This is a genomic window from Leucobacter sp. (assembly GCF_053528595.1).
The window spans coordinates 1-56,370 of record NZ_JAIVPF010000086.1 but is presented as its reverse complement, the minus strand read 5'-3'; the positions used below and the strand labels follow the sequence as shown (position 1 = coordinate 56,370).

Annotated in this window: 53 protein-coding genes (1 of these 53 only partly in view); 34 read left to right on the top strand and 19 right to left on the bottom strand. The window is 70.7% G+C overall.

The features are described 5' to 3' along the window. Both ACWKZU_RS17435 and ACWKZU_RS17430 read right to left on the bottom strand, forming a co-directional pair. A protein-coding gene (locus ACWKZU_RS17435) for a VOC family protein (RefSeq protein WP_449283604.1) crosses the window boundary here: on the bottom strand, positions 1-124 show its 5' portion. Its footprint begins 314 nt before the window's first position; only the first 124 of its 438 coding nucleotides appear in the window; the start codon lies at positions 122-124; the stop codon falls past the left edge of the window. 28 nt (positions 125-152) lie between these two features. Further along, on the bottom strand, positions 153-596 hold the full coding sequence (locus ACWKZU_RS17430) for a VOC family protein (RefSeq protein ID WP_449283603.1): 444 nt from the start codon (positions 594-596) through the stop codon (positions 153-155). Positions 597-778: 182 nt separating this feature from the next. On the opposite strand from ACWKZU_RS17430, the gene ACWKZU_RS17425 reads away from it, so the two are divergent. Then, the gene (locus ACWKZU_RS17425) at positions 779-1,693 is read left to right on the top strand and encodes a VOC family protein (RefSeq protein WP_449283602.1); all 915 of its coding nucleotides are present in this window, start codon (positions 779-781) and stop codon (positions 1,691-1,693) included. 130 nt (positions 1,694-1,823) lie between these two features. On the opposite strand, the gene ACWKZU_RS17420 is transcribed toward ACWKZU_RS17425, so the two are convergent. After that, the gene (locus ACWKZU_RS17420; protein ID WP_449283601.1) at positions 1,824-3,113 is read right to left on the bottom strand and encodes a threonine/serine exporter family protein; all 1,290 of its coding nucleotides are present in this window, start codon (positions 3,111-3,113) and stop codon (positions 1,824-1,826) included. A gap of 122 nt (positions 3,114-3,235) precedes the next feature. On the opposite strand from ACWKZU_RS17420, the gene ACWKZU_RS17415 reads away from it, so the two are divergent. The 17 genes from ACWKZU_RS17415 to ACWKZU_RS17335 all read left to right on the top strand — a co-directional run bounded on the left by ACWKZU_RS17415 (position 3,236) and on the right by ACWKZU_RS17335 (position 23,687). Next, a complete protein-coding gene (locus tag ACWKZU_RS17415) occupies positions 3,236-3,910 on the top strand; it encodes a GntR family transcriptional regulator (protein ID WP_449283600.1) in 675 nt (224 codons plus the stop codon). Continuing rightward, positions 3,907-5,445, top strand: a complete 1,539-nt coding sequence (locus ACWKZU_RS17410) for an MmgE/PrpD family protein (RefSeq protein WP_449283599.1) — start codon at positions 3,907-3,909, stop codon at positions 5,443-5,445. Before ACWKZU_RS17415 ends, ACWKZU_RS17410 begins: the two co-directional genes overlap by 4 nt. A 144-nt stretch (positions 5,446-5,589) precedes the next feature. After that, complete coding sequence (prpB, locus tag ACWKZU_RS17405) at positions 5,590-6,501, top strand: methylisocitrate lyase (protein WP_449283598.1); 912 nt, start codon at positions 5,590-5,592, stop codon at positions 6,499-6,501. A 114-nt stretch (positions 6,502-6,615) separates the two neighbouring features. Then, a complete protein-coding gene (locus ACWKZU_RS17400) occupies positions 6,616-7,803 on the top strand; it encodes a bifunctional 2-methylcitrate synthase/citrate synthase (RefSeq protein ID WP_449283597.1) in 1,188 nt (395 codons plus the stop codon). 174 nt (positions 7,804-7,977) lie between these two features. Beyond that, on the top strand, positions 7,978-8,754 hold the full coding sequence (locus ACWKZU_RS17395; RefSeq protein WP_449283596.1) for an enoyl-CoA hydratase: 777 nt from the start codon (positions 7,978-7,980) through the stop codon (positions 8,752-8,754). A 149-nt stretch (positions 8,755-8,903) separates the two neighbouring features. Further along, entirely contained in the window at positions 8,904-9,959 is a 1,056-nt protein-coding gene (argC, locus tag ACWKZU_RS17390; RefSeq protein ID WP_449283595.1) for an N-acetyl-gamma-glutamyl-phosphate reductase, read from the top strand. 115 nt (positions 9,960-10,074) lie between these two features. Then, positions 10,075-11,232 carry a bifunctional glutamate N-acetyltransferase/amino-acid acetyltransferase ArgJ gene (argJ, locus tag ACWKZU_RS17385; protein ID WP_449283594.1) on the top strand — a complete coding sequence of 386 codons (1,158 nt, stop codon included), beginning with the start codon at positions 10,075-10,077 and terminating at the stop codon, positions 11,230-11,232. Between the two features lie 42 nt (positions 11,233-11,274). Further along, entirely contained in the window at positions 11,275-12,177 is a 903-nt protein-coding gene (argB, locus tag ACWKZU_RS17380; RefSeq protein ID WP_449283593.1) for an acetylglutamate kinase, read from the top strand. Positions 12,178-12,460: 283 nt separating this feature from the next. After that, positions 12,461-13,789, top strand: a complete 1,329-nt coding sequence (locus ACWKZU_RS17375) for an ABC transporter substrate-binding protein (protein ID WP_449283592.1) — start codon at positions 12,461-12,463, stop codon at positions 13,787-13,789. An 11-nt stretch (positions 13,790-13,800) separates the two neighbouring features. Further along, entirely contained in the window at positions 13,801-15,156 is a 1,356-nt protein-coding gene (locus ACWKZU_RS17370; protein ID WP_449283591.1) for an ABC transporter permease subunit, read from the top strand. Beyond that, positions 15,153-16,037 (top strand): carbohydrate ABC transporter permease, encoded by an 885-nt coding sequence (locus ACWKZU_RS17365; protein ID WP_449283590.1) that lies wholly within the window; start codon positions 15,153-15,155, stop codon positions 16,035-16,037. The genes ACWKZU_RS17370 and ACWKZU_RS17365 overlap by 4 nt, the downstream gene beginning before the upstream one ends. A gap of 20 nt (positions 16,038-16,057) precedes the next feature. After that, entirely contained in the window at positions 16,058-16,771 is a 714-nt protein-coding gene (locus tag ACWKZU_RS17360; protein ID WP_449283589.1) for an HAD family hydrolase, read from the top strand. Further along, a complete protein-coding gene (locus ACWKZU_RS17355) occupies positions 16,768-19,365 on the top strand; it encodes a glycoside hydrolase family 65 protein (RefSeq protein WP_449283588.1) in 2,598 nt (865 codons plus the stop codon). Before ACWKZU_RS17360 ends, ACWKZU_RS17355 begins: the two co-directional genes overlap by 4 nt. Before the next feature lie 53 nt (positions 19,366-19,418). Next, positions 19,419-19,739, top strand: coding sequence for a ferredoxin (gene fdxA / locus ACWKZU_RS17350; protein WP_449283587.1), 321 nt, complete (start codon positions 19,419-19,421; stop codon positions 19,737-19,739). 4 nt (positions 19,740-19,743) lie between these two features. Further along, positions 19,744-20,850: a succinyldiaminopimelate transaminase gene (dapC, locus tag ACWKZU_RS17345; RefSeq protein ID WP_449283586.1), complete on the top strand. Its 1,107-nt coding sequence runs from the start codon at positions 19,744-19,746 to the stop codon at positions 20,848-20,850. A gap of 146 nt (positions 20,851-20,996) precedes the next feature. Beyond that, positions 20,997-22,295 carry a citrate synthase gene (locus ACWKZU_RS17340; RefSeq protein ID WP_449283585.1) on the top strand — a complete coding sequence of 433 codons (1,299 nt, stop codon included), beginning with the start codon at positions 20,997-20,999 and terminating at the stop codon, positions 22,293-22,295. Positions 22,296-22,808: 513 nt separating this feature from the next. Continuing rightward, a complete protein-coding gene (locus tag ACWKZU_RS17335) occupies positions 22,809-23,687 on the top strand; it encodes a hypothetical protein (protein ID WP_449283584.1) in 879 nt (292 codons plus the stop codon). A gap of 88 nt (positions 23,688-23,775) precedes the next feature. Here the strand turns inward: ACWKZU_RS17335 and dapD are convergent, their stop codons facing one another. Continuing rightward, positions 23,776-24,732 carry a 2,3,4,5-tetrahydropyridine-2,6-dicarboxylate N-succinyltransferase gene (gene dapD, locus ACWKZU_RS17330; RefSeq protein ID WP_449283583.1) on the bottom strand — a complete coding sequence of 319 codons (957 nt, stop codon included), beginning with the start codon at positions 24,730-24,732 and terminating at the stop codon, positions 23,776-23,778. 88 nt (positions 24,733-24,820) lie between these two features. Between dapD and dapE the strand changes: the two genes are divergently transcribed. Together dapE and ACWKZU_RS17320 are read left to right on the top strand one after the other, a co-directional pair. Further along, positions 24,821-25,930: a succinyl-diaminopimelate desuccinylase gene (gene dapE / locus ACWKZU_RS17325; RefSeq protein ID WP_449283582.1), complete on the top strand. Its 1,110-nt coding sequence runs from the start codon at positions 24,821-24,823 to the stop codon at positions 25,928-25,930. Positions 25,931-26,037: 107 nt separating this feature from the next. Continuing rightward, positions 26,038-26,208, top strand: coding sequence for a DUF3117 domain-containing protein (locus ACWKZU_RS17320; protein ID WP_075200896.1), 171 nt, complete (start codon positions 26,038-26,040; stop codon positions 26,206-26,208). A 180-nt stretch (positions 26,209-26,388) separates the two neighbouring features. On the opposite strand, the gene ACWKZU_RS17315 is transcribed toward ACWKZU_RS17320, so the two are convergent. Next, positions 26,389-27,021 (bottom strand): O-methyltransferase, encoded by a 633-nt coding sequence (locus ACWKZU_RS17315; protein ID WP_449283581.1) that lies wholly within the window; start codon positions 27,019-27,021, stop codon positions 26,389-26,391. 304 nt (positions 27,022-27,325) lie between these two features. On the opposite strand from ACWKZU_RS17315, the gene ACWKZU_RS17310 reads away from it, so the two are divergent. Together ACWKZU_RS17310 and ACWKZU_RS17305 are read left to right on the top strand one after the other, a co-directional pair. Continuing rightward, positions 27,326-27,808, top strand: a complete 483-nt coding sequence (locus tag ACWKZU_RS17310) for a twin-arginine translocase TatA/TatE family subunit (RefSeq protein ID WP_449283580.1) — start codon at positions 27,326-27,328, stop codon at positions 27,806-27,808. Positions 27,809-27,823: 15 nt separating this feature from the next. Next, a complete protein-coding gene (locus tag ACWKZU_RS17305; RefSeq protein WP_449283579.1) occupies positions 27,824-29,635 on the top strand; it encodes a putative bifunctional diguanylate cyclase/phosphodiesterase in 1,812 nt (603 codons plus the stop codon). A 16-nt stretch (positions 29,636-29,651) separates the two neighbouring features. Here the strand turns inward: ACWKZU_RS17305 and ACWKZU_RS17300 are convergent, their stop codons facing one another. The 3 genes from ACWKZU_RS17300 to ACWKZU_RS17290 are packed head-to-tail and all read right to left on the bottom strand — an operon-like array spanning position 29,652 to position 32,762. Beyond that, positions 29,652-30,818 (bottom strand): Mrp/NBP35 family ATP-binding protein, encoded by a 1,167-nt coding sequence (locus tag ACWKZU_RS17300; protein WP_449283578.1) that lies wholly within the window; start codon positions 30,816-30,818, stop codon positions 29,652-29,654. Beyond that, positions 30,802-31,482, bottom strand: coding sequence for a DUF1003 domain-containing protein (locus tag ACWKZU_RS17295; protein ID WP_449283577.1), 681 nt, complete (start codon positions 31,480-31,482; stop codon positions 30,802-30,804). The genes ACWKZU_RS17300 and ACWKZU_RS17295 overlap by 17 nt, the downstream gene beginning before the upstream one ends. Continuing rightward, positions 31,479-32,762, bottom strand: coding sequence for a magnesium transporter MgtE N-terminal domain-containing protein (locus ACWKZU_RS17290; protein ID WP_449283576.1), 1,284 nt, complete (start codon positions 32,760-32,762; stop codon positions 31,479-31,481). The genes ACWKZU_RS17295 and ACWKZU_RS17290 overlap by 4 nt, the downstream gene beginning before the upstream one ends. A gap of 118 nt (positions 32,763-32,880) precedes the next feature. Here ACWKZU_RS17290 and ACWKZU_RS17285 point away from each other — a divergent pair, with 118 nt between their 5' ends. Then, complete coding sequence (locus ACWKZU_RS17285) at positions 32,881-33,378, top strand: general stress protein (RefSeq protein ID WP_449283575.1); 498 nt, start codon at positions 32,881-32,883, stop codon at positions 33,376-33,378. A 140-nt stretch (positions 33,379-33,518) separates the two neighbouring features. On the opposite strand, the gene ACWKZU_RS17280 is transcribed toward ACWKZU_RS17285, so the two are convergent. After that, positions 33,519-33,896 (bottom strand): hypothetical protein, encoded by a 378-nt coding sequence (locus ACWKZU_RS17280; protein WP_449283574.1) that lies wholly within the window; start codon positions 33,894-33,896, stop codon positions 33,519-33,521. A 120-nt stretch (positions 33,897-34,016) separates the two neighbouring features. After that, complete coding sequence (locus ACWKZU_RS17275; protein ID WP_449283573.1) at positions 34,017-38,123, bottom strand: DUF3418 domain-containing protein; 4,107 nt, start codon at positions 38,121-38,123, stop codon at positions 34,017-34,019. 225 nt (positions 38,124-38,348) lie between these two features. Here ACWKZU_RS17275 and ACWKZU_RS17270 point away from each other — a divergent pair, with 225 nt between their 5' ends. The 8 genes from ACWKZU_RS17270 to argG all read left to right on the top strand — a co-directional run bounded on the left by ACWKZU_RS17270 (position 38,349) and on the right by argG (position 46,000). Next, positions 38,349-38,834 (top strand): hypothetical protein, encoded by a 486-nt coding sequence (locus ACWKZU_RS17270; protein WP_449283572.1) that lies wholly within the window; start codon positions 38,349-38,351, stop codon positions 38,832-38,834. Between the two features lie 5 nt (positions 38,835-38,839). Then, the gene (locus ACWKZU_RS17265; protein ID WP_449283571.1) at positions 38,840-39,616 is read left to right on the top strand and encodes an ATP-binding cassette domain-containing protein; all 777 of its coding nucleotides are present in this window, start codon (positions 38,840-38,842) and stop codon (positions 39,614-39,616) included. Further along, entirely contained in the window at positions 39,613-40,827 is a 1,215-nt protein-coding gene (locus ACWKZU_RS17260) for a hypothetical protein (protein ID WP_449283570.1), read from the top strand. The genes ACWKZU_RS17265 and ACWKZU_RS17260 overlap by 4 nt, the downstream gene beginning before the upstream one ends. Before the next feature lie 62 nt (positions 40,828-40,889). Beyond that, on the top strand, positions 40,890-41,429 hold the full coding sequence (locus tag ACWKZU_RS17255) for a hypothetical protein (protein ID WP_449283569.1): 540 nt from the start codon (positions 40,890-40,892) through the stop codon (positions 41,427-41,429). Further along, positions 41,426-42,568, top strand: coding sequence for a hypothetical protein (locus ACWKZU_RS17250; protein WP_449283568.1), 1,143 nt, complete (start codon positions 41,426-41,428; stop codon positions 42,566-42,568). Before ACWKZU_RS17255 ends, ACWKZU_RS17250 begins: the two co-directional genes overlap by 4 nt. Before the next feature lie 89 nt (positions 42,569-42,657). Continuing rightward, positions 42,658-43,515: an aldo/keto reductase gene (locus ACWKZU_RS17245; protein ID WP_449283567.1), complete on the top strand. Its 858-nt coding sequence runs from the start codon at positions 42,658-42,660 to the stop codon at positions 43,513-43,515. Positions 43,516-43,559: 44 nt separating this feature from the next. Then, the gene (locus ACWKZU_RS17240) at positions 43,560-44,546 is read left to right on the top strand and encodes a malate dehydrogenase (protein WP_449283566.1); all 987 of its coding nucleotides are present in this window, start codon (positions 43,560-43,562) and stop codon (positions 44,544-44,546) included. A 32-nt stretch (positions 44,547-44,578) separates the two neighbouring features. Beyond that, complete coding sequence (gene argG / locus ACWKZU_RS17235; RefSeq protein ID WP_449283565.1) at positions 44,579-46,000, top strand: argininosuccinate synthase; 1,422 nt, start codon at positions 44,579-44,581, stop codon at positions 45,998-46,000. Between the two features lie 259 nt (positions 46,001-46,259). Here the strand turns inward: argG and ACWKZU_RS17230 are convergent, their stop codons facing one another. Further along, entirely contained in the window at positions 46,260-46,508 is a 249-nt protein-coding gene (locus ACWKZU_RS17230) for a WhiB family transcriptional regulator (protein ID WP_017884807.1), read from the bottom strand. A 198-nt stretch (positions 46,509-46,706) separates the two neighbouring features. On the opposite strand from ACWKZU_RS17230, the gene ACWKZU_RS17225 reads away from it, so the two are divergent. After that, positions 46,707-47,129, top strand: a complete 423-nt coding sequence (locus tag ACWKZU_RS17225) for a hypothetical protein (protein ID WP_449283564.1) — start codon at positions 46,707-46,709, stop codon at positions 47,127-47,129. On the opposite strand, the gene ACWKZU_RS17220 is transcribed toward ACWKZU_RS17225, so the two are convergent. The 3 genes from ACWKZU_RS17220 to aroA form a co-directional block, all read right to left on the bottom strand. Continuing rightward, complete coding sequence (locus ACWKZU_RS17220; protein ID WP_449283563.1) at positions 47,126-47,605, bottom strand: peroxiredoxin; 480 nt, start codon at positions 47,603-47,605, stop codon at positions 47,126-47,128. The two genes, ACWKZU_RS17225 and ACWKZU_RS17220, sit on opposite strands and share 4 nt — an antisense overlap. An 88-nt stretch (positions 47,606-47,693) precedes the next feature. After that, the gene (rsgA, locus tag ACWKZU_RS17215) at positions 47,694-48,752 is read right to left on the bottom strand and encodes a ribosome small subunit-dependent GTPase A (RefSeq protein WP_449283562.1); all 1,059 of its coding nucleotides are present in this window, start codon (positions 48,750-48,752) and stop codon (positions 47,694-47,696) included. Then, positions 48,749-50,299, bottom strand: a complete 1,551-nt coding sequence (gene aroA / locus ACWKZU_RS17210) for a 3-phosphoshikimate 1-carboxyvinyltransferase (RefSeq protein WP_449283561.1) — start codon at positions 50,297-50,299, stop codon at positions 48,749-48,751. Before aroA ends, rsgA begins: the two co-directional genes overlap by 4 nt. Positions 50,300-50,496: 197 nt before the next feature. Here aroA and ACWKZU_RS17205 point away from each other — a divergent pair, with 197 nt between their 5' ends. Then, a complete protein-coding gene (locus ACWKZU_RS17205; protein WP_449283560.1) occupies positions 50,497-51,141 on the top strand; it encodes a sigma-70 family RNA polymerase sigma factor in 645 nt (214 codons plus the stop codon). Further along, positions 51,138-51,386: an anti-sigma factor family protein gene (locus tag ACWKZU_RS17200; protein WP_449283559.1), complete on the top strand. Its 249-nt coding sequence runs from the start codon at positions 51,138-51,140 to the stop codon at positions 51,384-51,386. Before ACWKZU_RS17205 ends, ACWKZU_RS17200 begins: the two co-directional genes overlap by 4 nt. Before the next feature lie 80 nt (positions 51,387-51,466). Here the strand turns inward: ACWKZU_RS17200 and ACWKZU_RS17195 are convergent, their stop codons facing one another. The 5 genes from ACWKZU_RS17195 to ACWKZU_RS17175 all read right to left on the bottom strand — a co-directional run bounded on the left by ACWKZU_RS17195 (position 51,467) and on the right by ACWKZU_RS17175 (position 56,369). Beyond that, positions 51,467-52,189: a tyrosine-protein phosphatase gene (locus ACWKZU_RS17195; protein ID WP_449283558.1), complete on the bottom strand. Its 723-nt coding sequence runs from the start codon at positions 52,187-52,189 to the stop codon at positions 51,467-51,469. A gap of 91 nt (positions 52,190-52,280) precedes the next feature. Beyond that, positions 52,281-53,828, bottom strand: a complete 1,548-nt coding sequence (locus ACWKZU_RS17190) for an ABC transporter substrate-binding protein (protein WP_449283557.1) — start codon at positions 53,826-53,828, stop codon at positions 52,281-52,283. A gap of 294 nt (positions 53,829-54,122) precedes the next feature. Next, positions 54,123-55,037, bottom strand: coding sequence for an alpha/beta fold hydrolase (locus tag ACWKZU_RS17185; protein ID WP_449283556.1), 915 nt, complete (start codon positions 55,035-55,037; stop codon positions 54,123-54,125). Next, positions 55,030-55,458 carry a Fe-S oxidoreductase gene (locus ACWKZU_RS17180; protein ID WP_449283555.1) on the bottom strand — a complete coding sequence of 143 codons (429 nt, stop codon included), beginning with the start codon at positions 55,456-55,458 and terminating at the stop codon, positions 55,030-55,032. Before ACWKZU_RS17180 ends, ACWKZU_RS17185 begins: the two co-directional genes overlap by 8 nt. A 38-nt stretch (positions 55,459-55,496) precedes the next feature. Continuing rightward, on the bottom strand, positions 55,497-56,369 hold the full coding sequence (locus ACWKZU_RS17175) for an arginase family protein (protein ID WP_449283554.1): 873 nt from the start codon (positions 56,367-56,369) through the stop codon (positions 55,497-55,499). Between the last annotated feature and the right edge of the window lies 1 nt (position 56,370).

The window sequence follows — 56,370 nt, the reverse complement described above, 5'->3', positions numbered from 1 at the left end:
TGTCGGCCCACTCCCCGCTCACCGTGTCGCGACCGAGGACCGTGAGGCCGAGATCGGTGAAGAAGGCGATCGCGGCCTCGAGATCGCGGACGGCGATGCCGACGTTCTCGAGCACGATGGGCATGGTGGTCGGCTCCTCGCTTCGCCGGGTCTCAGCGCCCGTCCGGATCGTCCGCCTGCGGCGCGAGGCTGAACATCCAGGGCACGCCGAATCGATCCCTCAGCATGCCGAAGGTGTCTCCCCACGGCGCGCGCTCGAACGGCTCGACGATGTCCGCGCCGGCCGAGAGACCCTCCCACGCCGCGCGGATCCTGGCCGCGTCGTCTCCCGAGACGCTGATCGAGTTGCCGCCCGTCGACGCGTCGGGGGCCTCGGCCATGGATGCCGGATAGTCGGCGGCCATGATGGTGAGGCCGTCCTCGGTCTCGAGCTGGCCGTGCATGATCTTCTCGGCCTCGTCGTCGCCGCCCATCACGCCGGGGATCGAGTCGTACCGCATCAGGTCGAGGGAGCCGCCGAGCACGGAGTGGTAGAACTCGAGCGCCTCGCGGGCGTTGCCGTGGAAGTTGAGGTAGGGATTGAGGCGGACGGACATGATCTGCTCCCAGCTGCTGCGTCGTCGGTGGCGCGGGCCGGCGGGGTGCGGCCCCGGGTCCCATTCTGCGCGCATCGGGCCGGGGCGACAAGGGGGAGTCGCGGACGCGGGGCGCCCCTTGCCGCTTCGCACGAGCGGGCGGATACTGGGGAGCAGCACCGTCCCGGGCAGAGGAGGCCGCCGTGCAGAAGATCGTGACCAACATCTGGTGCAATCGCGACGCGGAGGAGGCCGGTGCGTACTACGCCGCGGTGTTCCCGGGCGCCGTATCGACGGTCGAGTCCCGGTATCCGGAAACCGGGCTGCTCGACTTCCAGCGGGACTTCGCGGGCGCGCCGTTGACGGTGGCCGTCGAGATCCCCGGCGGCGAGCATTCCACGCGGCTGACGCTCATCAACGCCGGGGACGAGTTCCGGCCCAACCCGAGCATCTCGCTCATGCTGAACTTCGATCCGCTCGTGTTCGGCGGCAGCGAGGATGCTGCGCGGGATCGGCTCGACCTCGTATGGCGGGCCCTCTCCGACGGCGGCACCGTGCTCATGCCGATCGGCGAGTATCCGTTCAGCGCGCGCTACGGCTGGGTCGAGGATCGATACGGGGTGAGCTGGCAGCTCATGCTCACGGATCCGGACGGGGATCCCCGGCCCTTCGTGATCCCGTCGCTCATGTTCTCCGGCGCGGTGCAGAACCGGGCCTCGGAGGCGATCGATTTCTACGTCTCGGTGTTCGAGGATGCCGCGGCGGGCAGCCGGTATCCCTACGGCGAGCAGACCGGACCGGCGGCGCCCGACGCGCTCATGTTCGGCGAGTTCCGGATCGGCGATCAGTGGTTCGCGGTCATGGACTCCGCCGTGGAGCAGGACGCCCCCTTCACGTGCGGCGTGTCGCTCGAGGTGCAGTGCGCGGATCAGTCGGAGATCGATCGCCTGTGGGGCGCCCTGTCCGCCGTGCCCGAGGCCGAGCAGTGCGGCTGGCTCGCCGACCGCTTCGGTGTGAGCTGGCAGATCGTGCCGGCGAACATGGGCGAGCTCATGGAGCACCCGGGGGCCTTCGAGCGCATGATGCCGATGAAGAAGATCGTCATCGCCGATCTCTGAGGGACCTCGGGAGCCGTCGGGCGAGGCTCGCCGGTCCCCGGGGAGCACGGGCGATGATCCTGAGCGCAGCCCCGCAGCCCCGCAGCCCCGGAGCCGTGCGCGCCGTGCCCCGGCTGCGTGCGAACCCCGCTCACCGGGAAGCCGCGCCTCTCCGGGCGAGCACCCGCGCCCACGGGGTGTCGGTGACGACCGACCCGACCTTGATGCCGATGCAGAGCGCGACGAAGGTCGCGGGGGCCGCGAGGAGTGCTGCGCCGTCCGAGGAGGTGAGGGCCACGAGGCCGACGGTGCCCGGTACGAGCAGCAGGAACGCGGGTTGAAAGGTGATCGCTGCGGGCACGGAGAGGCCGGAGCGCTCGAGCGCGCGGGCGGCGACGAAGAGCACCGCGGCGGCGATCCCGGTGGACACGGCGCCCCCGACCACGGGGGTCAGCGCGGTCAGCGCCGCGTAAGCGCACACCATGACGGCCACGCCGAGCGCCGTGAGGCGGGACCCGGCCCCGAACGCCAGGCCGACGCCGACGGCGAGCACGGCCACGCCGACCCACGCGAACCACACCGGCGGCAGCGCCGCCCACGCCGGGTGGGTGCTGTCGAGGTTCCCGGCCTCGCCCACGAGCATGGCCGATCCCGGATCGATGCGCAGGCCCGTGACCGCGCCGCCGGCCGTGATCCCGAGCATCATGAACCCCAGGACGATGAGGCCGTACACGAGACGCGACGCGCCGGTGACGATGTCGCTCGCGGTGAGCTCGAGCAGCGCATTCGTGATGAGGGCGCCGGGCACGAGAATGGCGATGGGAGCGCAGACCGCGAAGAGCGGCACCGGACCGAGGTCGATCCAGTCCGAGACGGCGCCGACCAGCAGCGTCGACAGGAACGCCGCGAAGAACGGCAGGATCGCGGTCGCCGCCGGGATCCGGCCCATGACCCGGGCTGCGCCCCCGACGACGCAGCCGACGGCGGTCGCGAGCAGGATCGCCCACCAGGGGCATCGGAACACCGTCGCGAGCCCGAGCGCGATGAGCATGCCCCCGCCGATCCATCGCAGCGATCCGTGCGCGGCCGGGATGTCCCGGATCGCCTGCGCCGCGCGCGCGATGTCGTCGAGGGCGCGCTCGCCGGAGGCGAGGGCGTGGGTGAGGCGCACGGCCTGCGCAGCCTGGCGGATGGAGAGCTCGGAGCGGCCCGTGCTGCCCATCGCCGTCGGCCCCGAACCGCCTTCCCGGCTGACGAGCACCGTGTCGGGGAGCACCGCGAAGGTCAGCGGCTCATCGCGCATCGTGGCGCGCCTGACCGCCTCGAGTTCGTCGCGCACATCGGTGACGGAGAGCCCGGCGTCGAGCAGCAGCGTGCCCAGTGCGACGAACGTCGCATCCCGTGGCTGCTCGCGAGGCTCCGCGGCATCGTTCTCTGGCATGGAGGTATCGTATCGAGCGGCCCCGTCGATCACGTTTCGTATACATAAATCGGAATTCAATCGGGTTTGCTTGCGATATCCGCGTCTTATGTATACGTTAGTAGTGTCCGAAGGAGGTGCGAATGCGTGCGAGCGACCGGGCCTACGCCGAGTTGCTGGGTGAGATCCAGCGCGGTGATCTGCCCCCCGGCTCCGTCGTCGGCGAGGTGGAGCAGGCCGAGCGGCTCGGCGTCAGCCGCACTCCCATGCGCGAGGCGATCGGCCGTCTGGTGGCGGACGGGCTGGTACGCCAGCAGTCGCCGCGGGTGCTGGTGGTCTCGGGCTTCGACGCCGACGACATCCGCGAGCTCTTCGAGGCGCGGCGCGCGCTCGAGGAGACCGCGGCCCGGATCGCCGCCGAACGCGGCGACCGCGCGGTGTTCGCGGCGCTCGCCGCCGACTTCGACGCGGCGCACCCCGAGACCGGAGACGTGGCCGCCGACGACTACTACGCCCTCATCGCGCGCTTCGACGCGGCCGTCGACGCGGCCGTCGACAACGCCTATCTCACGAGCGCGCTGCGCACGGTCCGCACCCACCTCGTGCGCGCCCGTCGGCTCGCCCGCGACAACCGCTCCCGGCTGCGCGCCTCCGTCGCCGAGCACGCGCTCATCGCCGCCGCCATCGGCGACGGCGACGCCGAACTCGCCGCGCACGCCACCCACGTTCACCTCCACAACGCACTCGCCTCGATCCTGGGTTCCATCGCGGACCCGGATCGGGGCTCTTCAGCGCTCACCCCGGAAGGACCGCAATGACCGTCACCCATCACGTCCGCGTCTACAAGAGCGAAGAGGAGCTGCCCCGCGAGGATCAGCTCGCCTGGAAGATCGCCGAGGTCGCCGCCGACCCCGTCGAGGTCGAGCCCGAGGTCGTCGACATGATCATCAACCGGATCATCGACAACGCCTCGGTCGCCGCCGCCTCGCTCAACCGCGGCCCGATCGTCGCGGCCCGCGCTCAGGCCCTCGCGCACCCGGTCTCCACCGGGGGCGCCGGATCCTCGATCTTCGGTCTCGCCGCTGGGGGACCGGGGGCGCGGAAGTCCAGCCCGGAGTGGGCGGCCTGGGCCAACGGCGTCGCCGTGCGCGAACTCGACTACCACGACACCTTCCTGGCGGCCGAGTACTCGCACCCGGGCGACAACATCCCGCCGATCCTCGCCGTCGCGCAGCACGTCGGCAAGGACGGCCGCGCGCTCGTGCGCGGCATCGCGACGGGCTACGAGATCCAGATGGATCTCGTGCGCGCGATCTGCCTGCACAAGCACAAGATCGACCACGTCGCCCACATCGGCCCGTCGGCCGCGGCCGGCATCGGCACCCTGCTCGGCCTCGACGTCGAGACCATCTCCCAGGCGGTCGCGCAGGGACTCCACACCACCACGGCGACCCGCCAGAGCCGCAAGGGCGAGATCTCGACCTGGAAGGCCCACGCCCCGGCGTTCGCGGGCAAGATGGCCGTCGAGGCCGTGGACCGCGCGATGCGCGGCCAGACCTCGCCCTCGCCGATCTACGAGGGCGAGGCCGGCGTGATCGCGTGGATGCTCGACGGGCCCGACGCCTCCTACGACGTGCCGCTGCCCGCGAAGGGCGAGGCGAAGCGCGCGATCCTCGACAGCTACACCAAGGAGCACTCGGCCGAGTATCAGGCGCAGGCATGGATCGACCTCGCCCGCAAGCTGCACAACGAGCGTCCCGAGCTCGCGGATCCCGCGAACATCACGAGCATCGTGCTGCACACGAGCCACCACACCCACTACGTGATCGGCTCGGGCGCGAACGACCCGCAGAAGTACGACCCGCAGGCCTCGCGCGAGACGCTCGATCACTCGATCCCCTACATCTTCGCGGTAGCGCTGCAGGACGGCGGCTGGCACCACGTCGACTCCTACGCCCCGGAGCGCGCCGGTCGCGCGGACACGGTCGAGCTGTGGCAGAAGATCACCACGGCCGAGGACGCGGAGTGGACCCGTCGCTACCACTCCGAGGATCCCGACGAGAAGGCCTTCGGCGGCCGCGTCGAGATCGAGCTCGCCGATGGCACGAGGCTCGTCGACGAGATCGGCGTCGCCGACGCCCACCCGCTCGGCGCGCGGCCCTTCGCCCGGGAGAACTACATCGCGAAGTTCCGCCTCCTCGCCGAACCCGTGCTCGAGCCCGCCGAGATCGAGCGCTTCCTCGAGCTCGTGCAGCGCCTGCCCGAGCTCACGGCGGACGAGGTGCGCGAGCTGAACATCGTCGCGGCCCCCGGTGTGATCGACCTCGACGCCGCCCCGAAGGGGCTGTTCTAGCGCGCCGTGATCCCGCGCGTCCAACCGTGATCCCGCGCGACCCCGACCGTCACTCTGCGCGCAGCCGCAGAATCTACCCGTTCGAAACCGAGATCCTGCGCTCCGCCGGCGCGGCCGCAGGATGACGAAGAAAAGGCGAACCCCATGCTCTACAGCAAGACCACACCCACCGAGAAGCGTCGCCGCTTCCGCGAGCGCCTCGCGAGCGGAGAGCTGCTGCGCTTCCCCGGCGCCTTCAACCCGCTGAGCGCGCGCCTCATCGAGCGCAAGGGGTTCGACGGCGTCTACATCTCCGGCGCCGTGCTCTCCGCAGACCTGGGTCTGCCCGACATCGGCCTGACCACGCTCACCGAGGTGGCGGGACGCGCGCAGCAGATCGCCCGCATGACCGAGCTGCCCGCGATCGTCGACGCCGACACCGGATTCGGCGAGCCGATGAACGTGGCGCGCACGATCCAGACGCTCGAGGACGCCGGGCTCGCCGGCGCTCACATCGAGGACCAGATCAACCCGAAGCGCTGCGGCCACCTCGACGGCAAGGCCGTGGTCGACGAGGGCACGGCGATCAAGCGCATCCGCGCCGCCGTCGATGCTCGGCGGGATCCGGACTTCCTCATCATGGCGCGCACCGACATCCGCGCGACGGCGCCGGGGGCCGAGGGCCTCGAGCTCGCCGTCGACCGCGCGAAGGCCCTGGTCGATGCCGGTGCCGACGCGATCTTCCCCGAGGCCATGCGCACACTCGAGGAGTTCGAGGCGATGCGGAAGGGCGTCGACGTGCCGATCCTCGCCAACATGACGGAGTTCGGCAAGAGCGAGCTCTTCTCGTCGCAGCAGCTCGCCGATATCGGCGTGAACATCGTGATCTGGCCGGTGTCCATGCTCCGGATCGCCATGGGCGCGACGGGGCGGGCGCTCGACACGCTGAACGAGGAGGGGCACCTGACTTCCAAGCTCGGCGAGATGCAGCACCGCGCCGACCTCTACGACCTCATCGACTACGAGGACTACAACCACTTCGACACGAGCGTCTTCAATTTCACCGTCGAGCGCTAACGCTCGCACGGGCCGCGAAGCCGCCGAGTCCAGACCCGGCCCCCGGCTCGTCTTCGCCCGATTCGAGCCGGGGGTCGTACTATCGCAGCAACCGTCGTCAGCAAGGGAGCGAACATGACAGAGAACGAGATCAGGAAGGGCCTCGCGGGTGTCGTCGTCGACTACACCGCCGTCTCGAAGGTGAACCCCGAGACGAACAGCCTGCTCTACCGCGGCTACCCGGTGCAGGAACTCGCGGCGACGCAGCCCTTCGAGGCCGTCGCGCACCTGCTCTGGAACGGCGAACTGCCGAGCGGGGACGAGCTCGCGGAACTGCGGCGCCTCGAGCGTGCGCACCGCGCGCTGCCCGCGAACGTCAAGGCCGCCATCGACCTGCTGCCGCTCGAGGCGCATCCGATGGACGAGGCCCGCACCGCGGTGAGCGTGATCGGCGCCTCGGACACGACGGCCGGCGGATCGGTGCTCGACGCCTCGGGCAGCCCCGAGGAGAACCTCGCGCGCTCGATCCGCCTCTACGCCGCGCTCCCGGCGATCGTGGCGTACGGCCAGCGCCGCCGCCGGGGCCTCGAGGCGGTCGAGCCCCGCGACGACCTCGACTACGCGGCCAACTTCCTCTGGATGACCTTCGGCGAGGAGGCCGACGAGGTGGTCGTCGACGCGTTCAACCGCTCGATGATCCTCTACGCCGAGCACTCCTTCAACGCCTCGACCTTCACGGCGCGCGTGGTCACCTCGACGCTCTCCGATCTCTACTCGGCGGTGGTCGCCGCGATCGGCGCGCTCAAGGGCCCGCTGCACGGCGGGGCGAACGAGGCCGTGCTGCACATCATGAACGAGATCGGCTCGGCCGAGAACGTCGTGCCGTGGCTCGACCGCGCGCTCGCCGAGAAGCGCAAGATCATGGGCTTCGGGCACCGCGTGTACAAGAAGGGCGACTCGCGCGTGCCGACCATGAAGGCGGCGCTCGACACGCTCGTCGAGCACTACGACCGGCCCGACGTGGCCGCGCTGTACACCGCGCTCGAGAGCGAGTTCGTCTCGCGCAAGGGCATCTACCCCAATCTCGACTACCCGTCGGGGCCGGCCTACGACCTCATCGGCTTCGACACGCTCACCTTCACCCCGCTGTTCATCGCCTCGCGCGTGACGGGCTGGACCGCGCACATCATGGAGCAGGCGGCGTCGAACGCGCTGATCCGCCCGCTGTCGGCCTACAACGGGCCCGATGAGCGCCACATCGAGGGTTACGTCGCGAGCGCCGAGGAGCGCGCGGCGGCGGAGCGGGAGGCCGAGGCAGGCTAGCGGGACGCCGCGCGGCCGAGGTCACCCGTGCGGACGTTCTCCGATCCCGGGAACGGCCGCACGGGTGGCCTCGATGCGCCGTGCGGACGGCCCGCGGGCGCGGGGTGGGAGCGGCGGGCGGGCCGGCACGATAGCGTGGGATCCGGATCCGCACCCGCCGACCGAGGAGCAGCGATGACCGAGTACACCAGCATCATCACCGAGGTGAGGGGGCGCGTCGCCACCGTCACCCTGAACCGCCCGGAGGCCCTGAACGCGCTGAACTCGACGCTCGTGCGCGAGCTCATCGAGGCGGCGCTCGCCTTCGACGCCGACCCCGGTATCGGGGCGATCGTGCTCACCGGCTCGGAGAAGGCGTTCGCGGCGGGCGCGGACATCAAGGAGATGGCCGAGCGCTCCTACGCGGACATGTATCTCGGCGGGCCGTTCCCCGGCTGGGGCGGCTTCGAGCGCATGCGCACGCCGGTGATCGCCGCGGTCGCGGGCTTCGCGCTGGGCGGCGGCTGCGAGCTCGCGATGATGTGCGACATCATCATCGCCGCGGATACGGCGAAGTTCGGGCAGCCCGAGATCAATCTGGGGGTGCTGCCCGGGTTCGGGGGATCGCAGCGCCTGCCGCGCGCGATCGGCAAGTACAAGGCGGCCGAGATGATCCTCACGGGTCGCATGATGGGCGCCGAGGAGGCGGAGCGCAGCGGCCTCGTGTCGCGCGTGGTGCCGGCGGCCGAACTGCTCGCCGAGGCAGCGAGGACGGCAGAGACGATCGCGTCGAAGTCGCTGCCCGCGGTGTACGCGGCCAAGGACGCGCTGCAGGCCGCGCAGGAGATGCCGCTCGCGGAGGGTCTGCGCTTCGAGCGCCAGGCGTTCGCCGCCGCGTTCGCGACCGACGACCAGAAGGAGGGGATGCGCGCCTTCGCGGAGAAGCGCGCCCCCGGGTTCACCCACCGCTAGGCCGTGCCGGGGGATCCTCGATCTCGTGGATTCCGCGACTGCGCGCGGAACGACGAATGGCTTCGTCGTACCGTGGAGTGCGGAAGACGGCTCGGCGAGGTGCCAGAATAGGAGAGTTCTGTGTGCGCGGTCGAGAGCGAGGAGCGTCGATGACCTACAGTGTGGCGGTGGCGGGGGCCAGCGGGTACGCCGGCGGCGAGCTGCTGCGGCTGCTCGCCGCGCACCCCGAGTTCGAGATCCGCACCGTCACGGGGCACTCGAGCGCCGGCCGTCCGCTGGTCGAGTCGCAGCCGCATCTGCGCTCGCTCGCGCACCTGACGCTGCGGGAGACCGCGCCCGAGGTGCTCGACGGCCACGACCTCGTGTTCTTCGCGCTGCCCCACGGCGCCTCCGGGGCGCTCACGGCGCAGCTGACCGACGTGCGCCTCGCCGTCGACTGCGGGGCGGACCACCGTCTCGCGAGCGCCGACGACTGGGCGGCGTTCTACGGCGGCGAGCACCACGAGCCCTGGAGCTACGGGGTGCCCGAGCTGATCGTCGCCTCAGCCGAGGGCGGCAAGCAGCGCGCGAACCTCATCGGGGCGACGCGGATCGCGGCCCCCGGCTGCAACGCGTCGACCGTCGCCCTCTCGCTCGCCCCCGGCATCGCCGCGGGGGTCATCGAGGCGCGGGACCTGGTGAGTGTGCTCGCGGTGGGCCCGAGCGGTGCGGGCAAGGCGGCGAAGACCCACCTGCTCGGCGCCGAGCTCATGGGCACGGCGAATCCGTACGCCGTGGGTGGCACGCACCGGCACATCCCGGAGATCCGTCAGGCACTGCGGGGCGCCGGGGCCGTCGAGGAGCCGAGCATCAGCTTCACCCCGGTGCTGGTGCCCATGAGCCGCGGGATCCTCGCGACCTCGACGGCGCGCATCGCGCCGGGCACGACGGCCGCCGAGGTGCGCGCGGCCTGGGAGCGCGCCTATGCGGAGGAGCCGTTCGTGCAGCTGCTGCCGGAGGGACAGTTCCCGCGCACGGCCGACACGCTCGGCGCGAACACCTGCCTCATGGGGCTCGCCGTCGACGAGGCCGCGGGCCGCGTCGTCGTGTTGGCGGCCCTCGACAACCTCGCCAAGGGCACCGCGGGGGCCGCGATCCAGTCGGCCAACATCGCCCTCGGCCTCCCCGAGACCACCGGACTGTCGGTGAATGGAGTCGCACCGTGATCGGTGTGCACCGCGAAAGGCGGCTTTCGCGGCTGATCCGGGCGAATCGGACGATGTTCTCGCCTTTCGGCGAGAACAGCAGCAGGATCCCGTTGCGGGAATTGGAGGAGCAGCAGTGAGCGTTACCACACCCCGGGGATTCAGGGCCGCCGGCATCGCAGTCGGCCTCAAGAGCACCGGCAAGCCCGACCTCGCGCTCGTCGTCAACGACGGCCACGAGCCCGCGAGCGCGGTCGTCTTCACGAGCAACCGGGCCCAGGCCAACCCGATCCTCTGGAGCCGCAAGGTCGCGCAGAACGGCGCGGCCCGGGCCGTCGTGCTCAACTCGGGCGGAGCCAACTGCTTCACCGGCGATTTCGGGTACGAGACCACGCGCCTCACCGCCGAGGCCGTCGCCGCCGCCCTGGGGGAGGACGACGCCGAACGGATCCTCGTCTGCTCGACGGGACTCATCGGCACGGGGGACCAGGCCTTCCGCGACAAGATCGTGCACAACGTACCGGCGCTCGCCGCGGCGCTCGCGGCCGACGACACCACCGCGCCGGCGGCGATCCTCACCACCGACTCCGTCGAGAAGACCGCGGTGTTCGCGGGCGACGGCTGGAGCATCGGAGCCATGGCGAAGGGCGCGGGCATGCTGGCCCCGGGCCTCGCCACGATGCTCGTGGTGATCACGACCGACGCCCGGCTCGACGACGCGGCGCTGGATCGCGCGCTGCGGCGCGCCACCGCGGTGAGCTTCGACCGGCTCGACAGCGACGGATGCATGTCGACCAACGATCAGGTGACGCTGCTCGCGAGCGGCGCCTCGGGCGTCACGCCCTCCGAGGACGAGTTCGCGCAGGCCCTCGCCGGGGTGTGCGACTCGCTCGCGGCGCAGCTGCAGGCCGACGCCGAGGGCGCCAGCCACGACATCGACATCGAGGTGCGCGGCGCCGCGAGCGAGGCCGACGCCGTCGAGGTGGCCCGTTCGGTGGCGCGCAACAACCTCTTCAAGGCCGCGATCTTCGGCAACGACCCGAACTGGGGGCGCGTGCTCGCCGCGATCGGCACGACCTCGGCCGCATTCGACCCCTACCAGGTCGACGTCTCCTTCAACGGGGTACGGCTGTGCCACGCCGGCGGGCCGGACCGCCCGGTCGAGGAGTGCGACCTCACCCCTCGCCGCACGCGCGTGGAGATCGAGCTCTTCGCCGGGGAGCGGTCGGCCACGGTGCGCACCAACGACCTGACGCACGACTACGTGCACGAGAACAGCGCGTATTCGTCGTAGGCCCCGGTCGGCGACGCGCAGCACGATGAGAGACGGGAACAGATGACCACGACCACGAGGACCCTCGACCACGAGCACGCCGCCCGGAAGGCGCAGGTGCTCATCGAGTCGCTGCCGTGGCTCAAGAAGTTCCGCGACGCGATCATGGTGATCAAGTTCGGCGGCAATGCGATGGTCGACGACGCGCTGCTCACGGCCTTCGCCGAGGACGTCGTGTACCTGCGGCACACCGGCATCCGGCCGGTGGTGGTGCACGGCGGCGGCCCGCAGATCAACGCGATGCTCGCCCGCCTCGGCATCGAGAGCGAGTTCAAGGGCGGCTATCGCGTGACCACGCCCGAGACGATGGACGTCGTGCGCATGGTGCTCACCGGCAAGGTGAACCCCGAGCTGGTCGACGAGATCAACGCCCACGGGCCGCTCGCCGCCGGCACCACGGGCGAGGACGCCGGGCTCTTCGTCGGTCGTCGGCGCCCGCCCGTCGAGGTCGACGGCGAGCTGGTGGATCTCGGCCTCGTCGGCGACGTGATCGACGTGCGGGTGGAGCCCGTGCTCGCGATGCTCGATGCGGGACTGATCCCCGTCGTCTCCTCGATCGCACCCGACGTGGACCGGCCGGGCGATTCCCTCAACGTCAACGCCGACGCCGCGGCCTCGGCGCTCGCGGCCGCGCTGGGGGCCGAGAAGCTCGTCATCCTCACCGACGTCGCGGGCCTCTACGCGGACTGGCCCGATCGCGATTCGCTCGTGTCGTCGATCACCGCCGCGGAACTCGACGAGCTGCTGCCCAGCCTCGAATCGGGCATGATCCCGAAGATGCGGGCGTGCCTCGACGCCGTGCGCGCCGGCGTGTCGAAGGCGGCGATCATCGACGGCCGCGAGCCGCACTCCGTGCTGCTCGAGATCTTCACCGAGCGCGGGATCGGCACCGAGGTCACGCCCTGAGCGCTGCCGATCGGGGAGGGGGGCCGGCACCGTTCGCCGGCCCGTCGGAGACTTCCCGCACAATGCCTCTCCGGCCGCCGTCGAAACTGAGATAACGATCCGGGATCGCTTCAACCCCCTTGATGAGGAGGGGGCGGATTTGTATAGCCTGGAAATCGGGAGCAACGTCGCTTCGCACATCCGCTGATGCGGCATCGCTCCGCCCGCTGCAGGGGCCGGTACGCCCGGAGCCGCACGGGGCCTGTCAATGACGGAATGCTGGATGGAGTGCTTCATGTGTGCGATGGGAATCTCGAGGAGCTCGGGTCGCGGACGGCGACGTCTGGCCACGGCGGCGGCCGGTGCCGCGGCGGTGGCGCTGGCGCTGACGGGATGCGCGTCCGGTGACGGAGGCGGTGGAGGCGGCGACGGCGCCGCCGGAGACGAGTTCTCCGGCGAGACGCTGAACGTCGCGGCCGCCTGGTCGGGCGCCGAGCAGGAGAACTTCGAAGCGGTGCTGGACGAGTTCGAGCAGCGCACCGGTGCGACCGTGAACTACACGAGCTTCGGCGACAACGGCCCGACGTATCTGCAGGGACAGCTCGAGGGCGGCACGCCGCCGAACGTGGCGATCCTCGGCCAGCCGGCGCTCATGCAGTCGCTGGCCTCGGAGGGCGACATCCTCCCGGTCGGCGACGCCGTGAAGTCCGCTGTCGAGGAGAACTACTCCGAGTCGTGGATCGACCTCGGCAGCGTCGACGGCGAGCTCTACGGCGTCTGGTTCAAGGCCGCGAACAAGTCGACGGTCTGGTACAACGCCGACATCTACGACGAAGCCGGCGCGGTGGCTCCCGAGGGCTGGGACGACTTCCTGACCCAGCTGGGCCTGGTGAGCGACGCGGGCTACTCCGGGATCTCGATCGGCGCCGACGTCGGCTGGCCGCTGACGGACTGGTTCGAGAACGTGTACCTGCGCACCGCGGGACCCGAGAAGTACGACCAGCTGACCAACCACGAGATCCCCTGGACCGACGACTCCGTGAAGGAGGCGCTCGAGGTGCTCGCCACGCTGTGGGGCAGCGATCTCGTGCAGCCGGGCGGCGATCAGCGCGACTTCCCGACCAGCGTGACCGAGGTCTTCGGCTCCGACCCGCAGGCCGGCACCGTCTTCGAGGGCGACTTCGTCGCGGGCAACATCGCGGCAGACGGCAACTCGGTGGTCGGCGAGAACGCGCTGTTCTACGACTTCCCGGCCATCGAGGGATCGGCGCCCGCAGTGGTGGGCGGCGGCGACGTCGCGGTGCAGTTCACCGACGACGACGCGACGAATGCGCTCATGGAGTTCCTCGCCTCGCCGGACTCCGCCGAGATCTGGGTGCCCGCCGGCGGGCTCACCTCGCCGAACGGCGGAGTCGACACCTCGCTCTACCCGGATGACATCTCGCGGCAGATCGCCGAGGCGCTCACGGGCGCGGAGGCGTTCCGCTTCGACATGTCCGATCTGACGCCGAGCGCCTTCGGCGGCACCCCCGGTCAGGGGTTCTGGCAGGAGATGATCTCCTTCTACCAGGATCCGAGCGACGTCGACGGCACGGCGCAGCGCCTCGAAGACGCCGCAGCGGCGGCCTACTGACGGGAGCGACCATGAGCCGCACGCTCACGGTCCCCGTGCAGATCCGTGGTCGCGGACGCAGTGTCCGCGGCCACGGCCGTCTGCGGCGGTGGCTGCTCATCGCGGGCTTCCTCGGGCCGGCCCTCGTCGTGCTCGGCGCCCTCGTCGTCTACCCGATCGTCTACACGGTGGTGCGCTCGTTCTTCGACCGGCGGGGCGCCGAGTTCGTGGGGTGGCAGAACTACGTCACGATGTTCACCAACGAGACGACCTTCACCGCGATCCGCAACAACCTCATGTGGGTCGTCGTCGCTCCGGTGACCGTGACCGTCATCGGGCTGATCTTCGCGGTCCTCATCGACAAGCTCGGCTGGAAGACGGTGTTCCGGCTGATCGTGTTCATGCCCATGGCCATCTCGATGCTCGCGGCGGGCGTGATCTTCCGCGGCATGTTCCAGGAGAGCCCGCAGCTGGGCGTCGTGAACGCCGCCATCGTGAGCGTGCAGAGCATCTTCGGGGATCAGTCGAGCTATCCGGGGGCGAAACCGCGCGCCGACGTCGGGATCGAGGCGGAGAGCGGCATCATCGCGTCGAGCGACGCGATACCGGCCGGCCAGACGCAGAACTTCCCGCTCACCGGCATCCGGCAGAGCGCGCTCGCGGAGGACGCCGTCGACGCGCGCGCCCCCGACGCCCCCGCGGACACCGAGATCTCGGGGACCGTCTTCCTCGACGTCGTGCGCGGCGGCGGAGGTGTGAACGGCGAGATCGAGGCGGGCAAGAAGGGGCTCGAGGGCGTGCGCGTCGACGCGGTCGACGCCGACGGTGCGATCCGGGGCTACGCGACCACGGGAGCCGGAGGCACCTTCGTGATCGAGGGGCTCGAGGCCGGCGCGAGCTATCGCGTCGCGCTCCCGGCCGCGAACTTCGACGCCGGCGCCCAGGGGGTCTCCTGGCTCAGCGCCTCGTTCATCAACATCGTCGTGATCCTCGCCTACGTCTGGATCTGGGCCGGCTTCGCGATGGTGATGATCGCATCGGGGCTGTCGGCGATGGATCGCTCGCTGCAGGAGGCCGCGCGCACCGACGGCGCGAACGAGTGGCAGATCTTCACCCGCATCACGGCCCCGCTGCTCGCGCCCGTGCTCATCGTGGTGTTCGTCACGCTCGTCATCAACGTGCTGAAGATATTCGACCTGGTGTACGTGATCCCGCCCGGCGCATCGAAACCGGCGGCCAACGTGATCGCCGTCGAGATGTGGACGGTCTCCTTCGGCGGGGGCAACAACCAGGGGCTCGGATCCGCGCTCGCGATCCTGCTGCTCATCCTGGTGCTGCCGTCGATGATCGTGAACGTCCGTCGATTCAAGGAGGAGCGCAGCCGATGAGTGACGTGATCCCCCCGGCGCAGCGGCGCAAGCCGCGCATCGCCCAGCGCATCGGCCGCTTCGCGACGAGCGGCATCGTCAACGTGATCCTGCTGATCATCGCGGTGTTCTGGCTCGTGCCGACGGTGGGCCTGCTGCTCATCTCGTTCCGCAGCGCCGGCGACAACGCGGCGAGCGGGTGGTGGACCGTGTTCACCAAGCCCGCGGAGCTGACGATCCAGAACTACTCCAACCTGCTGTCGAACCCGACGATCACGGGGTCGTTCTGGAACACCATCGTGATCGCCGTTCCGACGACGATCCTGGTCGTCGCGATCGGCGCCCTCGCCGCCTACGCGTTCGCGTGGCTGCACTTCCCCGGCAGGGACTGGCTGTTCATCGCGGTCATCGTGCTGCTCGCGGTGCCGCTGCAGGTGGCGCTGATCCCGCTCGCCCGGCTCTTCGGCGCGCTCGGCATCTTCGGGAGCGTGGTCGGGGTGATCCTCTTCCACACCGCATTCGGGCTGCCGTTCGCGATCTACCTGCTGCGCAACTTCTTCATCCAGATCCCCGAGGAGATGCTGGAGGCGGCGCGCATCGACGGCGCGAGGGACTGGCGCATCTTCTTCCAGATCATGCTGCCCCTCGCGCTGCCCGCGATCGCGTCGCTGGCGATCTTCCAGTTCCTGTGGACCTGGAACGACATGCTCGTGGCGCTGATCTTCACGAACAGCGACTCCCAGCCGCTCACCGTCGCGATCCAGTCGCAGCTGCGTCAATTCGGTGCGAACATCGATGTGCTCTCGGCGGGGGCGTTCCTGTCGATGCTGGTACCGCTGATAGTGTTTTTCGCGTTCCAGCGATACTTCGTGCAGGCACTGCTGGCGGGATCGCAAAAGTAGTTGTGGGAAGGGCCGATCGCGTGATCGACAGTTACGACGCCTACCTGTTCGATCTCGACGGGGTGCTGACGCCCACCGTCGAGCTGCACCGGCGGGCCTGGGCCGAGACCTTCGACGCGTTCTTCGCGGCGCGAGGCCTCGGCCCGTACCGCGAGGCGGAGTACTTCGCCTCGCTCGACGGGCGCAGCCGCTTCGAAGGGGTGCGCACGCTGCTCGACGCCCGCGGCATCGCGCTCCCGGAGGGCGAGCCGGGCGACGCCGGCCTCGACACCGTCATCGGGATCGGCAACCGCAAGAACAGCGCCTTCACCGAGGTGCTCGAACGGGACGGCATCGCCCCCTACCCGGGATCGCTCCTGCTGCTCGACCGGCTGGCGCGGCTCGCACGGCCGCTCGCGGTCGTGTCGAGCTCGCGCAACGCCGAGGCGGTGCTGCGCGCCGCCGGGCTGCGGGATCGCTTCGCAGCGGTGGTCGACGGCGCGGTCGCGGAGCGCGAGGGACTGCCCGGCAAACCGGAGCCCGACACGTTCCTGCGCGCGGCCGCGCTGCTGGGCACCGCGCCCGAGCGCGCCGTCGTGTTCGAGGACGCGGGATCCGGCGTCGCCGCGGGCCGCGCGGGCGGTTTCGCGCTGGTCGTGGGCGTGGATCGCGGCGCGGGCCATGACGAGCTCGTGGCCGCCGGTGCCGACCTGGTCGTGACCGATCTCGCCGAACTCCTGGAGGTGGACGCGTGAACCCCGAGCTCTTCGACGTGCCGGTGCGGGAGCTGCACCGCGACTTCGGCGAGGATCCCTGGCGCCTCGTGGTGCACGGCCTCGATCCCGAACTCGCCGGGCAGGACGAGACGCTGTTCTCGCTCGGCAACGGCTACCTGGGCCTGCGCGGCAATCACGAGGAGGGGCTGCCGCTCAGCAGCCATGGGACCTTCGTCAACGGCCTGCACGAGACCTGGCGCATCCAGCACGCCGAGAGCGCCTACGGCTTCGCCGAGCACGGGCAGACCCTCGTCAACGCTCCGGACGCGAAGACGATCCGCATCTACGTCGACGACGAGCGGCTCAACCTGGCGTCCTCCGAGATCGTCGACATGCAGCGCATCCTCGATCTGCGCACCGGCACCCTCACGCGGTCGCTGCTGTGGATCACGCCGACCGGGAAACGGGTGCGCGTGGAGACGCGCCGCATGGTGTCGTTCGAGGCGCGGCACATGGCCACCCTCGAGATGCGGGTCACCGTACTCGACGCCGACGCCGATCTCACGGTGTCGAGCCTCATCATCAATCGGCAGGACCTCGGACGGATCCACACCGAGCAGCCCGCCGAGGCCGCCGGCGTCGCCGATCCGCGCAAGTCGGAGCAGCTGACGGAGCGGATCCTGGATGCCGGCCCGGCCCTGCACGACGGCGGCCGCAGCGTGCTCAGCTATCGGGTGCGCAACTCGGGCATGGGGCTCGGGGTGGGCGTCGACCACGTCTTCGACGGGGGCGGGGACGGGGACGGGGACGGATCCTGGGGCGAGAACGGAGCCGGCGACGACGCGGCGAGCGGCTGGCGCACCCGCGTGGAGACCTCGACCGACCGCGTGCGTCACATGTTCCAGGGCGTCGCGCAGCAGGGCAGGACCGTGCGGCTCGTGAAGACGATCACCTACCACTCCTCGGCGACGGCTGGGCTCACCGAGATGATCGACCGCTGCGTGCACACACTGGAGAGCGTCGCCGCCGAGCCGCCCGAGGCCCGGTGGGAAGCGCAGCGCCGTTTCCTCGACGCCTTCTGGGAGCGCAGCGACGTGCGGGTCGAGGCCGAACCCGGCGTGCAGCAGGCCATCCGGTGGAACCTGTTCCAGCTGGCGCAGGCCGCCGCGCGGGCCGACGGCCGCGGGATCGCCGCCAAGGGGCTCACGGGATCGGGGTACAGCGGTCACTACTTCTGGGACTCCGAGGTCTACGCGCTGCCCTTCCTCACGTACACGACGCCGTTCTGGGCGCGCAACGCGCTGCGAGCACGGGAGCGGATGCTGCCCCAGGCGCGACTGCGGGCCGCGATGCTGAACGAGGAGGGCGCGCTGTTCCCGTGGCGCACCATCAACGGCGAGGAGGCGAGCGCCTACTACGCCGCGGGCACGGCGCAGTACCACATCAACGCCGACATCACCTACGCGCTCGCGCGCTACGTCTCGGCGACGGGCGACATCGAGTACCTGCTCTCCGGGGCCTGCGACATCCCGGTGGAGACGGCGCGGCTCTGGACCAGCCTCGGCTTCTGGCGCACCGACATCGACGGTGAGCACCGGTTCCACATCCACGGCGTGACCGGTCCGGACGAGTACACGACGGTGGTCAACGACAACCTCTTCACGAACGTGATGGCGCGGTTCAACCTGCGGTTCGCGGTCGAGATGGTGCGGCGGATCGCGGACGAGGCCCCCGAGCACTACGCGCGCCTGCTGAGCCGGCTGCAGCTGGAACCGGACGAGGTCGACGCGTGGGAGCAGGCGGCCGAGGGCATGTGCGTGCCGTACTCGGAGGAACTGCACGTGCACCCGCAGGACGCGCACTTCCTCGAGCGCGAGATGTGGGATCTCGCCGCGACCCCTCCCGAGCAGAAGCCGCTCCTGCTCCACTTCCACCCGCTCGTCATCTACCGCTTCCAGGTGCTCAAGCAGGCGGACGTGGTGCTCGCCCTGCTCCTGGCGAGCGACGAGTTCACGCGCGAGGAGAAGCGCCGCGACTTCGAGTACTACGACGCGCTGACCACGGGCGACTCGACGCTCTCCGCGGTGGTGCAGTCGATCATCGCCGCGGAGGTCGGGTACCGCGAGCTCGCCTACCGCTACTTCGACCACGCGCTGCGCGTCGACCTCGACGACCTGCACCACAACTCCGCCGACGGGGTGCACGTCGCCTCGTGCGGCGGCGTCTGGATGATGCTGGTGCAGGGCTTCGCGGGGATGCGCGACGCCGGGCGGCGTCTGAGCTTCGATCCGCGCCTGCCCGGGCACTGGGGATCGCTGGGCTTCTCGCTGGCGTGGCGCGAGCGCCGCATCGGGGTGACCCTGGAGCAGTCGCGGATCCGCTTCGAGATGCTCGAGGGGGACCGGCCGGTGACGGTCCAGGTGCGCGGCGAGCAGGTGGAGATCCGGCCCGGAGCGAGTGTCGAGGTGGCGCTCGCGGACCAGGGCGCGGACCTCGGTCCGTTCCGCGGGCTCTCCGCGGGGATCCTGCCACGCGAGGGTGATACCGGGGTGCTGCCCGTGCTGCTGCCCGAGGTGCCGACGGTCACGACCTCCATCCCGACCCTCCCGGCGGAGGCACCCGCCCGAGAGTAGGATGGAGCCGTCTCGGATTCCATCCGACCTCACCCGAGTGAAAGGCGGGCATCGTGACCTATGTGATCGCTCTTCCATGCGTGGACGTGAAGGATCGCGCCTGCGTGGACGAGTGTCCGGTCGACTGCATCTACGAGGGCGAGCGCTCGCTCTACATCCACCCCGACGAGTGCGTCGACTGCGGCGCCTGCGAACCGGTGTGCCCCGTCGAGGCCATCTACTACGAGGACGACCTGCCGAACGAGTGGGCCGACTACTACAAGGCCAACGTGGAGTTCTTCGACGAGATCGGCTCGCCCGGCGGGGCGGCCAAGGTGGGCGTCTACGACTTCGACCACCCGATCATCGCGGCGCTTCCGCCGCAGGGCGAATAAGCGCATGCGGAGGGAACTTCCCGACTATCCCTGGGACGCCATGGCTCCCTACGCCGAGGAGGCCGCGCGCCATCCCGGAGGGGCGCTGAACCTGTCGGTCGGGTCGCCCGTCGACCCCTCGCCGGCGAGCGTGCGGGAGGCCCTCGCCGCCGCCACCGACGCGCACGGGTACCCGGCGACCGCCGGCTCGCCGCCGCTGCGGGAGGCGATCGCCGAGTGGTTCTCGCGCCGCCGGGGCGTGACGGTCGCTCCGAGCGCCGTACTGCCCACCATCGGCTCGAAGGAGCTCGTGGCCCTGATGCCGTTCCTGCTGGGGCTCGGCCCCGGCGAGGCCGTGGTCTTCCCGAGGATCGCCTATCCGAGCTATCAGATCGGGGCGGCGCTCGTGGGCGCCGAGGCGGTGGCGAGCGACGACCCCGCCGAGTGGCCGGAGCACACGCGGCTCGTGTGGCTGAACTCCCCTTCGAACCCCGACGGGCGCGTGATGGATGTCGGAGCCCTGCAGGTCGCGGTCTCCCGCGCCCGCGAGCTCGGCGCGGTGATCATCGGCGACGAGTGCTACGCCGAGTTCGGCTGGGAGGCGCCGTGGGACGCGGAGCCGATCCCGTCGATCCTGGACCCCCGCGTGGTGGGCGACGACCACCGGGGCGTGCTGAGCGCCTACTCCCTGAGCAAGCAGTCGAATCTCGCGGGCTATCGGGCGGCGTTCATCGCGGGCGACGCCGAGCTCATCGCACGCCTGCTGACGGTCCGCAAGCACGCCGGCCTCATGCAGCCGGCACCGGTGCAGGCCGCCATGGTCGCGGCGCTCGGCGACGAGACGCACGTCGACGAGCAGCGCGAGCGATACCGGGCGAGGCGCGGGGTGCTGCGCCCGGCCCTCGAGGCCGCGGGGTACCGCGTCGACGGCAGCGAGGCGGGCCTCTACCTGTGGGCGACGCGGGGGAGCGACGCCTGGGAGAGCGTGGCGGAGTTCGCGCGGCTCGGGATCGTGGTGGGCCCGGGGCACTTCTACGGCGACCACTCGCCGCAGCACGTGCGGCTGGCGCTCACCGCGAGCGACGAGGCGATCGCGGCGGCCGCCGATCGTCTGCGGCGCTCGGCCTCCTGAATCGCATTTCGCTCGACGTCAAGATACTCTAGGGGGCGTGCCCCGCAGAACCGCGGTGCGAGTCGGCCCTCCCGGAGCCGATAAGGTGGAAGAGTGGCCGCGTCATATCCGACGCCCGGCCAGCAACAGACCCACGAGGAGACGACGTGACCGAATCGACTCAGAGCCAGGGCCCGGCCGCGGCGCAGCTGACATTTCCCGGCGGATCCGCCGAGCTGCCGATCGTGGAGGCCGTCGACGGTCACTCGGCCATCGACGTGAGCGCGCTCACCCGGCAGAGCGGCTACACGGCTCTCGACTACGGCTTCGTCAACACCGCCTCGACGAAGTCGTCGATCACCTACATCGACGGCGAGCAGGGCATCCTGCGCTACCGCGGATACCCCATCGAGGAGCTCGCGCAGCACTCGACCTTCCTCGAGGTCGCCTATCTGCTCATCTACGGCGAGCTGCCGACCGCCGACGAGCTCGCGGCCTTCGACGACGAGATCCGCCGCCACACGCTGCTCCACGAGGACATGCGCTACTACTTCGAGGGCGTTCCCCACACCGCGCACCCCATGGCGGTGCTGTCGGGCGGCCTGCAGACCATGTCGACCTACTACGAGAGCTCACTCGACACCACCGTGCCGGAGTTCGTCGAGGTCAACACGATCCGCCTGCTGGCGAAGCTCCCCGTGCTCGCGGCGTACGCGCACAAGAAGTCGATCGGCCAGGCGTTCCTGTACCCGGACAACGACCTCAACTTCGTCGAGAACTTCCTGCGACTCAACTTCGGCAACAAGGCCGAGAAGTACGTGATGAACCCCGTGCTCGTCGACGCGCTCGACAAGCTCCTCATCCTCCACGCCGACCACGAGCAGAACGCCTCGACGTCGACCGTGCGCCTCGTCGGCTCCACCGGCGCCAACATGTTCTCCTCGATCTCGGCCGGCATCAACGCCCTCTCGGGGCCCCTGCACGGGGGCGCGAACGAGGCCGTGCTCGACATGCTCGCGCAGATCCGCGACTCGGGCCAGAGCGTCGAGACCTTCGTCGAGAAGGTGAAGCGCAAGGAGGACGGGGTGAAGCTCATGGGCTTCGGGCACCGCGTCTACAAGAACTACGACCCGCGCGCCCGCATCGTCAAGGAGAGCGCGGCGCGGGTGCTCGAGGAGCTGGGCGTCAACGACCCGCTGCTCGGCCTCGCGCAGGAGCTCGAGCAGATCGCCCTCGAGGACGACTACTTCAAGGAGCGCAAGCTCTACCCGAACGTCGACTTCTACACCGGCGTCATCTACAAGGCCATGGGCTTCCCCACGCGCATGTTCACCGTGCTGTTCGCGATCGGCCGGCTGCCCGGCTGGATCGCCCAGTGGCGCGAGGCGCGCCTCGATCCCCAGACGAAGATCGGCCGGCCGCAGCAGCTCTACATCGGCTCGGGGGAGCGACACCTGGGCCGCTAGAGGTCCGCGGCGCGGGTGACCCCGCCGTCCTGACGCTTCGCCGTCCAGCCAGCGGTCCTGCCGCCCCGCCGTCCTGCCGCTTCGCCGTCCAGCCAGCGGTCCTGCCGCCCTGCGGTCCCGCCCCTTCGCCAACAACCTCCGAGCGTCCTCCGCCCCGAATTCCTCTTCGCGCGCCAGTTGTTGTCACCAAACCTCGGGTGAGGCGACAACAACTGGCGCGCGAAGTCGTGTTCCGGTCGCGATCGGTCGTGAGCGGTGCGTGCTCGCGAGCGGAGAGCGCTAGGACCGGGGGTTCTGCCTGTGGAAAGCGTCTGCGAGCGAGACCGGGACGGGCAGGCTGTACGCATGCCGACTCCCGCCTCGCCGCTCCCGCCCCGCCTCCCCGAGCTGTTCTCGGTGGCTTCCGCTGTGGAAGCGGGAGTGACACCGACCCGGCTGCGGGCCGCGGACCTGAGCGCGCCGAGGAGAGGAGTTCGGGCGCGGGGCGACCTCGCGGCGGTCCCGGATCCGGCCGTGCGTGCCGGGGATCGCGCGGATCCGGATCCGGATCCGGACCGGTACGAACTCGAGCGCGGCGAGGAGCTGCGTCGGATCCGCGAGTTCGCGCAGGTGATGACCCCGCGCCAGTTCTTCAGCCATCGCAGCGCCGCGCTCCTCTGGGGCGCCCCGGTTCCGTATCAGCCCGGTGCTCCGGTGCACGCGAGCGTACTGCGCCCGGTGCGGTCGCCGCGCGCCGTCGGAGTCGTGGGGCACGGGCTCACCGGAGCGTCCTGCGCGGTCACCGGGCGCGACGGCATGCGCCTGACGACGCCCGCCTGCACCTGGGTCCAATCGGCGGACCTGCCGATTCCCGATCTCGTCGCGCTCGGAGACTTCTTCGTGCGTCGCTACCGGACGGGTCACGGACGTCCCGACGCGGGGCGCCCGCCGCTCGCGACGATCGGTGATCTCCACGAGGCGACGACCGCCGGTCGCCGACGCGGACGCGGACGACTCACGCAGGCGCTGGCACTGGTGCGGGAGGACTCGTGGTCGCCGCGGGAATCGATGACTCGGCTGGTGCTGGTCGAGGCGGGGCTGCCGGAGCCGGAGCTGAATGGCGACGTCTGCGACGCTCGCGGAGTCTTCCTCGCCTGCATCGACCTGCTGTATCGGAGCTACCGGGTGGGCATCGAGTACCAGGGCGAGGGGCACCGTGAGCGGTACGCGAGCGATGTCGAGCGTCTCGACGCCCTCCGGGCGGACGGCTGGGAGATGGTCGAGGTGACGAAGACGCTCTCCCGTCGTCCCGGCGAGGTCGCCGCCCGGGTGGAGCGCGCGCTGCGTCGGCGCGGTTGGCCGGGCACCCCGCTCACCCCTGGCACCGCGGACGGAGACTTCGCGCGCCAGTAGTTGTCGCCCGAACCGCGGTGAGGCGACAACTACTGACGCGCGAGAAGATGGGGGCCGGACGTCGAGGGGCGGCCCGTCCCGACAGGGATCAGGCGTGCAGCGCGGCGTTGAGCTCGATGCCCGAGCCCTCGCGCGGCAGCGCCTCCACGGCGCCGGTCGTGGAGTTGCGGCGGAAGAGCAGCTTCGGCAGACCCGAGAGCTCGAGCGCCTTCACCTCGATCGGCTCGCCCGCCGAGTCGGAGGTGCCCTTCGGCAGCACGACCTTGGTGCCGGCGGTCACGTAGAGGCCGGCCTCCACGACGCTGTCGTCGCCGAGGGAGATGCCGATCCCGGAGTTCGCGCCGAGCAGCGCGCGCTCGCCGATCGTGATGCGCTGCGTGCCGCCGCCCGAGAGCGTGCCCATGATCGAGGCCCCGCCGCCGATGTCCGACCCGTCGCCGACCAGCACGCCCTGCGAGACGCGCCCCTCGACCATCGATGCGCCCAGTGTTCCGGCGTTGAAGTTGACGAAGCCCTCGTGCATGACGGTGGTGCCCGGCGCGAGGTGCGCTCCGAGCCGCACGCGCGAGGCGTCGGCGATGCGCACGCCCTGGGGCACCACGTAGTCGGTGAGCCGCGGGAACTTGTCCAGGCCGACCGCGGTGATCCCGGCGCGCTTGAGCCGCGGCAGCCGGGCCGCGTAGTCCTCGGGGAGCATGGGCCCGGCGGTGGTCCAGGCCACGTTGGGCAGCTGGCCGAAGACGCCGTCGAGATTGATCGAATTGGGGAGCACGAGGCAGTGCGACAGCAGGTGCAGCCGGAGGTACGCGTCCTCGGTGGAGGCCGGGGGCGCGTCGAGGTCGATCTCGATGTTCACGGGCCGCAGTTCGACGCCGCGGTGCTCGTCCGCACCGGCGAGGCCCTCCAGCTCGGCGGGAGCGATCCAGGGATCGCGATCCTCGGGGCGTCGGCCCAGCTGCGGGGCGGGGAACCAGGCGTCGAGAACGGTGCCGTTCGACGCGATCGTGGAGATGCCGGCGGACCAGGCGAAGCGCGTTGCAGTCATGGCCTCTATCGTATCGCGGCGGGCGGGCCCGGGGCGTCGCGCCCCGGCGGGCGGCGGGCGGACCGGAGGGTGCTCTAGGCTGGATCGGGTGAGCATCCCAGCGCCTCTTCTCCTGGACATCGCAGCCGGCCCGGTCGAGCTGACCCGGCAGCTGTGCGACATCCCCTCCGTCTCGGGCGACGAGCGTGCGGTCGCCGACGCGGTCGAGGCCGCGCTGCGGGCGCACGCCCCGCACCTGCGGGTGGTGCGCGACGGCGACACGATCGTCGCCCGCACCGAGCTGGGGCGCGCCGAGCGGGTGGCGATCGCCGGTCATCTCGACACGGTGCCGATCAACCGCAACCTGCCGGTGCGCGATGAGATCGACGCGGAGACCGGCGAGGCCATGATCCGGGGCCGCGGCACCGTCGACATGAAGGCGGGCGTCGCGGTGCAGCTGGCGCTCGCGGTCGAGCTGACCGACCCGGCGGTCGACCTCACCTGGGTCTGGTACGACCACGAGGAGGTCGCGTCGAACCTGAGCGGGCTGGGGCGCGCGATGCGCAACCACCCGGAGCTCTTCGCCGCCGATTTCGCGATCCTCGGGGAGCCGTCGAACGGCACCATCGAGGGCGGGTGCAACGGCACGCTGCGGGCCCGCGTGACGATGCGGGGCCGTCGCGCGCACTCGGCGCGCGGCTGGATGGGCGTGAACGCGATCCATCGCGCCGGCGAGCTGCTGCAGCGGCTCGCCGCGTACGAGGCGGAGCGGGTCGTGGTCGACGGGCTCGAGTACCGCGAGGGGCTGAACGCCGTGCACGTCGAGGGGGGCGTGGCGGGCAACGTGATCCCGGATCACTGCTCCATCGAGGTCAACTACCGCTTCGCTCCGAGCCGTTCGGGCGAGGAGGCCGCTGCGTTCGTCCGCGACTTCTTCGCCGACGCCGACGAGGTGGAGATCGTGGATCTCGCGCCCGGCGCCCGGCCCGGCCTCGACGATCCGCTCGCGCGGCGCTTCGTCGCCGCGGTCGGGGTCGAACCCACCGCGAAGTTCGGCTGGACCGATGTCTCCCGGTTCTCCGCGCTCGGCATCCCCGCCGTCAACTTCGGGCCGGGCGACGCCCTGCTGGCGCACGCCGACGACGAGCGCGTGCCCGTCTCGCAGATCGAGTTCACGGCCGCGGCTCTGCGCGCCTGGCTGACGGACCGCGGGGCCTGAGCGGGCCGGGCACCTGAATTCTGCGTAACGCGGGGGCGGCGAGTTCGCTCTCACCCGCGCTCGCCCGATAAAATAGGCGTGAAACACCAATTCTGCGAGGAGGCGTCATGGCTGCAATGAAACCGAGGACTGGGGACGGACCCATGGAGGCGGTGCGCGAGAGCCGACTGATCGTCGTGCGGGTGCCGCTCGAGGGCGGTGGACGCCTCGTGGTGTCGGTCAACGACCAGGAAGCGGCTGAACTGCGCGACGTGCTCGCCGCAGTGCTCGACGGCTGATCGAGCCGCCCGGTGCCGGCGTCCGTATCGCGATACGAGCGCCGGGCCCTGCAGCCGTCGAGTGCCGCAGGCGCTGATCACCGAGGTGCCCGAGCTTGCGCGCCGGAGGGCGGCAGCGCGAAGCCCCCGGCAGGATCCAGGATCCCGTCGGGGGCTTCGCCGTGTCTCGTCGGCGCCGGTTCAGCCGTCGAGCCGCACGAGGGTGAGCACGCCGTCGCCCGCGGGCGAGAGCACCGGGGCGATGGCGGGCGACTCCGCGACGAGGGCGAGCAGATCCCGGCAGGCGAGGGTGGCCTCGTCGCGTGCGGCGGGATCCGGCACCCGGCCGTGCGCGAACGCACCGGGCACGACGATGCAGCCGCCCGGGCGGACGATGTTGAGCGCGTGCTCGAAGAGCTCGAGCAGCTGGCCGGGCTCCGCGTCGAGCAGCACGAGGTCGTAGGCGCCCAGGTTGAGCCGGGGCATCACATGCCGCGCGTCGCCCTCGATGAGCCGCAGGCGCGAGGCGGGGATCCCGGCATCCGCGAAGACCGACTTCGCCTCGCGCAGGTGCTCCGGCTCGATCTCGATGGAGGTGAGCGTGGCCTCCTGGGCGTAGCGCAGCAGGGACAGGCCGCTGACGCCGACGCCGGTGCCGACCTCGCACACGGTCTTCGCTCGGGCCAGCACGGTCAGCGCCGAGAGCTGCGCCCCGATCGAGCGGCTGACGGGCTCGATGCCGAGCTCCAGCGACAGGCGCCGTGCGCGCACGAGGGCGTCGGTCTCACCGGGATACTGCTCGGCGTACTGCCAGTTGCGTTCGAGCTTGCTCACGTTCTCCTCCGAGGGGTCGCAACCCCGGGCGGGTTGCTCGGGTGGGGCGGTTCCGGGCCGGGGCCCGGGTGCGGGGTTCCGGATCCGGGCCCCGCGCTCTTCCTCTAGCGTAGATGCCGCGCGCTACTCCGGGCGGTCACCACGCGCTATCGGGCGAAGCGGGAGCGGCGCGGACCCGATCCGATCGCGCCGGAGGCAGCGGCGTCGTCGGCGACGATCACGCGTGCCGCGCGGATCGTCCCGCGCGAGATCGCCATCGCGGCGGTCCGCCGTTGCGGCCGCGAACGAGTAGCATGGGGGAGTGATGGGCCTCACGATAGACAAGATCCTGGTGATCATGGTGATCGCCATGTTCGTGCTGGGCCCGGACCGGCTGCCGATCTACGCCAAGAAGCTCGGCGAGCTCGTGCGCAGCATCAAGCGCATGACCGAGGGGGCCAAGGATCGTCTGCGCGACGAGATGGGCCCCGAGTTCGACGAGGTCGACTGGAAGCAGCTCGACCCGCGCCAGTACGATCCCCGGCGCATCATCCGCGACGCCCTGGTCGAGGATGAGCGCGAGGCGCGCCTGGCCGCACGCCGCGAACGCGCCTCCGAGGCCGCGGCACGACGCGCGTCGGCCGCCGAGGGCGCCGGTGCCGGTGCCGGCGTCGTCGCCGCAGCCGCAGGTACCGCAGCCGCCGCCACGAGCACCGCGGCCGGTGCGAACGAACCGTCCCTCGCCGGCACCGCCGAGGGTGCTGTCCCGGAGACCCTGCGCACGCGCTTCGACGACGAAGCGACGTAGCGGGAGGACTGCCGCATGCATACGCCGGAGCCGGATTCCCCGCCCGCGGGGGAGCCGGAGCGGGTCGACTCCGTCGCCGCCCTCGACCGCGGGATCGACCAGATCCTGGACGCGCTGAGCACCTACTCGATCATCGCGATCACCGACCGCGACGGGATCATCCAGCACGTCAACGACCGCTTCTGCGAGATCTCGAAGTACAGCCGCGAGGAGCTCGTCGGGCGCACGCACCGCGTCGTCCACTCCGGACGGCACTCGCGCGAGTTCTTCCGGGAGATGTGGCGGGTCATCGGCGGGGGCCAGGTCTGGACGGGCGAGATCTGCAATCGTGCCAAGGACGGCGTCGAGTACTGGGTGGACACCACCATCATCCCGCTGTGCGACGAGCACGGCCGGCCGGAGCGCTATCTGGCGATCCGCACCGAGGCGACGCAGCGGCATCTCGCCGAGGACGAGGCCCGGCAGCTGGCGCACTTCGACGGGTCGACGGGGCTCGCCAACCGCGGCTCGATGCTGCGTGTCGTGGAGCGGACGCTCGCGACGCAACCGCTCGGGGAGTTCTGCGCCTACGTCTCCTTCAGCGTCGACGAGCTGTCGGCGGTCAACGACGCCTTCGGGTACGAGGCGGGCGACCTGCTGCTGCGCGACGCGGCCGCGGGCCTGCGCGGAATCGAGCGGGAGGGGCTCCTGGCCGCCCGGATGGGATCCAACACCTTCGGCGTGCTGCTGACGGGACTGGGGGACGAGCAGCGCCTGGCGGAGTCCCGCTGCCTGGACGCCGTCGACCAGGTGCTCTCCACGATCAACGGCGCCTCCGACCTGCCCTCGGGGATGGTGCTCGACGTCTCGGCCAGCCTCGGGTTCGTGCTCTGGGCGCGACCGGGCACGCGGGCTGCGTCGGGCGAGCCCGACACCCCGCTCGGAGACTGCCCGCTCGACGACTACATCGAGTCGGACGACTCTGCGGAGATCATCAAGTGCGCCGATGTGGCGCGCAAGCGGGCCCGGCGCGCGGGCGGACAGGTCCGGGTGCGCCGATTCCGTCAGCGCATGCTCGACGAGGCACAGGAGCGGGTGCGCCTCTTCTCCGAGCTGCGCCGCGGCATCGAGAAGGGGGAGCTCCGGCTCTTCGCGCAGCCCATCGTCGATCGGGATCGCCGGGTGATCGGGGAGGAGGGCTTGATCCGCTGGGTCAGCCCTGAGCGCGGACTCGTCATGCCCGACGCCTTCATCCCGCTCGCCGAGCAGACCGGCCTCATCATCGAGATCGGCGATTGGGTGCTGGAGGAGGCCTGCCGGGTGCTGACCTCCTGGAACGGCGATCCCGACCGCCGCGGCCTGACCTTCTCGATCAATCTGAGCGAGCGCCAGCTGCGCGCGGACGACTTCGCGGAGCGCGTGCATCGGATCCTCGCGCGCCACGAGATCTCGCCCGGGCTGCTGAAGTTCGAGCTGACCGAGAGCGTGCTGCACACGGATCTGGACCGCACGATCCGCATGCTGGGGCTGCTGCGCGCCGAGGGTGTGCTCGCCTCGCTCGACGACTTCGGCACCGGCTACTCGTCGCTGAGCTACCTCCGCCGCCTGCCGGTGCAGCAGCTCAAGATCGACCGTTCGTTCGTGTCCTCAGTGGTCGACGACGCGCACACGGCCGCGATCACGCAGACGATCGTGCAGTTGGGGCGCACCTTCGGCCTGCAGGTCGTCGCCGAGGGCGTGGAGACCGACGCGCAGTTCGAGGCGCTCTGCGAGCTGGGCGTCGACGCGTTCCAGGGCTACCTCTTCGCGAGGCCGAGGCCGGTCTCCGAGACCCTGACCGCGCTCTAGGCGGAATTCCGCGGACTCAGCGCGGCGCGATCCCCAGCGGCCTGCCCGCGAGACCGCGGCCGAGATCCGCGACGCGGCGCGCCACGCGCAGCACCTCGGCGGCGGCCGGATCCGCCGGATCGCCGAGGACTGCCGGCTCGCCGCGGTCCCCGGCCTCCCTGAAGGGCGGGCTCAGCGGCACGCTGCCCAGCAGAGGGATCTCCTCCGGCTCCTCCCCGTCCGCGGGCGCCGCGCTCAGCCGATCGGCGACCAGCCGGCCCCCGCCGCTGCCGAACACGTCCAGCACCGTGCCGTCGGACTGCACGAGCCCGGCCATGTTCTCGACGACTCCGATGACCCGCTGCCCCGTCTGCCTGGCCACGAGCGCACTGCGCACCGCGACATCGGCGGCGGCCTCCTGGGGGGTGGTCACCACGAGCACCTCTGCCTGGGGCAGCAGCTGACCCACGCTGATCGCGATGTCGCCCGTGCCGGGCGGCAGGTCGAGCAGCAGCACGTCGAGATCGCCGAACCAGACGTCGCGCAGGAACTGCTCGATCGTGCGATGCAGCATGGGGCCGCGCCAGGAGACGGCGGTGCTGCGCGGATCGGCCTCCCCGAGGAACATGCCGATCGAGATCACCTTCACGCCGAACGCCACCGGCGGCAGGATCATATCGTCGACCCGAGTGGGCTGCTCCGTGCGGCCGTCGCGGCTGAGACCGAGGATGCCCGGGATGGAGAAACCGAACACGTCGGCGTCGACGAGACCGACCGAGAGGCCCTCCGCGGCCATCGCCACCGCCAGGCCCGCGGTGATCGAGGACTTGCCGACCCCGCCCTTGCCGCTCGTCACCGCGATGACGCGGGTCAGCGAGTCGGGCCCGAACTGCTGCGGGCGGGATCCGCGGTTCCCGCGCACCCGCTCGATGAACGCACGGCGCTCATCGGGAGTCATCACGCCGACGTGCACCACGGCCTCCGATACGCCGATGGCGCCGCGGGCCGCGGCGAGCACGTCGGCCTCGATGCGCCGGGCGGCCGGGCAGCCGGCGATGGTGAGCAGGATCGACACCTCGGCGCGACCCGCCACGTCCACGTCGACCCCCTGCACCATGCCCAGCTCGGTGATGGGGCGGAGGATCTCGGGGTCGCGAACGCGCTCGAGCGCCGCCCAGACGGCCCGCTCAGCGCCGGTCGTCATCCGGCTTCTCTCCGGGGGATCGCGGCGCGGCCTCGGGCTGCGCGTCGGCCGCGGATCGCGGCTCCGTCTCGGGCCGCGGCTCAGCAGCGGGGCTCGCAGCGGCCTCCCGCCGTTCCTCGGCCTCCCGCAGTTCGTCGGCCTCGCGCTGCTCCTCGGCGAGATCCGCGAGCAGCGCCCGCAGCTCCGCGCGGACGAAGTCGCGGTCGGGCAGATCCTTGATGGCGAGCCTCAGCGCGACGACCTCGCGGGCGAGGAACTCGGTGTCGGCGAGGTTGCGCTCGGCGCGCTGGCGGTCCTGCTCGATCTGCACGCGATCGCGGTCGTCCTGACGATTCTGCGCGAGCAGGATCAGGGGCGCGGCGTAGGAGGCCTGGAGCGACAGGATCAGCGTGAGCGCGGTGAACCCGAGCGCGGCGCTGTCGAAGCGCCACGGCTCGGGAGAAGCGGTGTTCCAGATGAGCCAGACCACGCAGAACGCGGTGAGCACGAGCAGGAACCAGGGGGTGCCCATGCCGCGGGCGATGCCCTCGCTCCAGCGGCCGAACCGCTCGTTGCCCGCCAAGCGGCGGTCTCCGGCGGCTTCGGGCGCACGCGCGGCCCGCCCGCTCGCGGTGCGGGGCGCATCGAGGCCCGGATCGCGCCTGAAGCGCTTGAAGAGGCTCATCGGGCCGTTCCCCGTCCGGCCGTGCTCGCGGGTTCGTCATCGGCGTGGCGCCAGTCGTCGGGCAGGAGGTGATCGAGCACGTCGTCGACGGTGACCACACCCACGAGGTGGTTCTGCTCGTCGACGACGGGCATGGCGACCAGGTCGTAGCTCGCGAGCCGGCGCGACACCTCGGCGGCGCTCGCCCCCACCGTCACCGGTTCGATCTCGGTGTCGATCAGCGCGACGAGGCGCTCGTGCGGGGGGAAGCGCAGCATGCGCTGGAAGTGCGCCATGCCGATGTACTCGCCCGTGGGCGTTTCGTAGGGCGGGTGGGTCACGTAGACCGCCGAGGCCATGGCGGGCGGGATCTCGGCGCGGCGGATCATCGCGAGCCCCTCGGCGACGCTCGACTCGCCCGAGAGCACGATCGGGGCCGGGCTCATGAGCCCGCCCGCGGTGTCGGCGTCGTACTCGAGCAGGCGGCGCACGTCCTCGGCCTCCTCGGGCTCCATGAGGTCGAGGAGCTCCTCGCCCTTCGCCGCCGGCAGCGCCGAGATGAGGTCGGCCGCGTCGTCCGGCTCCATGCGATCGAGCACGTCGGCGGTGCGGTCGGAGGGCAGCTGGGCGAGCAGCGCGAGCTGATCCTGCTCGCTCATCTCCTCGAGTGCGTCGGCCACGCGCTCGTCGGGCAATTCGCCGATCACCTCGAGCATGCGATGCTGGGGCAGCTCGAGCAGCGCCTCGGCCAGGTCGGCGGGCTTCAGATCCACCATCGTCTGGATGAGCAGCTCCGCGGACTGGGAGCCGGCGCCCGCGCTCGGCCAGCGCAACTCCGACCAGCGCACGATGCGCGAGTCGCCGCGGCTGAACGGCGCGGCGGGCTTGGGCAGGCGCACGAACACCTCGGAGACGAGCCACTCGCCGGAGCGGCTGCGTTCGATCGCGGCGTCCTCGATGCGCGCGGTGGCGACCGGGCCGCCCGGCTGCTCGGGGGCGAGCTGCACATCGCGGCCGATGAGCTCAGCGATCATGCGGGTCTCGCCACCGCGCTGCTCGAAGCGGCGCACGTTGATGAGGCCTGTCGTGATGACCTGGCCCGATCCGATCGAGGTGACGCGCCCGATCGGCACGAACACCCGGCGTTTGCCCGGGATCTCGACGATCAGTCCGACCACGCGCGGCGCAGCCGCCGATCTGAAGACGACCAGCACATCGCGCACCTTGCCGATCCGGTCGCCGACCGGATCGAACACACCGCGCCCGGCGAGGCGCCCGACGAAGACCCTCGAAACACTCACACCACTACGCTACTCCTCCCAGGTGCGCCGCGGCGACGGCGCAGACGCTTCGGGGCGGTTCGCCACCCGCGGAATCCCCGTGCCGCCGCGGCGGGCGCCGAAGTGGGAGAATCGGGGTATGAGTACTCCAGGCCCCCTCCGTTCTTCGCGCGTGCCGCTGATGCCCGAGATCCCGAAGGGGGAGATCGTCTCCACCTACGACCGCTACGAGCACGCCAAGCACGCGGTCGACGTGCTCGCGCGCGCGAGCTTCCCGGTGCAGCAGATCAGCATCGTGGGCAACGACGTGCGCAGTGTGGAGCGCGTCACCGGACGCCTCACCTACGGCCGCGTCGCACTGATGGGCGCGCTCTCCGGCGCCTATCTCGGCCTGTTCCTCGGCATCCTGCTGTTCATCTTCCAGCCCGACAACACGGCGATCTTCGGCGTGTTCATCGCCGCTGTGGTGATCGGCGCCGGCTTCGGCATGCTCTTCGGCGTGCTCTCGTACGCCATGAACCGCAACCGCCGCGACTTCTCGTCGGTCATGCAGATGGTGGCCACCCGATACGACCTCGTGACCGAGGCGGAGCTCGTGCACCAGGCGCGCCAGATCCTGGTGAATTCGACGAAGTAGGGATCCGGACGGCCGGGGCGGGGCCCGAACGGCCGGCGGAGGGATCCGGAGGGCCGGGGCAGGGATCCACGGCTCCGAAGAGACGGAACCGCTCGGGGTCGCTGCGCTCCGCCCCCGGAGTCCGGGCCGTTCCGCGACCGTCAGCCGTTGCAGACGGGGTCCGCGCCCACCTGGATGACCTGCATGTCGGCGGCGAGCGTCACCGCGTGCCCGGCGTTCCCATCCCGGAGCGTCTCGACGAGCTCGTCCATGCGGTCCAGGAGCGCGTCTCGCGCATCCGCGAGCCCGGGCGGCATCTCCGCCTCGCGCACACCCGGAACGAGTTTCTCGACCTCCTCGGCCGCCGCCGCGAAGTCCGCCCCGTCCGCGGCGTCGTCGTGGGCGACCGACGCGACCTCGATCACGACCCGATCGACCGCGTCGTCGATCGCCGAGCAGGCGCTGTCGAGGGACGGGGCACCGCACCCGGACAGGGTGATCACACCCAGGAGGGCCAGTCCGGCCGCTGCGATTCGCATGCCCCGACTCTACCGAAGCGGACCGTCGGCGTCCGGCACCGGTCCCACCCCACCCCATCCCGGGTGAGGGAGAGGAACGCGGACGAGCCCGGGGCGGTGCTCGCCGCTCGAAGCCGCGCGCTATTCCGCCCGCAGCGCCTTCTGGATGCGCTGCAGCGACACCGGCTCGGCCGTGCGCAGCTGCTGCGCGAAGAGGCTCACGCGCAGCTCCTCGATCAGCCAGCGGGCGCGCACGAGGTGATCCGGAGTGTCCGGCGGCGGCGGGATCGAGCCGCCGGCCTCCTCGAAGAGGGCGAGCGCCCGGTCCACCTCGTTCTGCCAGGCCCGGTCGCGCCCGGGGTTCTCGGTGAGAGCCCGCATGCGCAGCTGCACGGCCTCGAGATACACCGGCAGCCGCGACAGCTGCGCGAGCCCGGTGCGGGAGACGAAGCCGTCGAAGACGAGGCCGTCCACCTGCGCGGCGGCCCCGGCCACCTGCGCGAGCACCTGGATCGACTTCGCGCCGTCGATCGCCTTGCGGGCGAGGCGCGCGGCGTCGAGCACCCGCGCGGTCAGCGCGATCGCCGCGTAGATCTCGTCGATGAGGGATCGCGCGTACTCGTCGGCGATGGACGCGAAGACCGCGGCGCTCCAGACCAGCCCGTCGGGGGCATGGCGGCGGATCGCCCGGTCGGCGACCGCGAGCGACACGTCCGCGATGGCGGCGTCGAGGGTGCGGTACGGGCCCGCGCCGAGCAGCAGCTTCTCCTGGTTGGAGAGGTGCTCGCGCACGTAGCTCGCCGGCGAGGGCGAGCTCAGCGTCAGCAGGCGTCGGATCCCGCGCCGCGACAGGCGCGCCTGCTCGGCCGCGTCGGCGACGAGCACCAGGTCGACGCTCGTGCGCCGGTCGACGATCGCAGGGTACGCGCGCACCACGCCGGCGCCGGCGCCCCCGCGGCCCTTCGCATAGGCGGTGTCGACGTGCCGGGGCAGCTCGCCGAAATCCCAGCCGGTGGCGCCCGTGCGCTCCAGCTCGCTCTTCGGCAGCGCCGCCGCGGCCACCTTCGCCACTCCCTGGGCGGCGCGGTCCTTGTGGGCCGTCTGCAGCTGCGTCAGATCCTTGCCGGCCCCCACGGTGCGTCCGCGCCCGTCGACCACGCGGAACGTCGGCGTGAGGTGCGCGGGCAGCCGCGACGGGTCGAAGTCCTCGGGTGAGACCGGCACGCTCGTGCGGCGGCGGATCTCGTCGGCGAGGAGGCGGGTGAGAGGCGGGGAGGTCGCGGTGTCGAGCTGCGGCCCCGCGGCCTCGAGCAGCGTGCGCGCCCAGTCGGCGGCGGGCACGACGTGCTTGCGGATCGCCTTCGGCAGCGTCTTGATGAGCGCCGTGACGAGCTCCTGCCGCAGCCCGGGCACGAGCTTCTCGAAGTCCGAGCCCTCGAGCCGGGGGAGCAGCGGCAGCGGCACGTTGACGGTGACTCCGTCGTCCTCGGCCGTGGGATCGAAGCGGTACTTCAGCCGCAGCGTCTGGTCGCCGTGCGTCCACTGCCTCGGGAACTCGCTCTCGTCGACTCCCTCGGTCTCGTCCTCGAGCAGGTCCTCACGGCGCATCGTGAGCAGCTTCGGCTGCTTCCGCTGCTCCTGCTTCCACCAGCCCTCGAAGTCGCGCACGCTGGTCACCTGCTGCGGGATCCTGGCGTCGTAGAACTCGAACACGGCCTCGTCGTCGCCGACGATGTCGCGGCGGCGGGTGCGCTCCTCGAGCTGCTCCAGCTCGCGGCGCAGCTGCCGGTTCGCCCGGTCGAAGGCCTGGGGCGAATCCCACTCGCCGTCCACGAGTGCGTGACGGATGAACAGCTCGCGCGCGTGCGCGGCGTCGAAGCGGGAGAGCTGCACGCGGCGGCGATCCACGATCGGCACCCCGTACAGGGTGACCCGCTCGTACGCGACGGCCGCGCCCTGCTTCTTCTCCCAGCGGGGTTCGCTGAGCTGGCGCTTCGCGAGCGGGCCGGCGAGTTCCTCGGCCCACGCCGGATCGACCACGGCGTTCGAGCGGGCGAACAGCCGGGAGGTCTCGACGAGCTCCACGCTCATCACCACCTCGGGCGGCTTCTTCGCGAGCACCGAGCCCGGGTACAGCACGAAGCGGGTGCCGCGCGATCCCACGTACTCCTGGGCGGGTCTGCGCCCGCCCGCGCCCGCGGCGCCGCGGCCGCGGGCGGGAGCGCTGCGGTCCTGGCGGTCGTCGCGCACACCGAGCTGCGAGAGCAGGCCTGCGAGGATCGAGCGGTGGATCGCGTCGCCCGATCCTGCACCCGTGCCGTTCGCTGGATCCCGCGACTCCGCTTCGCTGCGCGCAGGATGACGGGTGCGCGCTTCGCTCCGCGCAGGATGACCGATGGGGGCGTTGCGCCGTGTTCCCTGGTCGTCCTGCGCGAGTTCGCGAGTCGCAGGATCCACCCGCCGCACCCCCGCGATGCGCGACAGCTGCCGGTAGAGGTCCATCCACTCGCGCACGCGCAGGAAGTTGAGGTACTCCGCCTTGCACAGCCGCCGGAACGCGCTCGAGGAGAGCGCGTCCTGCTGCTCCTGCAGGTGGCTCCAGAGGTTCAGCAGGGTCATGAGGTCGCCCTGCGGGTCGGCGAAGCGCGCGTGCAGTTCGTCGGCCCTGCCGCGCTCGGCCTGCGGGCGCTCGCGCACGTCCTGGATCGTGAGGCCCGCGACGATCGCGAGCACCTCGGCCACGACGTCGTGCCGACGGGCCTCGACGACCATGCGGGCGAAGCGGGGTTCGATCGGCAGGCGGGAGAGCTCGCGGCCGATCCTCGTGATGCGGTGGGAGGGTCCGGATCCCGGGTGCTTCCTCCCGCCGCTCGAGCGAGTCTTCGAGCCGGAGCCCGGATCGGGCGCCTGCCCATCGACTCGCTTCTCCCGCCCGACCGGCGAGGCCTCGACCGCGCCCAGCTCCGCGAGCAGCCCGAGGCCATCGGCGATCCCGCGCTGGTCCGGGGGCGTGAGGAAGGGGAACCGTGCGATGTCGCCGAGGCCCAGCGCGAGCATCTGCAGGATCACGGAGGCGAGGCCGGTGCGCCGGATCTCGGGCTCGGTGAACTCCGGGCGGCCCGCGAAGTCCTCCTCGGAGTAGAGCCGGATCGCGATGCCGGGGCTCGTTCGGCCGGAGCGGCCGGAGCGCTGATTGGCGCTCGCCTGCGAGACGGACTCGATCGGGAGGCGCTGCACCTTGCTGCGCGCCGAGTAGCGCGAGATGCGCGCGGTGCCGGCGTCGACCACGTATCGGATTCCGGGCACGGTGAGCGAGGTCTCGGCCACGTTGGTGGCGAGCACGATGCGGCGAGCGCCGGCCGTCTTCGAGCGCTCGAAGACGCGGTGCTGCTCGGCGGCGCTGAGGCGGCCGTAGAGCGGCAGGATCTCGACGGGCCTGGCCCGATCCCGGCCGACGCGGCCCCGCAGCGCGTCGGCCGCGTCGCGGATCTCGGCCTCGCCGCTCAGGAAGACGAGCACGTCGCCTGGCGCCTCGCGCCCGAGCTCCTCCACCGCGTCGCCGATCGCGTCGAAGAGGTCGCGCTCGATGGTCTGCACTCTCGGCGGGCCGTTCTTGGGATCGGGCCGCTCGATCTTCTCGACGAGCGGCCGGTAGCGGATCTCGACCGGATAGGTGCGCCCCGACACCTCGACGATCGGTGCCGGTTCGCCCGCGGCGTCGGCGAAGTGCGCGGCGAACGACTCGGGGTCGATCGTCGCCGAGGTGATGATCACCTTGAGGTCGGGCCGCCGGGGCAGGAGGGTCTTCAGGTACCCGAGCAGGAAGTCGATGTTGAGACTGCGCTCGTGCGCCTCGTCGATGATGATCGTGTCGTAGGCCGAGAGGTCGCGGTCGCGGTGGATCGCGTTGAGCAGGATCCCGTCGGTCATGAGCCGGATCCGCGTGTCGGCCGAGACCCGGTCGGTGAAGCGCACCTGGTAGCCCACCAGTCCGCCGAGCTCCGAGCCCAGCTCCTCGGCGATGCGCTCCGCGATCGTGCGTGCGGCGATGCGCCGGGGCTGCGTGTGGGCGATGCGCTCGCGGCCGAGGGAGAGTGCGATCTTGGGCAGCTGCGTGGTCTTGCCCGAGCCCGTCTCGCCCGCGACGATGACCACCTGGTGGTCGCGGATCGCCGCCTCGATCTCGTCCCGCATCTGCGAGACCGGGAGATCCTCTGGGAACGAGATGCGCAAGGGGGATTCAGGCATGATGCCTCCATTATCCCGTGCCGGAAAATTCTGATGCCAATCACACCAGAATCCGAGAAGGCGAGGGCGAGCCGTGATGTCCCCCTTTCTGCGGACATTTCTGGATTCGTTCTCGATCTGCATCCCACTTTCTCTGGGGATCGGGTCACTATTGCAGCAGATGCGGTGCTTGTGGGAAGTGCACCCCAGCTCACCATCACTGATCGGTCAGGATGAGGTACTCACATGAAGAAATGGCTTGTTGGTCTAGCCGTCGTCGTGCTCTTCAGCTTCGGCGCGGCGTCGGCTCAGGCGGCGACCTTCGCCAACCAGAAGCTCTCGGTGTACGACGGCAAGACACTGGTGGGTACGTCGACGGCCAAGCTCACGCATGGATTCTTCACGTCAACGCAGAAAAATCACCACACTGCTCAGTTCGACCTGATCGACAAGAAGAAGAACAAGCGTGCGGTGTACGGGACAGTGTCTGGCAGCTACACCACGCTCACCTGGATCAAGATGCCGGGCAATGGGAAGAGCCCGAAGTATGCCACCATCGGAGTCGGCGCGGAGCACACCCAGAAGACCGAGGGTGCGAGACGCTTCACCGCGGACACCGCTTGGAAGCCGAAGCCTCACCATCGCATCAACTCGACCATCACGATGTGCGAGTCGGTCCCGCTGTGGCCCGACATCTGCGGCAAGGGCATCACGAAGAACACGAAGGTGTAGCCCAGGTGACCGCAGACCAGCTCGGCTCCTTCACGCTCAGTGCTGAGAGTCTGAGCTATTCCTACGGCGATCACCCCGCGCTGCGAAATTTCAGCGCACGTTTCGAGCGAGGCGTAACCGGGCTCGTCGGGCCGAACGGGGCGGGCAAGAGCACGCTGCTGCGTCTGCTGGCCGGCACGGAATCGGCGCAGTCGGGGCAACTCGACTTCGATGGAGCCCGTGTCGTCGGGAGGAGGGAGCGTGCGCGGTACCGGGCAGACGTCGGATACGTGCCGCAGGATCCGGAATGGATCGGGGAGTTCACAGTGCGCGACCTGCTGGAGTACTTTGCCGTGCTGCGCTGCGGCAGAGGTGAGGAGACGCATTCGAAGATCAATCGTGTGCTCGAGACTCTCGACCTGACCGGACTGCAGAGCGTCCGTCTGAGTCGCCTCTCGGGAGGTCAGAATCGCCGAGCCTTCTTGGGGCAAGCGCTCGTACACGAACCGCCGGTGCTGATCCTCGATGAGCCGACGGCTGGTCTCGATCCGGTGCAACGAGCGCAATTCCGACGGTATCTCAGCACGGTGGCGGCACATCGGATCGTGGTCGTCTCGACGCATCTTGTCGAGGACGTGGCGCACATCGCCGACACGATACAGGTGCTGCGAGGAGGCCGGGGCGTGTGGTCTGGTGCCCCGGCATTGCTCGAAGAACTGGGCGGGAAGGCTTCGGGCATCGCGGCCTCCGCGGTCGAGCGCGGCCTCCTGCAGGTGCTCGACCAGGACGGAGCATCGGCGTGAGGCATTCGCTCGGGATGTGGGTGGGCGCGACGTGGCTGGTCGCAGCACTCACATTGCTTTTCACCATCGACGGCAGGGCGGTCTACAGCTCCGCATGGGTGATCGATGTCGTCGTTTCATTGAGCGTGGTTCTCTGGCCGGTGGTGTTGGGCGCGAGCGCTGCCGATAGCGTACGCCTGTTTCGCGCGAGTGGATCGCGCGAGTTGATCAGTGCTTTGCCCACGCGGCTGGCGTGGCGCATGCTCGCTCGACGAGCGTGCACCACGGCGCTCTGGGTGACAGTGGGGATGCTCATAGCCCTCGTGGCGGGGTTGGGACTGGCGCTGCTGCGAGGATCGAGTCCGACACCGAGCGCGGCACTCACCGTGGTGCTGGCGGTCGTCGGCACATCGGCTTTTGCTGCCCTGGGGCAGGCGATCGGATTGATGCTCCCTTGGTGGCCGACCCCGCCGATCGCTGCAGTAGCTCTGTACCTCTCATACGGCTTCGGGTTCGGTGGAGTCGGCGCGATGTTCCTGTTCGTAGCCGCAGGTTCGCCGCTCTCGAACTCGTACGAACTCAGAGCTGAGATTTTCAGCATGTATCTCGTCATGTTGGGATTGATCGCCCTATGGGGGTTCCTGCTGATCGCGGCGAGACTCGTGCGGTTGCGGGCGGTTGCCGTTGTCTTGGCCATGGGCGCGGCCGCGACGTTGGCTGGCGGAGGGATGACGATCATTCGACACGAGGGCGACGGGGTGTTCGACTACCTCTCTGCGGACGAGCGGTCCTGCGCAGAGATAGCGGGTGGTTCCTCGCGAGTGTGCGTCTCCCAGGAACAGAGTCGCCGGGTGTACGAAGTGGCTGAGATGCTGGCGCCGCTCGACGCGAGAGTTCGGGCTCTCAGTCCTGAGACGGACGCGATCAGCTATTCACCATTCACGTTCGGTTCGAAAACGGACATATTCTTCGAGCCTCCTCTCGGCCAGACCGGGTTCGAGAGAAGCGATGTCGCCATGATGATCGTGCATTCGCTCGCTGACTGCGCCGAACCCCTCCCGCTGACGGATGAAGTCGACATCGCCATGAGCGTTGTGGCGACCTGGATCGTGCCCGAGTTCTCGGGCGAGGGCATGCTGGTCGCGACGGCCGACTTCTCGAATGGGCCGCCGACGCTCGCGGAGGCCGAGGAAGCCCTGCGGTACCTGCGTCAGTGCCAGGAGGTGGAATGAGGCGGGGCGGCTGGTTGTTTCTGCGCAGCCGGAGGTTTCCTCTGATCCTCGGGCTTACGGGCATGACTCTGCTCTTGACCGGCTCAGCCTCCGGCATGCTTCGCGATTCCCTCGTCACGGCGGACTGGGCGACTGTGCCGCTGCTCTCGGCTGCAGCATTTCCGGGCGTAGCCTGGGCGATCATCGGGGTGTCTCCCGGCAGAGCGCTCGAGCGCGCCCTTCCCGGTGCCCGGCTTGCAGTGTATCGACTGATGTTGTTCGGCCTGACCTCGGCCGCCTGCATGCTGGCCGTCATTGCCGCCGTCGCTCCGCGTTCGGTGATGGAGACCGAGCCGATCGCGGTGTACCGGAATGTGTTGTTCGGCCTGGGAGCCGGAGCGGTGAGTGCGGTGCTGCTGCCGCGACATATCTCCTGGGCTCCACTGCTGAGCTATGCCGCGCTGAACTGGACGATCGGCACCAGCACCTCTTGGGGTACCGCGCGTGCCTGGGCGCTGCTCAATGCCGATGCCGGCTCTTTGCCCGCTGCTGGAGGTACCGCGGCGATGTTCGTGGCGGGTGCGGCGGTGTATGCGCGGTTCGATGGAAAGGGGAACAGATGAGGAACTGCGATGCGTCGCAAGCGCGGCGCCTCGACCGAGGATCGTCCGGCTCGTCGCGCTGGATCAGCGCAACGATCTCCATCGCCGCGCTGATCGCGTCGACCGTTGCTTGTGCATCGGCCGAACCGGATGTGCTGCCGGTCACCGACTCGCAATTGCGTGAGTATCTCGGGGTCATTGAGGCGGCGGCGCAAGATGCGGGACCGGAGTCGATCGTGCGTCGCAGTGTGCAACGGGAGGAGGCGATTGCCGATTGCATGGCGCAGCTGGGGTTCGACTACGTGCCGACACCCACCACGGCGGAGTCGCAGGGGATAGCCGATGCCGACTTCTACTGGGGCATGGACACTCTGGAGTGGGTGCAGGAGAACGGCTATGGCATCTCGACGAATCCGGTCTACACCGATCTCTTGACGGACCCGGGTTCGGGTGCGAGGAATCCAGAGGCGGAGGCCGGTACCGACTCGGAAACCGATTTCGGCACGATCGCCGACGCGGACCCGAATGCCGAGATATTCGAGGGGCTCTCTGCCTCGGAGCAGGAGGTCTATCAACGCGCACTCCATGGAGACGGATACGCCTCCGCAGATGAGGAACCGGACGAGTTCGAGTACATCGAGGCTGACGGCCACGGCTGCATGACGGAAGCCGAGGCGTCCCTCCCGATGGATCCTGCCGATCTGCTGATGAACGAGGAGGTTGCCGAGATCTATGCAGCGATCACGGCCATGACTGAACAGGTCGAAGAAGACCCCGAGGTGCGGGCTGTTATACGAGAGTGGTCTGCATGTATGACGCAGCGGGGGCACGTTGATTTCGGCCGCCCTTCGGAGATCGTGACCTATCTCGAAGAACGGCTCGCTGTGCTGGTGGGGGCGCGGATCGACACGGAGGACGGATCGGAGCCGGACGGCGATGAATCAGAGCAGCCCAGGGCACGAAGGGGCGATTCGGGATCCTTGAGCGAACTGACCCGGGAGGAAGTGGCGCTGGCCGTCGCAGACCTGCAGTGTGCGGACTCCACCGGCCTCGACGAGGCGCGCAGCATGGCGCAGGTTCGTCTTGAGAACCAGTACGTCCAGCAGCATCGCGACGACCTGGAACGGATACGACTGGCAGTCGCCGACTATTCGCAGTGAAGTTCTGCGCGAGTGCGAAACCCTCTCGGTGCTCGGGCATAGACTGACGACGAACGCCCGCGACGGGCCTCCTCGATCGAAAGGGAACCATGACCGCGCTGCCGATCCCGAACCTCGCCCTCAGCAACGGAGTCCTCGGCGGTGAGGGGCCGGTCGAGATCCCGCAGCTGGGCCTCGGCGTCTTCCTCGTCGAACCGGGGGAGACCGAGCGCATCGTCTCCGACGCGCTCGAGACGGGGTACCGGCACATCGACACCGCCAGCTACTACCGCAATGAGGCCGAGGTGGGCCGCGCGATCGCCACGAGCGGCATCGACCGCGATGAGATCTTCGTCACCACCAAGCTGTGGAACGCCGACCAGCCCCGCGCCCGCGAGGGGTTCGAGGAGAGCCTCGACCGGCTCGGCCTCGATCGTGTCGACCTCTTCCTGATCCACTGGCCCCAGCCGGAGCGCGGCGAGGCCCTCGGCGCGTGGCGATCCCTCATCGAGATCGCCAAGACCGGGCGGGCCTCGGCCATCGGCGTCTCGAACTTCGAGATCGAGCACCTCACCGAGCTCATCGACGCCACGGGCGTCGTGCCGGCGGCGAATCAGATCGAGTTGCACCCGCTGCACCAGCGCCGCGAACTCACGGCCTTCTGCCGCGACCACGGCATCGCGGTCGAGGCGTGGGGCCCGCTGTCGCAGGGCAAGTCGGATCTGCTCGAGCGCCCGGAGATCCTCTCGGCCGCCGAGGCACACGGCAAGACCCCGGCGCAGGTCGTGCTGCGGTGGCACGTGCAGCAGGGGCGCATCGTCTTCCCGAAGACCTCGCGCCGCGAGCGGCTGCTCGAGAACGCCGACCTCTTCGACTTCTCACTGAGCGACGCCGAGATGGCGGCGATCGACGGGCTCGACGAGCAGCGCAACTTCGGCCCGGATCCCCGCGCGTTCAACGCGCGCTGATCCCCGCACCGCACTCCGGATCGCGCAGGAACGAGGAGGACCCCATGGCGCAGACCCCCGTGACCATCACGCTCACCGGAGCGGGCGGCCAGATCGGCTACGCCGCCATGTTCCGGATCGCGGCCGGCGACATGCTCGGCGCCGACCGGCCCGTGTCGCTGCGGCTGCTCGAGATCCCGCAGGGCATGCGCGGCGCGGAGGGCGCCGCGATGGAGCTCGCCGATTGCGCGTTCCCGCTGCTCGCGGGCGTCGAGATCACCGACGACCCGCGCACCGCCTTCGACGGGGCGAACGTGGCGATGCTGATCGGCTCGCGCCCCCGCACCGCGGGCATGGAGCGCGGCGACCTGCTCGCGGCCAACGGGGCGATCTTCGGCCCGCAGGGGCGCGCGATCGGCGCGCACGCGGCCGACGACGTGCGGGTGGTCGTGGTGGGCAACCCCGCGAACACGAACGCGCTCATCGCGCAGCAGCACGCGCCCGACGTGCCGCCCGAGCGCTTCACCGCGCTCACGCGGCTCGACCACAACCGCGCGGTCGGACTGCTCGCGGCCGAGGCCGGAGAGCCGGTGCACTCGATCGCGGGCGTGACGATCTGGGGCAACCACTCGGCGACGCAGTACGCGGATCTCACCCACGCATACGTCGGCGAGGTCTCCGCGCTCGACACGGTCGACCCGGACTGGGCGCGCGGTCCCTACCTCGAGCGGGTCGCGAAGCGCGGCGCCGAGATCATCGAGGTGCGCGGCGGATCCTCCGTCGCCTCGGCGGCGAACGCCGCGATCGACCACGTGCGCGACTGGGTGCTCGGCACGCCGGGGGAGAGCTGGACGAGCGCTGCAGTCGTCTCCCGCGGCGAATACGGCATCCCGGAGGGACTCGTCTCGTCGTTCCCAGTGGTGTCGCGCGGCGGCGACTGGGAGATCGTCGAGGGGCTCGCGATCGACGCGTTCTCGCGGGGGCGTATCAACGCCTCAGTGGCCGAACTCGTCTCGGAACGGGAGGCCGTGCGCGAGCTCGGCTTGGTCTGAGGAGGCCCCGTCCGAGGCCTAGGATAGAGAGCATGTCCAAGGTTCTTTCATCTCTTCCCGTTGGCGAGCGCGTCGGCATCGCCTTCTCCGGTGGCCTCGATACCTCCTGCGCGGTCGCGTGGATGCGCGAGAAGGGGGCGATCCCCTGCACCTACACCGCCGACATCGGGCAGTACGACGAGCCCGACATCGACGGGGTCGCCGACCGCGCCAAGGAGTACGGCGCTGAGATCGCCCGCCATGTCGACGCCAAGCGCGCCCTCGTGGAGGAGGGCTTCGCCGCACTGCAGACCGGTGCCTTCAACGTGCGCTCGGGCGGCAAGACCTACTTCAACACCACCCCGCTCGGCCGTGCCGTCACCGGCACGCTGCTCGTGCGCGCCATGAAGGAGGACGGCGTCGACATCTGGGGCGACGGCTCCACCTATAAGGGCAACGACATCGAGCGCTTCTACCGCTACGGCCTCATGGCCAACCCGGCGCTGCGCATCTACAAGCCCTGGCTCGACAAGGACTTCGTCGAGGAGCTCGGCGGTCGCCACGAGATGAGCGAGTGGCTCGTCGCCCACGGCTTCCCGTACCGCGACGCCACCGAGAAGGCCTACTCGACCGACGCCAACATCTGGGGCGCGACGCACGAGGCGAAGAAGCTCGAGTTCCTCGACGCCGGCCTCGACATCGTCGAGCCGATCATGGGCGTCGCCGCCTGGCGCGACGACGTCGAGGTCGCCACCGAGGAGGTGTCGGTGCGCTTCGAGGCCGGCCGCCCGGTCGCGATCAACGGCGTGGAGTACGACGATCCGGTGGCGCTCGTCTTCGAGGCGAATGCGATCGGCGGCCGCCACGGCCTCGGCGTCTCCGACCAGATCGAGAACCGCATCATCGAGGCGAAGTCGCGCGGCATCTACGAGGCCCCGGGCATGGCCCTGCTGCACATCACCTACGAGCGGCTCGTCAACGCGATCCACAACGAGAACACCCTCGCGTCGTACCACAACGACGGCCGCAAGCTCGGCCGCCTCATGTACGAGGGCCGCTGGCTCGATCCCGAGTCGCTCATGCTGCGCGAGGCGCTGCAGCGCTGGGTCGGCTCCGCGATCACCGGCGAGGTCACCCTGCGGCTGCGCCGCGGCGACGACTACACGATCCTGAACACCACGGGCCCGAGCCTCAGCTACCACCCGGAGAAGCTCTCGATGGAGCGCACGGTGGGCGCGGCCTTCGGCCCGGAGGACCGTATCGGCCAGCTGACCATGCGCAACCTCGACATCGCCGACTCGCGCGCTCGACTCGAGCAGTACGCCTCGCTCGGCCTCGTCGGCGGCGCGACCGCCGAGCTCGTGGGCGAGCTGGAGAGCGGCGGTGCGGCGCAGATCGCCGACGCCGTGGGCGGCATCGACGAGGACGCCGACGAACTGGGCCTCTCGGCCGCGTTCGACGCCGGCACGGACTGAGGCCGTCGGCCGACCGCGCAGGCGCGAGCCCGCCGGTTGAGCGAGCGCGGTGCTTCCACCGGTGAACGGAGCGCAGCGAACGCCGTCCTGAGCGGGGAGCACCGCGAGCAGTCGAAGTATCGAGATCTGCAGGATCGGGTTTCGACTCTTCGCGATGCTCCTCGCTCCACCGACGGCGGGGCGGTCACGGCGACGGCAAAGCGAAACCCCCGCTCCCTGAGCGTGTCGAGGGAGCGGGGGTTTCGCGAAGAAGCCGGCGTCAGCTGGCGCGGCGGGCGCGGGCTGCGCGGCGCTTGAGCGCGCGGCGCTCGTCCTCGCTGAGGCCGCCCCACACACCCGAGTCCTGACCGGTGTCCATGGCGTACTGGAGGCACATCTCGGTCACCGTGCAACGTGCGCAGACCGACTTGGCCCGCTCGATCTGCTCAACGGCCGGGCCGGTGTTCCCGACCGGGAAGAAAAGCTCGGGGTCCACGGTGAGGCAAGCTGCCTTCTCGCGCCAATCCATCAATTGTCCTCCTCTGTGCAACGCACGCACGCGAAATACATTCGGAGGCCATGTAGCCTAGAATCTCGCGCCGTATCTACCTGAAACGTGGCTGAGAATGCTCACGTCGGTGTGCGCGAAACTCGACGAAATATATAGTTTCACGGATGTAGAAGCAAATCAATAGTTAATTTGCAATTGTCTGGAAAGAGAGCCGCAATGACCTCGTCACCTTCCGATCACCCTCGCTCCCGGGCGGGCTGGGCCGGGCTGCGCACGCTGCTCGGCCTCGAGAGCCTGCTGCTGGTGTGGGTGCTCATCGTGACGGTGCTCGGGGCGCTCGGATCGAGCACGGCGGCTCTGCAGAACCTCAGTCTCGTGGCGATGGCGGCGCTCTCGCTCGCGTGGGTCGCCGTGACGTTCGTCGGGGCGCTGCGAGCCCGGGTGAGCTGGGTGCGCGGATCCGCCCTCACCATCCACGTGCTGCTCTTCGCGGCGGGCACGGGCTGCCTGCAGCTGGCGATCGGCCCGTGGTGGTTCGGGTTCGGCCTCGTCGCGGCCGCGCTGCTCGGGTTCCTCTCCGCGGTGCTCGCCCGGCCGGAGCTGCCGGCCGCCGGCGATGATTCGGTCGTCGCCGGCTAGGCGTCGATGCCGAGGAGCTTGCGCACGCGCGCGACGTGCCCCGTCGCCTTGACGTTGTAGAGCGCGTGCTCGATCCGGCCCTCGGCATCGATCACGAAGGTCGAGCGGATCACACCCTCGATGATGCGGCCGTAGCTGTTCTTCGTGCCGTACGCGCCGAATGCGCGGTGCACCTCGGCCTCCGGATCGCTGAGGAACGGGTACTCGAGACCGTCTCGATCGGCGAAGCGGCGCAGGCGCTCGACCGAGTCGCGCGACATGCCGAGCACGCGGTAGCCGGCAGCGGCGAGCGGCGCGGAGGACTCCTGGAACTCGCAGGACTCCTTCGTGCACGCCGGTGTCATGGCCTCCGGGATGACGAACAGCACGACCTTCTCGCCGCGGAGATCGGCGAGGGAGCGGACGGTCCCGTCCTGATCCGGGAGCGAGAAGTCGGGTGCGGGCTGTCCGGGTTCGAGAATCACGCGTTCCGTCATGGTTCCAGCCTAGTGCCGCGGCGGAGGCGAGCGCGCACCGGCCCACGGTTCGGATCGGGTCACGCCGTTCGGGCGCCCGGCGCCGGCCCTACTTCAGCAGGCGCCGCAGCGACTCCACGCGCGCGGCTCCCGCCGCGTCGAGCCGGCCATCGGCGATGGCCGCGTCGAGCTCGCAATCCGGTGCGTCGTCCTGGTGGGTGCAACCGCGCGGGCAGAGGTCGATGATCTCGGCGAGATCGGTGAAGCCGCGCAGGATGCCGTCGCTCGTCACGTGACCGAGTCCGAACGACCGCACGCCCGGGGTGTCGATCACCCAGCCCGAGTCGCCCCCGGGGCAACGCGGTGTCTCGGCGCGCAGCGCGACCGACGACGACGAGGTGTGCCGTCCGCGTCCCGTGACCTCGTTGACGTGCCCCGTGGCCCGGTCCGCGTCGGGGACGAGCGCATTGATGAGCGTCGACTTGCCCACGCCCGAGTGTCCGACGAAGACGGTGGTCCGGCCGGCGAGCGAGGCGCGGATCTGGGTGAGCGGCCACGCGCCCGGCGCCGATCTGAAGACGGGCACCTCGAGCGCCGCGAAGTGCGCGAGAAAGGGTTCGGGATCGGCGAGGTCGATCTTCGTGATGCAGATGAGGGGCTGGATCCCCGCGTCGTAGGCCGCCACCAGGTAGCGGTCGACCAGGCGCACCCGGGGCTCGGGGTCGGCTGCGGCCACAACGATGAGCATCTGGTCGGCGTTGGCCACCATCACCCGCTCGACGCGGTCGCTGTCGTCGGCACTGCGGCGCAGCACGGTGCGGCGATCCTCGATGCCCACGATCCGGGCCAGGGAGCCCTCCGCGCCGCTCGTGTCGCCGACCAGCTGCACACGATCGCCGATCACGATGGGGGTGCGGCGCAGCTCGCGCGCGCGGGCGGCGAGCACGCTGTGCTCCTCGGCGCGCCCCGAGTCGCCGCCCGCCGGCACGAGTGCCGTGTAGCGGCCGCGATCCACCGCCGTCACCATTCCGATGACGGCGTCCGAGTGCTCGGGGCGGCGCTTGGTGCGGGGCCTGTTGGCCTTGGGGTTGGGGCGCTGCCGCACCTCGTGCTCCGCATATTCCCCGTAGGGAATATCCTCCTCGTCATCCGGAGCGAGCCAGCTCATGCGTCCCCGGAGCCGTCGAGCCCGCCGAGCAGGTCGCCGAAGCCGAAGCCGCCCCCGCTCGGATGCTCGACGACCGTGCCGGCGATGCCGGCGATCCCGAGCGAGCCGAGTGCTCCGCCGGCGAGCCCCCCGGGAAGCGGCGACGGGGCGAGAGCGGGATCCTCGATCCCGAGCATGCGGGCCCACATCTGCGGGAACTGCGGCAGCGTCTTCGAGGTGGAGGCGATGTCCTCGATCTCGACGCCGGGCACACGCAGGCCGATGAGGGCGCCCGTGGTGGCCATGCGATGGTCGGCGTAGCTCTGCCAGATCCCGCCGTGCAGCGCGGCCGGTCGGATCGCGATGCCGTCCTCGAGTTCCTCGGCGTCGCCGCCCAGTCGGCGGATCTCGGCGACGAGCGCCGCGATGCGGTCGGTCTCGTGGTGGCGGATGTGGCCGATACCCGTGATCTCGCTCGGTTCGCCGTCGGCGCCGTCGGTGCCGTGGGCCGCCAGAGCCGCGAGACCGACGAGGGTGGGAGCGAGCTCGCCCGCCTCGGGCACGTGCAGCCGCACCCCGCGGAGGGTGCCCTCGGACGAGACGGTGAGGGATCCGTCGTGCTCGCGCTCGGCGCGGGCGCCGAAGGCGGGGAGCAGCTCGCGCAGCTGATCGCCGACCTGCGTCGTGACGTCGGGCCAGCCGGGCACCGCGACCGAGCCGCCGAGCGCGAGCGCCGCGGCGAGGAACGGCGCCGCGTTCGAGAGATCGGGCTCGATGCGGATGTCGATGGCCCGGATCGGTCCGGGGGCGACCACCCACTCGCCGGCGGCGGGGGAGGAGACCTCGACTCCCCGGGCGCGCAGCGCGGCGATCGTCATCTCGATGTGCGGCAGGCTCGGCAGGCGCTCGCCCGTGTGCACGACGTGCACGCCCTCGTCGAAGCGAGGGGCCGAGAGCAGCAGCGCCGACACGAACTGGCTCGAGAGCGAGGCATCGAGCTCGACCCGACCGCCGCGCAGCGAGCCGGTGCCGTGCACGGTGAACGGCAGTGCGCCCCGCCCCTCGTCGGCGATGTCGGCGCCCAGCGCGCGCAGCGCGTCGAGCACGGGCCGCATGGGGCGCTTCCTGGCGTAGGGGTCGCCGTCGAAGGCCACGGGGCCGAGCGCGAGTGCGGCGAGCGGCGGGACGAAGCGCATCACGGTGCCCGCGAGACCGCAGGCGATCGTGGTGGAGCCGGTGAGCTCCTCGGCCGGGGTGATCCGCAGATCGGGACCGAAGGGGCTATCGGTCCTGATCTCCGCGATGCCGGTGCCGAGTGCGCGCAGCGCGTCGACCATGAGCGCGGAATCGCGCGAGTGCAGGGGCGCGCGCAGCGATCCCGGGCCGTCGGCGAGCGCGGAGAGGATGAGCTCCCTGCCGGTGAGCGACTTCGAGCCGGGCAGCGCCACGCGGGCGCTCAGCGGGCCGTCGGCGCTCGGCGCCGGCCACGGCTCGGCGCCCTCGCCGGATCCCTCGCCCGCGCGCACCTCGTCGCCGTCCTTGCCCTGGTTCATCTTCGCGATCAGCATCACCTCGAGTCTACCCGCCGCTGCTCGCGCCTGCCGAGCTCGCCTCCCTGCTTCGCGCGTCAGTAGTTGTCGGTAAAACCTCGGTGAGGCAGCATCTACTGGCGCGCGGAGGGAGGGCGGGAGCGCGGGCCGGCGCTCGGGGGCTGGGAGCGGGAGGATGCGCCATGAGAGGAAGGAAGGGGGAATAGGATCGGAGTGTGAGTGATACCGCGGCGCAGGCCAGACTGGAACAGCGCTTCACCGAGGAGGCGCTGCCGCTGCTCGATCAGCTGTACGGCGCGGCGATGAAGATGACCCGCAATCCGCAGGACGCGCAGGACCTGGTGCAGGAGACCTTCCTCAAGGCTTACTCGGCGTTCGCATCGTTCACCGAGGGCACGAACCTCAAGGCCTGGCTGTACCGGATCATGACCAACAGCTACATCAACACCTACCGCAAGAAGCAGCGGGAGCCGTATCTCGGCGTGGTCGAGGAACTCGAGGACTGGCAGCTGGGCGGGGCCGAGTCGACGACCGCCACGTCGGCCCGCTCGGCGGAGGCCGAGGCGATCGACCGCACGCCCGCCACGGTGGTGACCGATGCGCTCAACGCGCTGCCCGAGGACTTCCGCATGGCCGTCTACCTCGCCGACGTCGAGGGCTTCAGCTATCAGGAGATCGCGGACATCGCGGAGGTGCCCATCGGGACCGTGATGAGCCGTCTCCACCGCGGTCGGGCCAGGCTGCGCAAGGCGCTCGGGGAATACGCGAGCGAGCAGGGCGTTGGAAAGAACACGGGAGCGAAGTCGGCGAAGGCGGCGGCATCGGCCCGGAGCACGAAGAGCGAGGAGGACGCGCGATGAGCGATTGCGGTTGCGACCAGGCGAAGGCCAATCTGTACGAGCTGCTGCGCGGTGAGCTCTGCGCCGAGGAATCGGCGCCGATCCGCGAGCATCTCGCTCAGTGCTCGGACTGCCGGACCGAGGAGACCGTCTGCATCCGGCTCACCGAGGTGGTGCGGCGCGCGTGCGAGGATGAGCGCGACAGCAACTGCCCGCCCGAGGAACTTCGGGACGCGATTCTCAAGAACCTGCGCACGGCGGGCTGACCCGTCGGGGCGCGCGGCGCGGATGCCGCACCGTGCGGCCGGGCGGCGGCGTCGAGGTCCTCGATGCCGGAATCGCGCCGCTATTCCACGAGCAGCGCGTGCAGCCGCTCCAGCGCGTCGTCGGCGAGGCCGTTCGCCCGCAGATAGTCGCGCGTCGAGCCGTGTCGCCGCTCGACCTCGGCGAGCGCCCGATCGATGGCCCCGATGGGGGTGCGCCCTACCAGCTGCTCGACGAGCGGGGTGACCTCGATGTCGAGCCCTCGCAGCAGCCGGATGTGCGTCTCGTACCACTCGCCGCTGAGGTGCGTCTCGGACGCGGCGTAGTCGTGCATGACGTCGTCGCGATCGACGCCGACGGCCAGCAGCGCGAGGGCCGCCACGGCGCCGGTGCGATCCTTGCCGGCCGTGCAGTGGAAGAGGGTGGCTCCGGATCCCGGCTCGGCCAGCATCGCGACCGCCGAGGCGAGCGTGTCGCCGTGCTCGAGGTAGATGAGCTCGGTCAGCGAGAAGATGTCGAGGCGCTGCCCGATGTGCGCCTCGGCGCTCGGGAAGATCGGGTGGGGGATGAGAGCGGCGGTGCTGGGCAGGAGGTCGGGGGATCGCAAACGCTCCCGGTCGTCACGCAGATCGATGACCCGGACGACGCCGAGGCCCGCGAACTGCTCTCGGCCGAGGTCGCTGAGCTGCGCGAGCGCGTCGGAGCGGAAGAGCGCGCCGGGACGGGTGCTGCCGCCGTCGGCGCGGAAGCCGCCGAGGTCGCGCAGATTGTAGGTGCCCTCGACAGGCAGGGGAGCGGTGGTCATACTCCCATCCTGTCGGCGTGCGGCCGCCGAGGCAAAGCGGCGTGCGGTCCCGAGGTGCAGCGGCGTGCGGCCGCTCCGGCCGTCGGGGGCGTCAGCGCTGCACGCGCACGCCCTGCAGGTTGATGCGCGAGTTCGTGTTGACGTGCGGGAATCCGCTGATGTGCGTGCCGATCACGTTGGTGGGCGTGTAGTTGAAGAGCCACTTGGCCGGCGCGTCCTCCGCCACCAGCGCAGCCGCCTCGCGGAGCAGGCGATCCTGCTCGGAGGGCGCCGTCGCGGCGAGCGCCCGCGCGAACCGCGACTGCACGGCCTCGCTGTCGTAGCCGAAGTAGGAGCCGGGATCCGCGTAGTTGCCGAGGTCCATGGCCTCCGAGTGGTCCACGTAGCTCAGCTGGTAGTCGTGATTGGTGTAGACCTGCTCGAGCCAGACGGGGAAGTCGACCTCCTTCACGGTGATGCTGACGCCCACGTCGGCGAGCTGGCTCCGCACCAGGTCCAGCGGAGCGGTGTCGTAGTGATTCGGCACGGTGACCGTGAGGTTGAGATTCGGCTGCCCGGCCTCCACGAGCAGTCGCCGGGCGGAGTCCGGGTCGTAGGCGTTGACGCCCGTGAGGTCGGCGTAGCCCGGCTCGAGCTCGGTGATGGGTCCGCCGATCGGCTTGCCGTCGCCGTTCTGCGAGGCGATGATCGTGCGGGTGTCGATCGCCCGGCTGAGCGCGGTGCGCACGCGCGGGTCGTCGAGCGGCGCTCTCGCGGAGTTGTACGCCAGGGTGAAGACATCGGAGCTGTCCGCCCGCTCGAGGACGAACCCCGTGTCGTGCTCGAACTCGCCGCGCAGCGGCGGCAGCAGAGCCGTGTGCACGTCGAGATCGCCCGACTTGAGCGCGTCGACCGCCGCGCGCCCCTCGGGGAGGAAACGGAAGACGACCGTGTCGAGAGTCGCGGGCTCTCCCCAGTAGTCGTCGTTCTTGACGAGGGTGAGGCTGTCGCCGCGTTTCCAGCGCTCGAGGATGTAGGGTCCGGTGCCCACCGCCGAGTCGGCGAGGTCGTTGCGGGCGCCCGCCTCGCGGATGAGCCCGGGGGCGTTCGCGAGATGCCACAGCAGCTGCGCGTTCGGCTCGGCGAGGGCGATCACGACGGTGCGGGCGTCGCGCCGGGACACCTCGGGCGCGATTCCGGTGTTCTCCGGGGTGAGCGTCTCCCGCAGCGAGGCGACCACGTCGTCGGCGGTGAGCTCGTCCCCCGAGTGGAACGTCACGCCCTCGCGCAGGGTGAAGGTGTACTCGCGTCCGTCGGCGCTGATCTCGGGCAGCTCGGTCGCGAGCACGGGCACGATGTCCGACACGGTCCCCGCCTCGACGCCGACGAGACCCTGGTACACGTTGTCGATGAGCAGCTGGCCGGTCGCCACCCCGGTGTTGCTGCGCACGTCGAGGCTGGTCGGCTCGAGGATCACGCCGATGGCGATCCGCTGCTTCCCGTCCGCGCCGAAGCCGCCCCGCAGGGCCAGTGCGATCACGGCCGCGATCACCACGAGCACCGATCCGACGGCGATGAGCGCCGCGATGCGCGTGCGCCGCGGGCGGTCGCGTCGAGCGCCGGAGCCGTGGGCGGCGGGGGCGGCGGGGGACTCGGTCAAGCGGGGCAACTCCTCGGATCGGGTGCGCGGCCTGATGCCGCGAGCAGGACGGAACCGTCGGCGGTGCGCCGACCGTGCGCCGGCTGCACGAGCGGCCGCGCGGGCGCACGCCCGCGAGATGACCGACAGCGGTGGAAGCACCGGGGACGCCGGGTGCGCCGAGCGCGCCGGACGCGTCGATCCCGCCCGGCCACTCAGCCGAGAATACGCCTGAGCGCCGCCGGATCTCGCATCGAGGCGATGCTTGTTGCAGGGTTGTTATCCGGCACGGCGTGCGCGGATGCGGCGGCGCGGTCAGCGCATGAGCGCCCGCACCACCCGCGCGAGCTCTCCCGGCACCGCCTCGTGCAGATTGTGCGGGCCCGCCACGGTGACCACCTCGCTGCCGGGCAGCCGGTCGCGCCACTCCTCGACGAGTGCATCGCCGAGGATGCCCGATTCCGCCCGGATGAGCGAGACGGGGATCTCGAGCGCCTGCAGCGCCGCCCAGATCCCGGCATAGGGACGAGGGTCTCCGCTCGCTCCAGCGGGCAGCGCATCGAGGTGCGCGAGGTGGTGCGTCCACTCGAGGCGACCGTCGGCCCGGCGGCGCGTGTTGAGCGCGACGCCCCGGGTGAGGGCGCTGCGGTCGCTGCCGATCCCGAACCGGATCGCACGATCCACGATCTCGTCGACGGTGCCGTAGTCGCGCTGCCCGGTGATGAACTCGGCGACGGCGCCCGCGTCGCCGGAGGGCGAGATGCCCGGCGTGATGTCGACCACGACGAGCCGGCGGACGAGCGCGGGGCGGCTCGCGGCGACGAGCGCGGCGGTGAGCCCGCCGAGGGAGTGGCCGAGCAGCGCCACGGGGCGGGGTGAGAGGCTCTCGACGACCGGGGCGATATCGGGCGCGAGGCGCTCCGGACGGTAGTCGGCGTCGGCGCGCCAATCGCTGCGGCCGTGCCCGGGCAGGTCGAGAGCGAGCGCGGGAACGTCCGCGGCGAGCAGCATCGGATCGAAGCTGTGCGCGTTGAGGCCCGCGCCGTGGAGCGCCACGAGTTCGGGATCGGCGGGAGCCCCGAAGCGCAGCCCGCTCACTCCGCGGGCGTCGTGCGTGCCGACCCGCACCCGCTCCACCGCGGGCAGGGGTGCCGTACGGCCCACCCGCGCCGCGTCGCCCGCCAGGAAGCGGAACTCGTCTTCGGCCGTCGCGGATGCGTCTTCACTCATCACAGCAGGATAGCTGCGCCTGGAGCCGGGCCCCGCGGGCCGGGCGCGCGCGTCTGAGGTAGCCGCCGTCCTCGAGGCCGGCCTCGATCTCGAAGCGATTGCGCAGCGGGTCGCGGCCCGCGAAGAGGTAGAGCAGCGGCAGCGCCAGCCCGTAGTGCCGCCACTGCTCGCGGTGCACCAGCTCGTGCCGCAGCACCGCCGGGGATGTGTTGCGGTCGGTGAGGTAGCAGGAGCCCACGCAGCTGCCCCCGCGCCCGAAGCTCCACCGCGGCATCCCGCGGAAGATCCAGAGCCCCCGGTGCCGCTCGACGCGGCCGATGCTCCAGATGCTGCCCCACACGAATCCGACGCAGGTGGCGTAGAGATAGCCGAGCCGTGCGAGCGGCCACGGACGCCCGCGCCCGCCGGCGGTGCCGGGCATCCCCGGGTGCGGACCCTCCGCCGCTTCCCGCTCCCGGCTCACGCGGCGGGACCCGAGGTGAGCGCGGCCAGGATGCGCAGCACCGTCGGCAGATCGTCGGCTGCGGCGGCGGAGTCGGCGGGCGCGAACTCGCAGATCGACGCGCCGGCGAGCGGCAGCGCCGTGACCGCGGCGCGGATGGCGGAGGTGAGCTGCGCGATGCTGAGGCCGAACGGCACCGGCTCGTGCACGGCCGCGAACTCGGCGGGGTCGAGCACGTCGAGATCCACGTGCACGTAGACCCGCGACGCGCCGGAGTCCGCGAGGCGCTCCGAGATCGAGGAGGCGAGCGCGTCGGGGTCGGGATTCGCCGTGAGGTCGGTCGCGCTCGCGATCGTCACCGGATCCAGCACCTGCACGCCGAGACGCTCGAGTTCGTCGTCCTCCTCGGGATCGATCGAGCGCGTGCCGACGAGCGTCAGCAGCGCGGGATCGATGGGGGCGGCCGAGGCCAGGTCGGGCGATCCGTCTCCGAGCGCGTGCCGCAGCGTCATGCCGGAGGCGGCGCCGGAGGGGGAGGTGCTCGGATGCTGGAGATCCGGGTGCGCGTCGAACCACAGCACGGCGACGCGATCGGCTCCGTGCAGGCGAACGGCTGCTTCGAGACCGGGCAGCGAGGACGCGCAGTCGCCGCCGACGATCACCGGCACGCCGTTCGCCTCGACCTCTCCCAGCACCTGGTGGGCCGCCGCGCGCGCCCGCAGCAGGCTGCTCAGCCGCGCGACGGGTGTGCCCATCGCGTCGCCGGCCTCGAGCGGCACCGGCACCTCGCGGGTGACGGCCGCGGGCAGATCCTCCCGCAGCGTCTCGGCTCCTTCGGCCAGCTGCATGGCTCGGGAGGATGAGGATCCCTGCCACTCAGGCATCAACAGG

What these genes read in the sequence shown, in the direction of transcription:
- ACWKZU_RS17430 (WP_449283603.1), bottom strand. Translation starts at nt 596, where the DNA reads ATGTCCGTCCGCCTCAATCCCTACCTCAACTTCCACGGCAACGCCCGC.
- ACWKZU_RS17420 (WP_449283601.1), bottom strand. Translation starts at nt 3,113, where the DNA reads ATGCCAGAGAACGATGCCGCGGAGCCTCGCGAGCAGCCACGGGATGCG.
- ACWKZU_RS17415 (WP_449283600.1), top strand. Translation starts at nt 3,236, where the DNA reads ATGCGTGCGAGCGACCGGGCCTACGCCGAGTTGCTGGGTGAGATCCAG.
- ACWKZU_RS17410 (WP_449283599.1), top strand. Translation starts at nt 3,907, where the DNA reads ATGACCGTCACCCATCACGTCCGCGTCTACAAGAGCGAAGAGGAGCTG.
- prpB (WP_449283598.1), top strand. Translation starts at nt 5,590, where the DNA reads ATGCTCTACAGCAAGACCACACCCACCGAGAAGCGTCGCCGCTTCCGC.
- ACWKZU_RS17400 (WP_449283597.1), top strand. Translation starts at nt 6,616, where the DNA reads ATGACAGAGAACGAGATCAGGAAGGGCCTCGCGGGTGTCGTCGTCGAC.
- ACWKZU_RS17395 (WP_449283596.1), top strand. Translation starts at nt 7,978, where the DNA reads ATGACCGAGTACACCAGCATCATCACCGAGGTGAGGGGGCGCGTCGCC.
- argC (WP_449283595.1), top strand. Translation starts at nt 8,904, where the DNA reads ATGACCTACAGTGTGGCGGTGGCGGGGGCCAGCGGGTACGCCGGCGGC.
- argB (WP_449283593.1), top strand. Translation starts at nt 11,275, where the DNA reads ATGACCACGACCACGAGGACCCTCGACCACGAGCACGCCGCCCGGAAG.
- ACWKZU_RS17375 (WP_449283592.1), top strand. Translation starts at nt 12,461, where the DNA reads ATGGGAATCTCGAGGAGCTCGGGTCGCGGACGGCGACGTCTGGCCACG.
- ACWKZU_RS17370 (WP_449283591.1), top strand. Translation starts at nt 13,801, where the DNA reads ATGAGCCGCACGCTCACGGTCCCCGTGCAGATCCGTGGTCGCGGACGC.
- ACWKZU_RS17365 (WP_449283590.1), top strand. Translation starts at nt 15,153, where the DNA reads ATGAGTGACGTGATCCCCCCGGCGCAGCGGCGCAAGCCGCGCATCGCC.
- dapC (WP_449283586.1), top strand. Translation starts at nt 19,744, where the DNA reads ATGCGGAGGGAACTTCCCGACTATCCCTGGGACGCCATGGCTCCCTAC.
- dapD (WP_449283583.1), bottom strand. Translation starts at nt 24,732, where the DNA reads ATGACTGCAACGCGCTTCGCCTGGTCCGCCGGCATCTCCACGATCGCG.
- ACWKZU_RS17320 (WP_075200896.1), top strand. Translation starts at nt 26,038, where the DNA reads ATGGCTGCAATGAAACCGAGGACTGGGGACGGACCCATGGAGGCGGTG.
- ACWKZU_RS17310 (WP_449283580.1), top strand. Translation starts at nt 27,326, where the DNA reads ATGGGCCTCACGATAGACAAGATCCTGGTGATCATGGTGATCGCCATG.
- ACWKZU_RS17305 (WP_449283579.1), top strand. Translation starts at nt 27,824, where the DNA reads ATGCATACGCCGGAGCCGGATTCCCCGCCCGCGGGGGAGCCGGAGCGG.
- ACWKZU_RS17300 (WP_449283578.1), bottom strand. Translation starts at nt 30,818, where the DNA reads ATGACGACCGGCGCTGAGCGGGCCGTCTGGGCGGCGCTCGAGCGCGTT.
- ACWKZU_RS17295 (WP_449283577.1), bottom strand. Translation starts at nt 31,482, where the DNA reads ATGAGCCTCTTCAAGCGCTTCAGGCGCGATCCGGGCCTCGATGCGCCC.
- ACWKZU_RS17285 (WP_449283575.1), top strand. Translation starts at nt 32,881, where the DNA reads ATGAGTACTCCAGGCCCCCTCCGTTCTTCGCGCGTGCCGCTGATGCCC.
- ACWKZU_RS17280 (WP_449283574.1), bottom strand. Translation starts at nt 33,896, where the DNA reads ATGCGAATCGCAGCGGCCGGACTGGCCCTCCTGGGTGTGATCACCCTG.
- ACWKZU_RS17275 (WP_449283573.1), bottom strand. Translation starts at nt 38,123, where the DNA reads ATGCCTGAATCCCCCTTGCGCATCTCGTTCCCAGAGGATCTCCCGGTC.
- ACWKZU_RS17270 (WP_449283572.1), top strand. Translation starts at nt 38,349, where the DNA reads ATGAAGAAATGGCTTGTTGGTCTAGCCGTCGTCGTGCTCTTCAGCTTC.
- ACWKZU_RS17255 (WP_449283569.1), top strand. Translation starts at nt 40,890, where the DNA reads ATGACTCTGCTCTTGACCGGCTCAGCCTCCGGCATGCTTCGCGATTCC.
- ACWKZU_RS17250 (WP_449283568.1), top strand. Translation starts at nt 41,426, where the DNA reads ATGAGGAACTGCGATGCGTCGCAAGCGCGGCGCCTCGACCGAGGATCG.
- ACWKZU_RS17245 (WP_449283567.1), top strand. Translation starts at nt 42,658, where the DNA reads ATGACCGCGCTGCCGATCCCGAACCTCGCCCTCAGCAACGGAGTCCTC.
- ACWKZU_RS17240 (WP_449283566.1), top strand. Translation starts at nt 43,560, where the DNA reads ATGGCGCAGACCCCCGTGACCATCACGCTCACCGGAGCGGGCGGCCAG.
- argG (WP_449283565.1), top strand. Translation starts at nt 44,579, where the DNA reads ATGTCCAAGGTTCTTTCATCTCTTCCCGTTGGCGAGCGCGTCGGCATC.
- ACWKZU_RS17230 (WP_017884807.1), bottom strand. Translation starts at nt 46,508, where the DNA reads ATGGATTGGCGCGAGAAGGCAGCTTGCCTCACCGTGGACCCCGAGCTT.
- ACWKZU_RS17225 (WP_449283564.1), top strand. Translation starts at nt 46,707, where the DNA reads ATGACCTCGTCACCTTCCGATCACCCTCGCTCCCGGGCGGGCTGGGCC.
- ACWKZU_RS17220 (WP_449283563.1), bottom strand. Translation starts at nt 47,605, where the DNA reads ATGACGGAACGCGTGATTCTCGAACCCGGACAGCCCGCACCCGACTTC.
- rsgA (WP_449283562.1), bottom strand. Translation starts at nt 48,752, where the DNA reads ATGAGCTGGCTCGCTCCGGATGACGAGGAGGATATTCCCTACGGGGAA.
- aroA (WP_449283561.1), bottom strand. Translation starts at nt 50,299, where the DNA reads ATGCTGATCGCGAAGATGAACCAGGGCAAGGACGGCGACGAGGTGCGC.
- ACWKZU_RS17200 (WP_449283559.1), top strand. Translation starts at nt 51,138, where the DNA reads ATGAGCGATTGCGGTTGCGACCAGGCGAAGGCCAATCTGTACGAGCTG.
- ACWKZU_RS17195 (WP_449283558.1), bottom strand. Translation starts at nt 52,189, where the DNA reads ATGACCACCGCTCCCCTGCCTGTCGAGGGCACCTACAATCTGCGCGAC.
- ACWKZU_RS17185 (WP_449283556.1), bottom strand. Translation starts at nt 55,037, where the DNA reads ATGAGTGAAGACGCATCCGCGACGGCCGAAGACGAGTTCCGCTTCCTG.
- ACWKZU_RS17180 (WP_449283555.1), bottom strand. Translation starts at nt 55,458, where the DNA reads ATGCCCGGCACCGCCGGCGGGCGCGGGCGTCCGTGGCCGCTCGCACGG.